Origin of the sequence: Clostridioides sp. ZZV15-6598 (assembly GCF_020657705.1) — a bacterium.
GTDB lineage: Bacteria > Bacillota > Clostridia > Peptostreptococcales > Peptostreptococcaceae > Clostridioides > Clostridioides difficile_F.
On record NZ_JAGWCS010000027.1, the window covers coordinates 1 to 42,755 of the forward strand.

At 28.3% G+C, this 42,755-nt stretch carries 37 protein-coding genes; 35 read left to right on the forward strand and 2 right to left on the reverse strand.

Going from position 1 to position 42,755, the window contains the following annotated elements; all coding sequences use genetic code 11:
• Positions 1-314: 314 nt before the first annotated feature.
• The 3 genes from KGF50_RS07475 (at position 315) to ptsG (ending at position 5,826) form a co-directional block, all read left to right on the forward strand.
• The gene (locus KGF50_RS07475) at positions 315-2,354 is read left to right on the forward strand and encodes a cation:proton antiporter (RefSeq protein WP_227847482.1); all 2,040 of its coding nucleotides are present in this window, start codon (positions 315-317) and stop codon (positions 2,352-2,354) included.
• Between the two features lie 219 nt (positions 2,355-2,573).
• Positions 2,574-3,458, forward strand: a complete 885-nt coding sequence (gene licT, locus KGF50_RS07480) for a BglG family transcription antiterminator LicT (protein ID WP_413926804.1) — start codon at positions 2,574-2,576, stop codon at positions 3,456-3,458.
• Between the two features lie 286 nt (positions 3,459-3,744).
• Positions 3,745-5,826, forward strand: a complete 2,082-nt coding sequence (gene ptsG / locus KGF50_RS07485; RefSeq protein ID WP_227847483.1) for a glucose-specific PTS transporter subunit IIBC — start codon at positions 3,745-3,747, stop codon at positions 5,824-5,826.
• Between the two features lie 184 nt (positions 5,827-6,010).
• Here ptsG and KGF50_RS07490 read toward each other — a convergent pair whose 3' ends face one another.
• On the reverse strand, positions 6,011-6,889 hold the full coding sequence (locus KGF50_RS07490) for an AraC family transcriptional regulator (RefSeq protein ID WP_227847484.1): 879 nt from the start codon (positions 6,887-6,889) through the stop codon (positions 6,011-6,013).
• A 154-nt stretch (positions 6,890-7,043) separates the two neighbouring features.
• Here KGF50_RS07490 and KGF50_RS07495 point away from each other — a divergent pair, with 154 nt between their 5' ends.
• From KGF50_RS07495 to KGF50_RS07505, 3 genes are all read left to right on the forward strand, one after another.
• The gene (locus KGF50_RS07495; protein ID WP_227847485.1) at positions 7,044-8,498 is read left to right on the forward strand and encodes a UDP-N-acetylmuramoyl-L-alanyl-D-glutamate--2,6-diaminopimelate ligase; all 1,455 of its coding nucleotides are present in this window, start codon (positions 7,044-7,046) and stop codon (positions 8,496-8,498) included.
• Positions 8,499-8,767: 269 nt separating this feature from the next.
• A complete protein-coding gene (locus KGF50_RS07500; RefSeq protein ID WP_227847486.1) occupies positions 8,768-11,062 on the forward strand; it encodes an EAL domain-containing protein in 2,295 nt (764 codons plus the stop codon).
• Positions 11,063-11,320: 258 nt separating this feature from the next.
• On the forward strand, positions 11,321-12,361 hold the full coding sequence (locus KGF50_RS07505; protein WP_227847487.1) for a GNAT family N-acetyltransferase: 1,041 nt from the start codon (positions 11,321-11,323) through the stop codon (positions 12,359-12,361).
• Positions 12,362-12,619: 258 nt separating this feature from the next.
• Here the strand turns inward: KGF50_RS07505 and ychF are convergent, their stop codons facing one another.
• Positions 12,620-13,717, reverse strand: a complete 1,098-nt coding sequence (ychF, locus tag KGF50_RS07510) for a redox-regulated ATPase YchF (protein WP_227847488.1) — start codon at positions 13,715-13,717, stop codon at positions 12,620-12,622.
• Positions 13,718-14,032: 315 nt separating this feature from the next.
• Between ychF and yfmF the strand changes: the two genes are divergently transcribed.
• From yfmF to KGF50_RS07655, 29 genes are all read left to right on the forward strand, one after another.
• Complete coding sequence (gene yfmF, locus KGF50_RS07515; protein ID WP_227847489.1) at positions 14,033-15,298, forward strand: EF-P 5-aminopentanol modification-associated protein YfmF; 1,266 nt, start codon at positions 14,033-14,035, stop codon at positions 15,296-15,298.
• A 14-nt stretch (positions 15,299-15,312) separates the two neighbouring features.
• The gene (yfmH, locus tag KGF50_RS07520; RefSeq protein ID WP_227847490.1) at positions 15,313-16,599 is read left to right on the forward strand and encodes an EF-P 5-aminopentanol modification-associated protein YfmH; all 1,287 of its coding nucleotides are present in this window, start codon (positions 15,313-15,315) and stop codon (positions 16,597-16,599) included.
• 369 nt (positions 16,600-16,968) lie between these two features.
• Positions 16,969-17,715 (forward strand): prolipoprotein diacylglyceryl transferase, encoded by a 747-nt coding sequence (gene lgt, locus KGF50_RS07525; protein ID WP_227847491.1) that lies wholly within the window; start codon positions 16,969-16,971, stop codon positions 17,713-17,715.
• A gap of 29 nt (positions 17,716-17,744) precedes the next feature.
• Complete coding sequence (gene rsmH, locus KGF50_RS07530) at positions 17,745-18,680, forward strand: 16S rRNA (cytosine(1402)-N(4))-methyltransferase RsmH (RefSeq protein WP_227847492.1); 936 nt, start codon at positions 17,745-17,747, stop codon at positions 18,678-18,680.
• Positions 18,681-18,944: 264 nt separating this feature from the next.
• Positions 18,945-19,538, forward strand: coding sequence for a TVP38/TMEM64 family protein (locus KGF50_RS07535; RefSeq protein ID WP_255654795.1), 594 nt, complete (start codon positions 18,945-18,947; stop codon positions 19,536-19,538).
• Positions 19,539-19,735: 197 nt separating this feature from the next.
• A complete protein-coding gene (locus KGF50_RS07540; RefSeq protein ID WP_227847493.1) occupies positions 19,736-20,083 on the forward strand; it encodes a hypothetical protein in 348 nt (115 codons plus the stop codon).
• Between the two features lie 11 nt (positions 20,084-20,094).
• Positions 20,095-22,074: a stage V sporulation protein D gene (locus KGF50_RS07545; protein WP_227847494.1), complete on the forward strand. Its 1,980-nt coding sequence runs from the start codon at positions 20,095-20,097 to the stop codon at positions 22,072-22,074.
• A 167-nt stretch (positions 22,075-22,241) separates the two neighbouring features.
• Positions 22,242-23,615, forward strand: a complete 1,374-nt coding sequence (locus KGF50_RS07550) for a UDP-N-acetylmuramoyl-tripeptide--D-alanyl-D-alanine ligase (RefSeq protein ID WP_227847495.1) — start codon at positions 22,242-22,244, stop codon at positions 23,613-23,615.
• A gap of 40 nt (positions 23,616-23,655) precedes the next feature.
• Positions 23,656-24,624, forward strand: coding sequence for a phospho-N-acetylmuramoyl-pentapeptide-transferase (gene mraY, locus KGF50_RS07555; RefSeq protein ID WP_227847496.1), 969 nt, complete (start codon positions 23,656-23,658; stop codon positions 24,622-24,624).
• Positions 24,625-24,642: 18 nt separating this feature from the next.
• A complete protein-coding gene (gene murD, locus KGF50_RS07560) occupies positions 24,643-25,998 on the forward strand; it encodes a UDP-N-acetylmuramoyl-L-alanine--D-glutamate ligase (protein ID WP_227847497.1) in 1,356 nt (451 codons plus the stop codon).
• Positions 25,999-26,049: 51 nt separating this feature from the next.
• Entirely contained in the window at positions 26,050-27,180 is a 1,131-nt protein-coding gene (gene spoVE / locus KGF50_RS07565; protein ID WP_227432412.1) for a stage V sporulation protein E, read from the forward strand.
• Between the two features lie 17 nt (positions 27,181-27,197).
• Positions 27,198-28,415 (forward strand): undecaprenyldiphospho-muramoylpentapeptide beta-N-acetylglucosaminyltransferase, encoded by a 1,218-nt coding sequence (gene murG / locus KGF50_RS07570; protein WP_227847498.1) that lies wholly within the window; start codon positions 27,198-27,200, stop codon positions 28,413-28,415.
• Positions 28,416-28,684: 269 nt separating this feature from the next.
• On the forward strand, positions 28,685-29,425 hold the full coding sequence (locus KGF50_RS07575; protein ID WP_227847499.1) for an FtsQ-type POTRA domain-containing protein: 741 nt from the start codon (positions 28,685-28,687) through the stop codon (positions 29,423-29,425).
• Positions 29,426-29,447: 22 nt separating this feature from the next.
• Complete coding sequence (locus tag KGF50_RS07580) at positions 29,448-30,146, forward strand: DUF881 domain-containing protein (protein WP_227847500.1); 699 nt, start codon at positions 29,448-29,450, stop codon at positions 30,144-30,146.
• 4 nt (positions 30,147-30,150) lie between these two features.
• Positions 30,151-30,825 carry a DUF881 domain-containing protein gene (locus KGF50_RS07585; protein ID WP_227847501.1) on the forward strand — a complete coding sequence of 225 codons (675 nt, stop codon included), beginning with the start codon at positions 30,151-30,153 and terminating at the stop codon, positions 30,823-30,825.
• A 98-nt stretch (positions 30,826-30,923) separates the two neighbouring features.
• Positions 30,924-31,277 carry a small basic family protein gene (locus KGF50_RS07590; RefSeq protein ID WP_227847502.1) on the forward strand — a complete coding sequence of 118 codons (354 nt, stop codon included), beginning with the start codon at positions 30,924-30,926 and terminating at the stop codon, positions 31,275-31,277.
• A gap of 189 nt (positions 31,278-31,466) precedes the next feature.
• Positions 31,467-32,627 carry a cell division protein FtsZ gene (ftsZ, locus tag KGF50_RS07595; RefSeq protein WP_227847503.1) on the forward strand — a complete coding sequence of 387 codons (1,161 nt, stop codon included), beginning with the start codon at positions 31,467-31,469 and terminating at the stop codon, positions 32,625-32,627.
• Positions 32,628-32,890: 263 nt separating this feature from the next.
• Complete coding sequence (locus KGF50_RS07600) at positions 32,891-34,165, forward strand: ABC transporter substrate-binding protein (protein WP_227847504.1); 1,275 nt, start codon at positions 32,891-32,893, stop codon at positions 34,163-34,165.
• A gap of 326 nt (positions 34,166-34,491) precedes the next feature.
• Positions 34,492-35,337, forward strand: a complete 846-nt coding sequence (locus tag KGF50_RS07605; protein ID WP_227847505.1) for a sigma-E processing peptidase SpoIIGA — start codon at positions 34,492-34,494, stop codon at positions 35,335-35,337.
• Between the two features lie 24 nt (positions 35,338-35,361).
• The gene (sigE, locus tag KGF50_RS07610; protein WP_227829169.1) at positions 35,362-36,084 is read left to right on the forward strand and encodes an RNA polymerase sporulation sigma factor SigE; all 723 of its coding nucleotides are present in this window, start codon (positions 35,362-35,364) and stop codon (positions 36,082-36,084) included.
• A 91-nt stretch (positions 36,085-36,175) separates the two neighbouring features.
• Positions 36,176-36,949, forward strand: a complete 774-nt coding sequence (gene sigG / locus KGF50_RS07615; protein WP_169468424.1) for an RNA polymerase sporulation sigma factor SigG — start codon at positions 36,176-36,178, stop codon at positions 36,947-36,949.
• 104 nt (positions 36,950-37,053) lie between these two features.
• On the forward strand, positions 37,054-37,317 hold the full coding sequence (locus KGF50_RS07620) for a YlmC/YmxH family sporulation protein (protein ID WP_227432422.1): 264 nt from the start codon (positions 37,054-37,056) through the stop codon (positions 37,315-37,317).
• Positions 37,318-37,338: 21 nt separating this feature from the next.
• Positions 37,339-37,800, forward strand: a complete 462-nt coding sequence (gene nrdR, locus KGF50_RS07625; protein WP_227847506.1) for a transcriptional regulator NrdR — start codon at positions 37,339-37,341, stop codon at positions 37,798-37,800.
• On the forward strand, positions 37,797-38,558 hold the full coding sequence (pgeF, locus tag KGF50_RS07630; RefSeq protein ID WP_413926805.1) for a peptidoglycan editing factor PgeF: 762 nt from the start codon (positions 37,797-37,799) through the stop codon (positions 38,556-38,558). The genes nrdR and pgeF overlap by 4 nt, the downstream gene beginning before the upstream one ends.
• 14 nt (positions 38,559-38,572) lie before the next feature.
• The gene (locus KGF50_RS07635; RefSeq protein ID WP_227432425.1) at positions 38,573-39,265 is read left to right on the forward strand and encodes a winged helix-turn-helix domain-containing protein; all 693 of its coding nucleotides are present in this window, start codon (positions 38,573-38,575) and stop codon (positions 39,263-39,265) included.
• A 29-nt stretch (positions 39,266-39,294) separates the two neighbouring features.
• Positions 39,295-40,584 carry a HAMP domain-containing sensor histidine kinase gene (locus KGF50_RS07640; RefSeq protein WP_227847508.1) on the forward strand — a complete coding sequence of 430 codons (1,290 nt, stop codon included), beginning with the start codon at positions 39,295-39,297 and terminating at the stop codon, positions 40,582-40,584.
• 54 nt (positions 40,585-40,638) lie between these two features.
• The gene (locus tag KGF50_RS07645) at positions 40,639-41,571 is read left to right on the forward strand and encodes a YIEGIA family protein (RefSeq protein ID WP_227847509.1); all 933 of its coding nucleotides are present in this window, start codon (positions 40,639-40,641) and stop codon (positions 41,569-41,571) included.
• Between the two features lie 45 nt (positions 41,572-41,616).
• A complete protein-coding gene (locus KGF50_RS07650; RefSeq protein ID WP_227847510.1) occupies positions 41,617-42,549 on the forward strand; it encodes a YIEGIA family protein in 933 nt (310 codons plus the stop codon).
• A 1-nt stretch (position 42,550) separates the two neighbouring features.
• On the forward strand, positions 42,551-42,751 hold the full coding sequence (locus KGF50_RS07655) for a capping complex subunit for YIEGIA (RefSeq protein WP_021385530.1): 201 nt from the start codon (positions 42,551-42,553) through the stop codon (positions 42,749-42,751).
• Positions 42,752-42,755: the final 4 nt, after the last annotated feature.

Consider the following 42,755-nt stretch of genomic DNA (forward strand, 5'->3'; position numbering starts at 1 on the left):
ATGTATAAGGTTATTAAACTATAGAATATATACAATTTTTATTTTTTTATATCTAAAGAAAGTATTTATAGTTTTAGAGCAAATGGTTTTAGTAAATAATGAGGATACGTTTTTCTTTAAGGAAATTTCAAAAAATTATCTTGTTGCATGTCACTTAGTATAGAGGTTTTCAAAATTAAATTTGACGTATATAATAAAAATAATAGATTAAAGTAAAAATTTTATACTTACAGGTAAAGTGTAATACTATCAATATCAAGATAGTTAATATATAAATCTAATCTATAAATTATATATTAAAAAGAGAGGTCGCTATGTCAATTTTAGTAACTTTATTAGGGTTGTTGGTCTGTACAATAATTTCAACTATACTTAGTAAAAAATGGAGCAATATTCCCCTTGCGATTTATCAAATTGTATTAGGTGTTTTATTGTCTATTTTACCATTTAAATTTTCATTTTCGTTTAGTCCAGATATATTTGTAATATGCGTCATAGCTCCACTGTTATTTAGTGAAGGTCAAAATGTATCAAGAAGAGAATTATTAGAACTTAGAAAGCCAATTTTACTTCTTGCATTTGGTTTGGTTTTAACAACAGTATTTGCAGGTGGGATTTTTATACATTTTCTTATTCCTGAAATGCCATTATCAGTTTCATTTGCTTTGGCGGCAGTAATATCTCCAACTGATTTAGTAGCAGTAAAATCAATTACACAAGGATTAGATTTTCCCAAAAATATGATGAATATACTTGAAGGAGAATCTCTATTAAATGATGCTGCGGGAGTAGTAGCATTTAAAGTTGCAGTACTTGCTACTGTTACAGGCTTTTTTTCAATAAAAGAAGCAGGTATTCAATTTTTGATTACCGCACTTGGAGGAATAATAATAGGAAGTATCTTAGGATATGTAATTATAAAAATAAGACTTAGTTTGCATAAGTGGAATTTAGAAGAAATCCCAATGGTAATAGTTATGCAGATAATGACTCCACTTTTTGTATATTTTGCGTCAGAAGAGTTAGGTGTATCTGGAATTTTAGCGGTTGTAATGGCAGGTATAGCCCATGGAATTGAAAAAGAACATTTACAAAATACAACCACTAAATTGAGAATAATCTCAGATAATACATGGTATGTTTTAGAGTATATATTAAATGGGTTTGTCTTTACATTACTTGGTTTTTTATTACCAGGTATATATCAAGGAATTGTTACTAAAAACGAAAAAATAGCATTAAATTTAACTTTTATTGCTATTTTAATTGTAGTTATTTTATTTATTATAAGATTTATATGGGTATATTTATGGCATAGTTCTTTTATAAAAACTAAGAAAAATCCTTTAAATAATTTCTTTATAGGTTTTTTAGGATTTAAGAATGAAGAAGATGAAAAAGATGATACTTCTAGATGGAAATATTCATTAATAGTTGCTACTTGTGGTGTTCATGGTACATTTACACTTGCAACTGCTCTGTCTATACCATTTTACCTAGACAATAAAGATATGTTTCCAATGAGAGATATTGTTTTGTTTATATCATCAGAAGTCATACTTATAAGTTTATTACTTGCAACAGTTTTATTACCAATACTATTAAAAAAGAATGTACAAAAGTTAGAAAACTTATTGTCTGATGAAGAGGCATATAAATTAATTTTAAAAGAAGCTATTTTAAAACTTAGCAATGAAAAAGCTCAAGAGGTACAGTCAGTAATACATGACTTAAATGAGCAGTTAGTAGATTTAGAAAAAGGGATATTAAATACTCCAGATAACAAAATTATAAATATGATGATTGCAGAGGCAGATAATCAAGGTTTAATAGCTGTTAATAAATTATTGAATGATGGAAAAATTTCTGGGAGAGCTTTTGAATTATATAGATTTTATATTACGAAGTCGAGAAAATCTGTCCAAAAATCAATATTTAAGATTGTAAAATTAAAAATAAGTATGTGGATTATAGATAGAAAAGTAAAAACAGAAGTAAAAGAAAAGATTACAAAAATAATATCTGAAAATAAGGAACTAATTAAAGAGTTTCACCATGCATATGCACTTTCTACAAAAACGGCTATATCATTTATAAATAAAAATATTAATGAAGATAATAGGCATGAATCATTAATAGTAATTAGATTTTACAATCGTTATTTAAATTGGCTAACTAGAAAAATTCATAATGATGACAAATTTGAAGCAAAAGTAGGATACTATAGATTAATGGCAATACAAAGTGAAAGAGATAGTATTCAACAACTAGTTGAAAGTAAACAAATATCAAGAGAAGTAGCTAAAGAATTATTGGAAAATATTCTTTATGATGAAATGATGATGATAGAATGAAAATTATAAACTGTATAATGCTTAAATTTTATTGGTACTAAAAAAATAGGAAATAGTTTTCAATAAATTGCTTGACATATATATCCATTTATAATAGAATAAAGCTATAAATTGAATACAATATTTATGAGCGTTAACAAACTGGATTGTTACTGGGAAGCAGGCAATACCTAAGTTAAGATATACAGGTGAATTGTATCTTAATTTAGGTGTTTTTTTATGAATAAGGGAAATTGTATTTTGGGAGAGATATTGGTTATGATTATTCAACAAATTTACAATAATAATGTTGTATTAGTTTTAGATGAAAACCAAAAAAAAGAATTAATACTAACAGGATGTGGAATAGGATTTCAAAAAAAGAAGGGTCAAGAAGTAGATAAAAGTAAAATTGAAAGAACCTTTGTAACACAAGATGAAAATTTTATAGATAAAATTGGAAAATTAGCAAGCCAGGTTGATGAGAAGTTTTTTGAGGTGAGTACAGAGGTAATTGCTTATGCAGAAGGCATTTTAAATACTGAGCTTTATGAGTACATATATGTAGCACTTACTGACCATATTGCATTTGCAATTAAAAGATATCATGAAAACATAACTATAAAAAATGATTTACTACATGAAATAAAAAGAATTCACAAAAAAGAATATGAAATTGGAAAATGGGCTGTAGATTATATAAATAAAGAATTTAATGTAGAGTTTCCTTTAGATGAGGCAGGCTTTATAGCTATGCACATAGTAAATTCAAACTATAAAGGCAGTTCAAAGGAATCCCTTTTAATTACTAAAATTGTAAAAGACATACTCAATATTATAAGATATTATTATAGAATTGAGTTTAAAGAAGATGATATAAATTATGATAGACTTCTTACACACTTAAAGTTTTTTGCAAATAGATTAGTAAAAAGAGAGGAATTCAATGATACTAATAATGATATTGTAGATATAATCAAGATAAAGTATGAAAAAGACTATAACTGTGCATATAAAATAAAGATACATGTAGAGAAAAATTATGATTACTATGTAAGTCAAGATGAACTATTATATTTAACACTACATATTAAAAGAGTCATATCCGTGTTGAATTCACAATAAATATACTAAATAAATATAAATTCGATATAGGTATTTAAGATATTATGTAAAATTTAATAGAAATATAATAATTTTAAAACATTAAGGTTGTTACTGATAATGCAGGCAAGACTTAGGTTTATAAAAAAATTATAACAGTTTATTTTTAATTCTAAAATTAGGTTGATATAAGTTTATTTATATTAACATGAGATTTATTTTTAGGATTAAAACTACTAGTGTAATTTTTTATAAACTTAGGTCTTTTTTATTTGAAAAATATAAAATAATAAGGAGAGAGAAGTAAATGAAAAAAATATTTGGTGTTTTACAAAAAGTAGGAAAATCTTTGATGCTACCAGTTGCATTACTTCCAGCAGCAGGTATATTGCTTGGTGTAAGTAATGCTTTAGCAGGAGATGCGTTACTTGCTCATTTTCCAGCACTAGCAAATCCTACATTCCAACTTATAATAAGTATAATGGAAAGTTCAGGGCAAATTATATTCAATAACTTGCCACTTATATTTGCAGTTGGTGTAGCTGTGGGTCTAACTGAAGGCGAAGGTGTAGCAGCATTGGCAGCTATAGTAGGTTTTTTAATACTTAATACGTCTATGGGTGTCATGGCAGGTGTCACAGAAGACATGATAGATAATTCTATGTATGCAAGTATTGTTGGAATACCAACAATTCAAACAGGGGTATTTGGTGGTATTATAATAGGGATAGTAGCTGCTTATCTTTATAAAAAGCTTTATAAAATTGAATTACCTAAATACTTAGGTTTTTTTGCAGGTAAAAGATTTGTGCCTATTGTTACATCGTTAGCAGCAATAGTAATAGGAATCATATTATCATTTATTTGGCCACCAATACAAGAAGGGCTACTTAGTTTTTCAAAAAATGTTATCGAAGCAAATCAAACATTGGCAGCATTTATGGAAGGGTCTTTAGAAAGATTATTAATACCCTTTGGTTTACATCATGTTTTCCATAATCCATTCTGGTATCAATTTGGAGAATATGTAAACAAAGCAGGTGAACTTGTAATGGGTGACCAAAAGATATTCTTTGCTCAACTTAAAGATGGAGTAAATTTTACATCAGGTACTTTTATGACAGGTGCGTTTCCATTTATGATGTTTGGTCTTCCAGCAGCTGCACTTGCTATGGTACATGAAGCAAAGCCAGAAAAGAGAAAATTTGTAGCAGGAATAATGGCATCAGCCGCACTTACATCTTTTTTAACAGGAATAACTGAACCAATAGAGTTCGCATTTTTATTTGTTGCACCAGCATTATTTGTAGTACATTGTTTATTTTCAGGTTTATCATATGCAGTAATGCAACTATTAGGAGTTAAAATTGGATTCACATTTTCAGGAGGATTAATAGACTTCTTACTATTTGGTGTACTTCCTAATAGAACTCCATGGTATCTAGCTATTTTAGTAGGTATTGGATTTGCAGTATTATATTATAGCGTATTTAGATTTATGATAAGAAAGTTTAACTTAAAGACACCAGGAAGAGAAGATGAATCAGAGTCTAATTTGGAGACTAGTGAAATGTCAAAAGATGAACTGGCATCAGAAATACTAATAGCTTTAGGAAATAAAGAAAATTTAAAAAGTTTAGATGCTTGTATAACAAGACTTAGACTAGTTGTAAATGATATAGATAAAGTGGATAAAGAAAAGTTGAAATCACTTGGAGCAGCAGGTGTAATGGTTATTGGAAACAATGTTCAAGCTATATTTGGTCCAAAATCAGATGCAATAAAATCTAATATAAAAGATATAATAGAAGGAAAAGTAAAGGTTGAAAATACTGATATTAAAAATATGGATAAAAAGAAAATGGAAAAAAATAATAACACAGAAAACACTAATATAGGTAATACTTTGGTGGAAGAAGAAGTTTATTCATTGACAAATGGAGAAATCTTAGATATAGAAGAAGTTCCAGACTCTGTATTTTCAAGTAAATTAATGGGAGATGGATTTGCAATTAAATCTAATGATGGATTAATTTATTCACCAGTAAATGGAACTATTGGAGTTGTATTTCCAACTAAACATGCAATAATAATCAAATCTAAAAAAACTGGAGTAGAAATACTTATACATTTAGGTATAGAGACTGTAAACTTAGAAGGAAATGGGTTTGATGTATTTGTAAATGTAGGAGATGAAGTTAAAGCAGGGGATAAACTGGTTAAGATGGATTTAGAATATATTGAAAAAAATGGTTTATCAACAATAAGTCCAGTAGTATTTACGAATCTAGAACAAAATCAAAAATTAAACATTAAAAAAGGAAAAGTCACAGCAAAAGAAAGTAATCGTGTAAGTATATTAAAAGGGAGTATTGAAAAAATAGGATAGACACATCAATATGTATACTTAAAACTTGTATGAATTTTAGTAATTATATAAGCATTATTTAAATTTATATATTTTAGTTTAATTAATAAAAACATATGATTTATATTTCAATAAATTAGAGGTACTAGTATATCTATTTTACTAATACCTCTAATTTTTTTGAAATAAAATCTATAATAATTATTTATTCATCTAACAAATTACTATCTAAAGGGCTTTTATTGTTTATATAGTTTTTAGGAGATACGCCATAATATTTTTTAAATGCCCTTACAAAACTAGAATAATCATTAAATCCACATTTACTACAAACTTCACTCATGAGATGGCCATTGCTTATTAGTGATTTAGCTAAAATTAATCTTTTTTGAATTATATAATTGTGTATGGATGTTCCTGTATGAGATTTAAACCTTCTCATGAGATAATATTTGCTTATAAAAAATTCAGATGCAATACTGTCTATAGAAAGTTTATTCTCTATATTTAAGTTTATATAGTTTAATATTTTTTTTATAGTTTCATCGTAAAATACATCTTCTACAGATTCTATATTCTCGTTTTTTAAGAAAATTCTATTTAAAAATATCATAAGCTGTATGAATAAGGTATTTCTTAGTATTTCATTTCCAAATTCATTACTAGATTCAGAAATATTTATTTGCTCAATAAAAAGTTTGAGTGATTCAATGTCATGCATCTTTAAACGCAGTAGATTACATTTATTTTCTGTGGCTATCTTAAAACATTTTTCTAAATCACTAGTATCATCACTGTTTTTTTTCATAAATTCTGGGCTAACCCATATTGCGATTCTTTCATAAAATACATTTGAATCTATAACTGGTTTGTGAATTTCATTATTACTAATAAAAAGTATATCCCAAGGTTTTAGTTTATATGGAATTCCTTCAACAAAATAAGTGACATTTCCATCTATAAATATAATTATCTTATTAAAATCATGATTATGGTATTCAAATTCTATGTCTTTTTTATCTCTAATACTAAATATTTTAAAATTATCATTTAAGTATCCAATTTTATTGTCTGTAGTTTTCATAAAAGACCTCTCTTAGATTATATTATAGAGAATTATAGAGCATTTTTTGCAATATTTCAAGCATTTTTAACCATTCACATAGTAAAAAATTCTTAATATAATATTACATGAAGTGTAATTTTAGCAAAAAGAGTTTAAAGGGAGGAAAGCATTTATGAAATTAAATGATATTATACAGGGGTTGGATATAATCAGTGTCAAAGGTGAATTAAATATAGATATTAATAATGTACAATATGATTCAAGAAAGGTTACAGAAGGTACATTATTTGTATGTATAAAAGGATTTGTGTCAGATGGTCATAGGTATATAAAAGATGCTATAAACAAAGGGGCAAAAGCTTTTATTGTTGAAGAAGATGTAGATATAAAAGGATATACATTTATAAAAGTAAAAAATACAAGAGAAGATATGGCAAAGATAGCTGACAATTTTTATAATCATCCATCACAAAAATTTAATGTTATAGGAGTTACAGGTACTAACGGAAAAACTAGTATAACTACTATACTAAACGAAATATTAACTTTGAATAAAAATAAAGTTGGTCTTATTGGTACTATAAAAATATTTGATGGCGAAAAAGACATTATTTCTAATTCAACAACTCCAGAAAGTATAGATTTACAATATCATTTCAATAACATGTTAGATAATGGATGTGATTACTGTGCTATGGAAGTTTCATCACACTCATTAGCATTAAATAGAGTTGATGAAACAGACTTTAAACTGGGAATATTCACAAATTTAACACCAGACCATTTAGATTTTCACAAAGATTTAGAAGACTATAGAAAAGCTAAAGAAAAACTATTTTTTAAGACTACTATGGCAAATATAATAAATATAGATGATGAGGGTGGTAAAAAGATATATGAAAATATAAAAGGTATAGATGTGCCTTGTTACACATATGGAGTTGAAACTAATGCTGATTTTATGGCTAGAGATATAAAATCAGATTCAGATGGTGTATCTTATAGATTAATAACTCCTTCTTATGAAGAAGTTATATTTATACCAGTTCCAGGAATGTTTACAGTATATAATACTTTGGCTGTTATAGCTGCTTGTTATATACTTGGCATCCCTAAACCAGTATATAAAGAAGGTCTTAGACTTTCTAATGGAGTATCAGGAAGGTTTGAAACAGTACCAAATGATAAAGGTATAAGTGTAATTGTTGATTATGCTCATACTCCTGATGCACTTGAAAATGTATTGAAAACAACTCAACAATTTGCAGAAGGAAAAATAATTTCTGTATTTGGATGTGGTGGAGATAGAGATACTGAAAAGAGACCTTTAATGGGTGCTATTGGACAAAAATATTCAGACTTATGTATTGTAACTTCTGATAATCCAAGAACTGAAGAACCAGAAGCAATAATAAATGATATACTTGAAGGAATAGATAAGAAAAAAGAAAATTATCATGTTGTTGCTGATAGAAAGCAAGCTATAGAAGAGGCTATAAGTATGGCAAAGAAAGATGATGTTGTAATTATAACAGGTAAAGGGCATGAAAATTACCAAATAATAGGTAAAGTTAAGCATCATTTTGATGATAAAGAGGTTGCCAATGAATGTTTAAGTAAAATGTAAAGTGAAAATTTAATAAAATATATATTTTAAGAATATAATATCAAAATTATTTTGATATTATATTCTTTTTATGTTGGTGGATATTAATACCAATTATGTCAGTAACCCTTAATATAGATAATATAATTTATTAAAATTGTATTATCTATATTAATTAATTTTTTATTGTAATAAAGTTGATAATTTTGTATAATTACAGTAAATATGGAAAAATAAGTATTATCGTAAAATTGTTAGATTAATTAATATAAAATAATAATTATATACATATGGATTCTGGAAAGGCAGGAAGTATGATGTTGGGTGATGCAAAAAATAATAGGCAGGGTTTGTCCATAATTGCTATCATAAGTATCTTAGTAGTTACAATTTCCTGTTTGATTTATGGTTCAAAGTTGAATAAGACACTGGGTGAGGAAACGAATCAATATCTTTCAGAAATAGCAAATCAAAGTGTCAATGTGTTAAAAAAACAAATTAATGGTGATATAAAATTGTTACAATCAATTTCAATATGTATTGAAGGAGAAGAATCTTTTGAGCTGGAGAATATTCTTTCAACACTTAAAAGAGAATCTGTCAATAGCTCCTTTAAAAGAATGGGCGTTATTCTACCAGATGGTATGGCATATACTACAGATGGTTATGTAGAAGATTTTTCTAAGAGAGATTATTTTGCCAAGTCAATGCAAGGAGAAGTAGTCATAACAGGTAAGTTAAAAGATGCAATAAAAGATTATAAAGATATTAATGTGTACTCTGTACCAATTTATAAGGGGAATAAGATTATTGGTGTTATATTTGCTACACATAGTACAAAGTTATATGAAAAGATACTCTCTGTACCAACGTTTAATGGAAAAGGATATTCTTATATAGCTAATAGTAATGGTGATATTGTTTTAAATCCAAGTAGCAAAAACGCAAATTCTAATATGGAAAATTTATTTTCATATATAAATAAAAGTAATGCCCTATCAAAATCTACTCTTAATGATATGAAATTAAATATAAAAAATTCTAAATCAGGTTCATTAAGTTATAATATGTCTGGAAAAGGATATTATTTAAGTTATGCTCCAATAGGAATTAATGATTGGTATCTTTTTTCTGAAGTTCCTAGAACTGCTGTATCTGAAAAATCATATGCCATTATAAAACTTACACTATCAGCATGTATAGTTTTAATTGTGATATTTACATCTTTAATAATTTATATCTTGATTATGCAAAAAAAGGGCAAGGAAAGATTAGAAGAATTTGCATTTAAAGATAGCATTACAGGAGTTGGAAATTCAAATAAATTTAATCTGGAAGGTGGTAAATTTTTATCCACTCATGAGAAAAAGAATCTAGTTTTAATTTATTTTGATATAGATAAATTTAAGTTAGTAAATGATAGATTTGGATATGAAGAGGGAGATAGAGTATTAAGAAAAATTGCAGAGATTATTGAAAATATGTTTAAAGAACAGTCTGTATTCTCAAGAATTTCAAATGATAATTTTGCTATAATATTTGAAAAAAAGAAGGATAAAGAATCAGTTATAGAGATATGTGAAATTATGCGTAAAAAATTATCTATGATAAAAACTAGCTTAGGGGTGGAACTTAATCTGATACCATCTATAGGAGTCTATTTTATTGAAGATGGAGAAACAAATATATCTACTTGTCTTGATAAAGCTATGATTGCAAAGACTACAGTAAAAAGAAAATACTTAAAAGTGTATGAAATTTATGCTGAGAATTTAAAGGAAACTCTTATAGAAGAACGTGATATTGAGCAAGAGATGCACGATGCTTTAAAAAATGAACAATTTAAGGTATACCTGCAACCTAAAATTGAATTATCAACAGGTAAAATAGTAGGCTCTGAAGCTCTTGTACGTTGGCAACATCCAAAAAAGGGATTAATAAGTCCAGGTGTGTTTATTCCTATTTTTGAAAAAAATGGTTTTATAACAGAATTAGATATGTTTGTATTTGTTCAAGTTTGTAAAAACTTTAAACGTTGGCAAAATGAAGGATTACCTAGATTTCCTATATCAGTAAATTTATCAAGAGTACATCTTGAAAATCCAGACTTTATAGAGAAGTTTGAAAACATTGCAAAAGAATATGATATTGAACCAAGTTTAATTGAAATTGAACTAACAGAGAGTGCAATATTTGATAATACAAAAATGCTGTTTAAAATAATGCAAAATCTAAAGTCTGTAGGATTTAAAATATCTATGGATGATTTTGGTTCAGGTTATTCTTCTTTAAATATGCTTAAAGATATGCCAATTGATGTCTTGAAATTAGACAGACAATTTTTTATAACAGTGGAAGATACAAAAAAGAGTCAAATTGTGGTTTCAAGTATTGTTCAGATGGCAAAGCAACTTGATATAAAAGTTGTTTCAGAGGGAGTTGAAACCTTAGAGCAAGCAGAGTTTTTAAGATTTATAGGATGTGATATGGCTCAAGGATTTTTATTTGCAAAACCAATGCCAATAGAAGAATACGAAAAGTTGATATTAAGTAGGACTGATATTGAAGGTATGAGTACAAATTAAAAAACTTAGTACAAAATAAAATAAAGATTTGTAAGGAGAGTGAACTTTGTATAGTCAAAGTTCACTTTATTTATGTAAAAATACCTTAGTGTAAAAATATGAATTAGGTTTAGAGTATTACTTTACATTATATGGAGCATATGATATTTTCTAAAAGAGATATAATTTTTCTATGGTTAAAAGTTTTTAATTTGAGTATAGTAGTTTGTGAATCTAAGAATATCGGTAATTATGCAAGTACTTAAGGGAGGAAAGTTTTTGAGTAAGATAACAATTAGGGAAATGGTAGATGATGAAAGAAAGCTTGTTTGGAAAATTGGTAAATCTAGTTTTGGATTGGTTGAAGGTATGGCATTTAAAAAGCCTCAAAATGCTTTTATTGCTATAATAGATGCTCATATTGTTGGTATGGCTTCCTATAAAATTTTTCCTGCAAAAAATGGCCAAAAAATTGGATATGTAGAAACAGCCTACGTAAAGAAGGGACATGAAGGTAAGGGAATAGGAAGTGAGCTTTACAAAAAAGTAACTATATTTTTAAAAGAACAAGGTTGTGAAACTATGACTGCTACTGTGAAGGACGATAATGTTGCATCATGGAAGTTGTTTGAAAATAATGGATATCATATTATAAGCTTTACACAAATGTTACAAAACTATGGGCTAATTAGTACAATACGATTGTGGTTTAATAGTACACTTGCAATTGCTTCTGGATTTCATTTATGGAGTACATTGCCACAAAAAAATAGCTCATCAATTCAACAATTAGGAATCTATACTGTCTTAAACTTACTAATATCACTTCCTATTTTATTTTTTAGCAATAATTTTAATGATTTTGCTGTCAGAGTAGGTGCGTTTTTTTCATTACTGATTGTTTCTTTACTTGGTGGATTAATTGCAACCTTGATTTCGTCTGAGAAATGGAAGTTTATTGCTACAAGAGGTGGCTTGTTGATATCATTATTAATTACAGTTTTGGGTGGTATATGGCCAGTGGTAGGTCGATTTTATCCAACAGAGTATAAGAGGACTACTACATTTAGACGAAGTATGGGGATTGAGGGATTGTTTGAGTGGTTAGGAATACTACTTTTTATTTTAGTAGTAGCAGTATTTGGGAAACAATCAGAATTTTATGAATACATTATTCCCTTTGGCATAAGTTTTTTACTTTTTCATAGTATACCTTTTTATCCATTTGGATGTTTTGGCGGAAAGCGTATTTGGGATTACAGTAAAGTGCTGTCATTGTTGACAATTATAATTTCTGTGGGAATACTATATAGTTTTTAAAAATCACAAGCCTTTGGTTAAAAAAGTTTAAAATAATAAAGAGAAGTTTTATTTTTTAATATTCTATATTTTTTTATTTAAAATATAGAATATTTTATTTTTATAAAAAAGAGAGTTTCTATTATGATTTTCAAAAAACATTTAGAAAAACTCTCTTTTTTATAGAATCTAAATAACTATTATAATATAATAGAAGTTTCTATTATTCTAATTTTTTTATTGGAATACAATTGTTAAGATTGTAGATAAATAAAGATTTTAAACATTAAATCTAAATAATATTACATCTCCATCTTTAACTATGTATTCTTTACCTTCTAATTTAACTAATCCTTTTTCTTTAGCAGCGGCCATAGTACCATGTTCAACCAAATCATTAAAAGCAATTGTTTCAGCTCGGATAAATCCTCTTTCTATGTCAGAATGTATTTTTCCTCCTGCTTGAGGTGCTTTACTTCCAACCTTTATAGTCCATGCTCTGACCTCTTTTGGCCCAGCTGTTAAGAATGAAATTAGACCAAGTAAGGCATAAGATGATTTTATAAGTTTATCAAGACCTGATTGTTCAAGTCCTAATGTTTCTAAAAATTCTTTCTTTTCTTCAGCAGAATCAAGTTCAGAAATTTCTGCTTCTATTTGTGCACATACAACAACAACTTCAGCATCTTCTGTTTCCGCAAATACCTTAACTTGTTGAACATACTTATTACTTTCTCCATCATCTGCTAAATCATCTTCTGATACATTTGCAGCATATATTACAGGTTTAGATGTAAGTAAATCTAATGAATTTACAAAGTTTTGCTCATCTTCTGTAAATTGCATAGTTCTTACACACTTACTATTTTCTAAAGTAGCCATGATTGAATTTAATAAATCAAGTTCAGAACCTAAAGTTTTATCAGCTTTAGCGGCTTTTTGAGTTTTATGAATTCTTCTTTCAAGAATCTCTATGTCAGAGAAAATTAATTCTAAATTTATAGTCTCTATATCGCGAAGTGGTTCAACAGAACCATCTACATGTATAACATTTTCATCTTCAAAACATCTTACAACATGTACAATTGCATCAACTTCTCTTATATGTGATAAAAATTTATTTCCTAAGCCTTCTCCTTTAGAAGCACCCCTAACTAAACCAGCTATGTCACAAAATTCTATAGCAGTAGGAACTATTTTTTCAGAGTTGTACAATTCTTGTAGTTTATCTAATCTTTCATCTGGAACAGATACAACTCCAACATTTGGGTCTATTGTACAAAAAGGGTAATTTGCAGATTCTGCACCTGCTTGAGTTATTGCGTTAAATAGTGTGCTTTTACCTACATTTGGTAAACCAACTATACCTAATTTCATATTAATCGTCCTCTCTCTTATTCTTTTTATATTCTTTATATAACTTTAAACAATCAATCTATAGGATTGTAAAATTGTTTTAATTATAGACATACATATTGATTATACATCATATATATGAAGCTTGTAAACTAGACTTTAAAGCAGACTGCTCTAAATAATTTTGTATTTAAGTTTAAATAAAAATATTACTTTTAGAAAATAATAAAAAGGATATAATTAAATAGAAGGTTTTTATATATAAGTATATACAATCAAAAAATAAATAAATTTCAATTTTAAAATTGATGTTTAAATAAAAAATAGGAGGTACATATGGTTAATACTAAGAAAATAATAAATTTGGGTAATAATATTAATCTGACTTTGATAAAAACAGAAAAGTTTAAATCAAATCTTATAAGTTTGTATGTTCAGAGATTGTTGGATAAAAAAGAAACTACAAAAAATGCTTTGCTACCATCAATAATAGCAAGCGGAAGTGAAAAATATCCTAGTGCTAGAGCAATATCCAATAAACTAGATGATTTATATGGTTCATCTATGGGAGCTGATGCTGTAAAGCGTGGAGAGCGTCAAGTACTAAGTTTTAAAATAATTAATATAAGTGAAAAGTATTTAGATGAAAATATATTTGAAGAAGTAGTAGAATTTTTTAATGAAGTAATAAATAATACACTTGTTATAGATGGTGGATTTAAAGAAGAATATTTAAATATTGAAAAAGAAAATTTAAGAGATAAGATACAATCAATAATAAATGATAAAAAAGAATATGCACAAGATAAATGTATAGAAGCTATGTGTGGAAATGAAAGATACAGTATAAGCGAGTTTGGTTACGAAGATGAAATAGATAATGTAACTTCAAAAGAACTATATGAGCATTATAGAAATATACTTAAGACATCTCCAATAGACATAGTTGTAGAAGGTGACTTTGATGAAGATAAGGTTGTAGATATAATAAGCAAGAATTTAAAATTTGAAAGAGAAGATATTATAGATATACCAAAAGAAGATTTTATAAAACATATAGATGAAGTAAAAGTAATAGACGAAAAAATGGAAATAACTCAAGGTAAATTAGTTATGGGGTATAGAGCAAATGTAGATTATGTGGATAATGATAAATACTATGCTCTTGTGGTCGGAAGTAATGTATTAGGTGGTGGGCCACACTCTAAACTATTTATGAATGTAAGAGAAAAAGAAAGCTTATGTTATTATATTTTCTCTTCAATAGAGAAGTATAAAAGTATTATGCTTATATCATCTGGAATAGAAACTAAAGATTACGATAAAGCTGTAAAATTAATAAAAGAACAATTAGAAAGTTTAAAAGCAGGAGATATATCTGATGAAGAGTTAGAAAATAGTAAGCTTGCTTTAGTTAACTCTATGAAATCTATAACAGATAATATAGGTGGAATGTCTGATTTTGCATTTTCTCAGTCTATGGCAAAGACAAATTCTGAAGTAGAAGACATAATATCTAGTATAGAAAAAGTTACTAAAAAAGATATAGTTGAAGCTGTAAAAGATATAGAACTTGATACTGTATACTTTTTAAGAAATTAATGGAGGAGATGTCTATGGAAAAAATAGTTAATGATATATTAAGAGAAGAAGTTTATTATGAAAAATTACAAAATGGCTTAGATGTATACTTTATGCCAAAGAGAGGCTTCACAAAAAAATATGCTATTTTAGCTACTAATTATGGCTCAAATGACTTAGAATTTATTCCAATAGGAGAAGATAAAAAGATTAGAGTAAATGAAGGAATTGCACATTTTTTAGAACATAAGATGTTTGAACAACCTGATGGAGGAGATGCTTTTGAAAAATTTTCTAAATTAGGTGTAAGTGCAAACGCATTTACTAACTTTACAATGACAGCATACTTATTTTCAGCTACTGAAAATTTTTATGAAAGTTTAGAGCACTTAATTGATTATGTTCAAACACCTTATTTTACAGATGAAAATGTTGAAAAGGAAAAAGGTATAATAGCACAAGAGATAAAAATGTATAATGATGACCCAGACTGGAATGTGTATTTTAATTGTCTAAAGGCTATGTATGTAAATTATCCTGCTAGAATTGATATAGCTGGTACAGTAGATAGTATATACAAGATAACTAAGGAAGAGCTATATAAGTGTTACAATACTTTCTATAATCCAGGAAATATGGCTTTGTTTGTTGTAGGTGATTTGGATGTAGAAAAGGTCATAGATGTAACTAAAAAAGCAAACAATTATGATGTGGATAAGCTTTCTAAGAATATAGAAAGATTTTATCCTGAAGAACCAGCAAATGTAAGGGAAAAGGAAGTTATAGAAAAATTTCCTATATCTATACCTATGTTTAACATAGGTTTTAAAGATAATAATGTAGGTGTAAAAGGGAAAGAACTTTTACGTAAAGAAATTGTAACTGATATACTTATAGGTATGTTATTTAAAAAGGGCAGTAAACTTTATGAAGATTTGTATATGCAAGGTCTGATAAATGAAAATTTTGGAGCTGGATTTTCATCTCAAGTAGACTATGCTTTTAGTGTAATTGCTGGAGATTCTAAGGAACCTAAAAAAGTAAAAGAGATAATTCTTGAATATATAGAAAGAGCTAAAAAAGAAGGATTATCTAAAGAGGAATTTGAAAGAACTAAAAAGAAAAAAATTGGTTCATTTATCAAGTGTTTTGATTCTATAAACTTTATAGGAAATAGTTTTATATCTTATATATTTAAAGATATAAATATATTGGATTATTTAGATATTATTAAAGATGTTACTTTTGAGGAAGTTGAAGAAAGATTAAAAGAACACTTTAAAGAAGAGTATTGTGTTATTTCTATTGTAGAACCTAAATAGAAAGTTTGAACATTATAATTGAGTAGCTAAATGCCAAATAGTTAATTTTGATACTTATTTTATTTAGATAACAAGCGAGCTTGTTGAACATACTTATATAAATTAAGTTAGTAAAAATTAAATATTATTAATAAAAACTTATAGAGAGATTGGTGTATATTATACACCAATTTCTTTGATTACAAATAATTTATGAATGATTTTGCTGTGATGATGTGTATAATATATTTTGAGTATTTGTAGAATCAACATCAATATGTTTTGTAGAATTAACATTAATATGTTATCATAATTTAGTATAATTACAATTAATTGTAAACATGGTGTATTGCTTTGGAAATATTTTAATTAAGATAAAGAGGTGGAGTTATGGATAGAGTTGCATTTACACTATTTGGGATAGACATAATGTGGTATGGAATACTTATGGCTAGTGGTATGATTTTGGGAACTTTAATAGCAATAAAAGAGTCAAAAAGAGTTGGACTTAAAGAAGATGATGTATTAAATATAGCTATCATAGCAATTCCTGTTGGATTAATATGTGCAAGAATATATTATGTTATATTTAATTGGAGTTATTATGCTCAAAATCTATCTCAGATTCTTAATTTTAGAGGTGGTGGACTTGCTATACATGGAGGATTAATAGGTGGAATCTTAGCTGGTTATATATACACTAAGGTTAAAAATATTAATTTCTTAAAAATGGCTGATACTGTCATACTTGGAATGCCTTTAGCACAAGCTATAGGAAGATGGGGAAACTTTATTAATGGAGAGGCTCATGGAGGTACAACTAATTTACCATGGGGAATAATGGTTGATGGAGTAAAAGTTCATCCAACTTTTCTATATGAGTCTATATGGGATTTTGGAATATTTATAGTTTTATTATTGTTTAGAAAAAATAAAAAATACGAAGGCCAGGTTATAGTAACTTATATAACCCTTTATTCAATAGGAAGATTTTTCATAGAAGGATTAAGAACAGATAGTTTAATGTTAGGGCCACTTAGAATGGCTCAAGTGATAAGTTTAGTTGGGGTTATTGGTGGTATAATAGCACATATTTATTTATCAAAGAGAAATAAAAACAACAGTATTAAAGATTAATTTAAATAGTAAGTTTAAAGGAGGTAGTTATGGAATTTCATCATGTATCAGTTCTTTTAAATGAATGTATAGAAAATTTAAAGATAAAACCAGATGGAGTATATGTTGACTGTACTATGGGTGGTGCAGGACATTCCAAAGAAATAGTAAAAAAATTATCAGATAAAGGATTGTTTATAGGGTTTGACCAAGATAAAAATGCTATAAATACAGCGAAAGAAAGATTAAGTGAATATGAAAGCAGAGTAAAATTTGTTCATAGCAATTTTGAAAATATAAAAGAAGAATTGGAAAAAATCGGAGTTTATAAGATAGATGGTGTATTAGCAGATTTAGGAGTTTCCTCTCATCAACTTGATGAAGCTGAGAGAGGATTTTCTTATATGCAAGATGCACCACTTGATATGAGGATGGATGTTAGGTGTGAATTTTCAGCATATGATGTTGTAAACACTTATACAGAAGATGAGCTAACTAAGATAATTAAAGATTATGGTGAAGATAACTGGGCTAAACGTATAGCTAAATTTATAGTTGAGGAAAGAGTGAATAAGCCAATAGAAACTACAGGTGAATTGGTTGATATAATTAAAAAAGCTATTCCTAAAAAAGCTAGAATAGATGGGCCTCATCCAGCTAAAAGGACTTTTCAGGCTATACGAATAGAAGTAAATAATGAACTTGGAGTAATTACAAAGATGATAAATGATGCTTCTTCTATAATGAATGAAGGGGGTAGAATTTGTATAATAACATTTCATTCGTTAGAGGATAGAATAGTAAAGAATGCATTTAAATATCTCGCATCAGATTGTATATGCCCACAACATTTACCAATATGTCAATGTGACAAAGAATCTGAAGTAAAAATAATAACTAGAAAACCCATACTTCCTAGTAATGAAGAAATAGAAGTAAATCCACGCTCAAGAAGTGCTAAATTGAGAGTAGCGGAAAAAATATAATTTATACAATTTGAGAGTACGGTCTAGCTATGTAATAAAATAATAAGCTTCTTAATATAGTTAAAACCTATTATAGTTTTTATTAGAATAGAAAACAACTATGGTATAATCGACAATATAGAAAAATATTTTCTGTTATAATATAACTAAAATAGATATTAGGAGTGAATAAAAATAGAAAATAAGCATAAAAAATTATTAATAAAGATTTGTATTATATTGGGGGTACTTGCTATTTACTTGTTTATACCTCCTGTTAAAAAAATGGTAAATCAGATGATATTTTATCTGAGTATGTTAAATTTAGATGCAATTAAGGAGTACATACTATCATTTGGAGTTTGGGCACCAATAATATCATTTGCATTTATGATATTACAATCAATAGCTGCACCTCTCCCTGCATTTTTAATTACTTTTGCAAATGCAGCCTTATTTGGATGGGTAAATGGTGCTATACTGTCATGGGTCAGTGCAATGGTAGGTGCTGCAATCTGTTTTGTAATTGGAAGGTTTTTAGGTAGAGATGTAGTTGTAAAACTTACAAGTAAATTTGCACTAGAAAGTATAGATGGTTTTTTTGATAAATATGGAAAACATACAATTTTAATTGCAAGATTGCTTCCTTTTATATCTTTTGACCTTGTGAGTTATGCAGCAGGTCTAACATCTATGAGTTTTATATCCTTCTTTATAGCTACTGGGGTAGGACAATTACCAGCAACAATTGTATATTCTTATGTTGGTGGTATGTTGACTGGTGGAGCTAAAGTCATGATGACAGGACTTTTAATATTATTTGCTTTAAGTGTATTGATTTATATGTTAAAGAAAATATATAGTGATAAAAATAAATAAAAATTAGTGTATAATCTATAGGTTCAATATTCAAGTATTAGTGAATCTATAGATTTTTTGTTGTGTATAGAAAAAATTACAAATAGATTGTGTAATAGTGTATTAATTTAGCGATGAAATTTTAAAGGAAGAGATATGATTAATAACAAATATAGTATAGAGGAAAATCTAAAAATCTATATTATCGGGGTGATAATTTGAAAAAAAATTATAAAATACATAATCTAAATGAATATAAAAACAAAAAAAAGAATAATTATAAAAAGAGAATTAATAAAAAAATAGGGGCTAAATGTATTTTATTGATTACAACTTTCGCAGTAATAATATTGAATCTATGTGGTTATTCAAAAATTTCAGAAATGAAATATGATATTTATTACTTACAAAAAGATTTAAGAAAAAAAGAGATAGTACTAGAGGAACTAAAGGCAAAAGAAACTGAAAAAACATCAATAAAAGAAATTGAGTTAAAAGCAAAGGAATTGCTCAATATGGACTATCCAAAAGATGGACAAATAAAGTATATAAATGTGGATAACTAGGGGGAATAGGTTTGAGAAAAGTAAAAAGGATAAGCAAAAAAAGACTGGTACTTGTTCTTGTTTTAGCATGTGCACTGTTTTTTTGCCTTGTTATTAGGACTGGATACCTACAACTTATGAAAGGTAATTGGTTGAGTACAAAAGCATTAGAACAACAAACAAGAGATATACCTATAGAGCCTAAAAGAGGAACTATATATGATAGAAATATGAAAGAATTGGCAGTAAGTGTAACTAAATATACAGTTTGGTGTAAACCTGTAGAAGTAGAAGATAAAAAAGAAGCAGCTGAAAAAGTTGCTGAAATTTTGGACGAAGATTATAAAGATATTTATGCTCTAATAAGTAAAAAAAATATGGCTCTTGTAAAGGTCAAAAGATGGATAGATGATGATAAGGCAAGTCAAATAAGAGATGCTAAATTAGGTGGAATATGGGTAGCAGAAGACAACCAAAGATATTATCCTTATGGAAATTTTGCACCATATGTAATAGGTCATACCTCTTCAGATGCAACAGGGATATCTGGCATAGAGATGCAATATGATAAAAAATTAAAAGGGAAAGCTGGAAAACTAATAGTAAGTACTGATGCTTCAGGTAGAGAAATTCCACAAGGTATGGAAAAATATTATGAACCTGTTCAAGGTAATGGTCTTGTATTGTCTATAGATGAAGTAATCCAACATTATACTGAAAAAGCAGTACAAAAAGCTTATGAAATAAACAATGCAAAGAAAGTCACTGCAATAGCAATGAATCCTAAAACTGGTGATATACTTGCTCTAGCATCAAAACCAGATTATGACCCTAACGACTCAAGAACACCAATATATCCATATTATCAAGAAGAACTTGAAAAATATAGCGATAAAGACAAAATAAAGGGTTATTATCAAATGTGGAGAAATCCAGCAGTAAGTGATACATATGAACCAGGTTCTACATTTAAACTTATTACATCTTCTAGTGCTCTTGAAGAAGGAGTAATAAAAGATGGTGAGAAATTCACATGTACAGGTAGTGTAACTGTAGGAGGAAGAAAGATTAAATGTTGGAGACACTATAGACCTCATGGAACACAAGAGTTTAAACAAGCAGTACAAAATTCTTGTAACCCTGTGTTTGTTGAATTAGGAAGTAGATTAGGTGTTGGTAAAATGTATGATTATATAGAATCTTTTGGTCTTATGAATAAGACAGGTATAGATTTACCAGGAGAAGCTAAAGGAATATTGTATAATGAAAAAAATGTAGGACCAGTCGAATTAGCTACAATATCATTTGGTCAATCAATATCAGTAACTCCAATACAACTTATAACAGCTATATCATCAATAGCAAATGGTGGAGATTTAATGCAACCAAGAGTAGTAAAATCTTATACTGACAATAAAGGTAATATAACTGAAACAGTAAAACCAAAAAAAGTAAGAAATGTTATATCTAAAGAAACATCCAAAAAAATGTTAGAAATTGCAGAGTCAGTTGTAACTGACGGTGGAGGAAAAATCGCATATATACCAGGATATAGACTAGGTGGGAAAACAGGTACAGCTCAAAAGGTTATAGATGGTAAATATGCTCAAGGAAAATATATATGTTCGTTCGTGGGAATAGCACCTTGTGATGACCCACAAATTGTAGTTCTTGCTATTGTTGATGAGCCAACAGGAGTAAGTGCATTTGGTAGTACTACAGCAGGACCTATAGTAAAAGAAATAATGAATGATTCTCTAAAATATTTAGGAGTTAAACCAGTATACAAAGAAGAAGAAAAAGCTGAATATGAAAAGAAACAAGTCAAAGTACCAGATGTAAGAAATTTAAAAATTGGAGATGCAGTGAAAGCACTAGAAGATGCGAAGTTAAAACCAAATTTAGATACAGATATAGAAATTCCAAAGGATACAAAGGTAAAGGATGTTTTTCCAAAACCTGGAATAAAAGTTAATGAAGATTCAAGTATAACACTATATTTTGAAAACTAAAAAGTAACAGATAATTAACATATATCCATAAACATCTTCAAAAAAACAGAAATATAGTATATAATTATAAAGTTAAGAGTTATCGTAGGCAATGTATATGTAACGGTATACATTGCCTTTTGTTGCTAAGATAATATAGCTAATGTTTTATAAGGAGGAGTTTGAGAATGGAGTGCTTAACAATAAAGGAGTTAGTACTTGCAACTAATGGAAAGTTAATATATGGAGATTATAATGACTGTGTAAGTGATATAGTTATAGATAGCAGGGAAGCAAATGCACAAAATGCATTTGTAGCCATAGTTGGAGAAAATTTAGATGGGCATACATTTATAAAGTCTGCATATGATAGTGGATGCAAAACTTTTATAAAAAATGAAAGTAATGGAATAAAATTAGAAAGTTCGGATATAAATTTAATAGAGGTAAAAGATACAACTTTGGCTCTAGGAAATATTTCCAGATATTATAAAGAAAAATTTGATATTCCATTTATAGGTGTTACAGGTAGTGTAGGGAAAACAACTACTAGAGATATGATATATGCAGCTATTTCTGCAAAATTAAACATCTTGAAAAATGAAAAGAACCTAAATAATCATTTTGGGGTTCCTTTGACTTTGTTTAATTTAAATAAAAAACATGAGTGTGCTGTAATAGAAATGGGAATGTCTGGATTTAATGAAATAAAGTATTTGGTGGACATAGTAAATCCTAAAATTGCAGTCATATCAAATATAGGATTATCACACATAGAAAACCTAGGTTCACAAGAAGGAATTTTAAAGGCAAAGCTGGAGATTGCTTCAAATTTTGATGATACAAATACTTTGATTGTAAATGGCGATGATAAATTTTTATCTACATTAAAAGAAAAAGAGCACATATATAAGTTAAAAACATTTGGATTTAATAAAAATAATGACATTTATTGTGAAGATTATACTATGGAAGAAGATAGTTTGACATTTACATGTGTCATAAATGGAAAAAAAGAGGAAATATTTATACCAACAATAGGAGAACATAATATATATAATGCTATGTCGGCTATATTAGTTGGCATGAGTTTAAATATTTCTTTGGATTATATAAAAACAGGTTTAAAAAACTTCAAAGGGACAAAAATGAGATTAGACATAATAAAAAATGAAAGATTAACAATAATTAATGACTCCTATAATGCCAGTCCAGATTCTATGGAAGCAGCATTAAAAATACTTGGAAGATATAAAAGTAGAAAAGTAGCAATACTTGGAGATATGCTTGAGATGGGTGAAATTTCAGAGTATGGTCATAGATTAGTTGGAAAATCATCTATGAATAATACTGATATTATAATAACTATAGGTGAAAATTCAGTGTTTATTGGAGACGAAGCAAAACGATTAGGATTCGATTCATCCAATATATATCACTTTAAAAATAAAGACGATGTATTTAATCAATTAGATGAATTAATAAAAACAGGAGACACTATTTTAGTGAAAGGCTCAAGAGGCATGAAATTAGAAAAAATAGTTGAATATCTAAATAAATAAGCTTAAACTAATGAGTTAATTGACAAGGGAGAGGAGTTTTATGATGTTAGGAATAACAGAGCTTACGTACACCGCATTGATTGCGTTTTTGATAGTAATTATAATAGGACCAATATTTATACCAATGCTTAGGAAATTTAAATTTGGTCAGACAGTTAGAGATGATGGACCTCAAACACATCTAGCTAAGAATGGAACACCTACTATGGGTGGAATTATAATGATTGTTGCAATTCTAATAACTGGACTTACAAGAGTAAAAGTTAGTCATGACATGGCAGTAGGTCTTATATGTATTGCTGGTTTTGGTTTTATTGGTTTTTTAGATGACTTTATAAAAATAAAGCTAAAAAGGTCACTTGGACTAAAAGCATATCAAAAAATAATCCTTCAAGTTGCATTATCTTTTTATGTTGCTTTTTATCAGTATACGTCGTCATCAAGTGCTTCGCAACTTATGATACCATTTACAGATTTTGTAATAAATGTTGGAATACTATATATACCAATAATGATGTTTATAATAGTAGCGATAGTAAATGCTGTAAATTTAACTGATGGTCTAGATGGTCTAGCATCGGGAGTGACTTTAGTTGTCTCTGTATTTTTTATGTTGTTTGCAAGTTCAGTTGCAGGAAATACAGAAGTTGCAGTTTTAGCAGCAGCAACTGTTGGAGCTTGTCTAGGCTTTTTAGGATTTAATTCATATCCAGCTAGAGTGTTTATGGGCGATACAGGTTCAATGGCATTAGGTGGTGCGGTTGTAGCATTTTCAGTTTTAACTAATTCAGTGCTTATAATACCTATAATTGGAGGAATTTATTTTGCAGAAGCTCTATCAGTTTTAATCCAAATTGGATATTTTAAAGCAACTAGAAAGAGATTCTTTAAGATGGCTCCAATACACCATCATTTTGAACAATGTGGTTGGCCAGAAACAAGAGTTGTATTTGTTTTTTGGATTATTACAGTTGTTTTAGCTTGGATAAGTATAATAGCAGTATTTTAGGCCTAGGGGGAATGAAAAATGGACTTAAGTGGAAAAAAGGTTTTATTAATAGGGCTTGCGAAAACTGGTATATCTACAATTAAACATTTAGATAAATTAGGAGCAAGTATAATTGTAAATGATATTAAAGATAAGAATAAATTAAAAAATATACTTGATGAATTAAAATCTATAAATGACATAGAATACATATTAGGATGCCATCCAGAGGATGTAGACGATGTAGATATGGTTGTAGTATCTCCAGGGGTACCATTAGACCTGCCATTTATTTTGAAGCTAAAAAATTCAGGCAAGTATATAATTGGTGAGGTAGAATTAGCTTTTAAATTGTCAAATAATCCAACTTTTATAGGGATTACAGGTACAAATGGTAAAACAACTACAACTAGCTTAGTAGGAGAAATTTTTTCAAGTGCCAAAAAAGATACATATGTAGTTGGTAATATAGGAAATCCTGTAATAGATACTATAGAAACTTCAAATGAAGAATCTATACTTGTAACTGAACTGAGTAGTTTCCAACTTGAAAGCGTGGATGAATTTAGACCTAAAGTAAGTGCAATATTAAACATTACAGAAGATCATTTAAATAGACATCATACTATGGAAAAGTACATAGAAGCTAAATCAAAAATATTTATGAATCAAAATTCCGAAGATTTTTGTGTATTAAATTATGATGATGAAATAGTGAGAGGCCTAGCTGATGAATGTAATGCCAAAGTAATTTACTTTTCAAGAACTCATAGAGTAAATGGAGGAGTATATTTAGAAAATAATGACATAATAATAGATATAGAGGATAAGATTAAGTTTCTAAATAAAGATGATGTAAGTTTGCCTGGAGGCCACAACCTAGAAAATTGTATGGCAGCAATAGCAATCGCATATGTTTGTAAAGTAGATTTAGAAGTAATAAAAGATGTATTGATGACATTTAAAGGTGTTGAACACAGACAAGAGTTTGTAAGAAACCTAGATAATGTAATATATGTAAATGATTCAAAGGGAACTAATCCAGATTCTACTATAAAAGCTGTACAGTCTTATAATAGACCGATAGTGCTTATAGCAGGAGGAATGGATAAGGGAAGTAACTTTGATGAACTTCTTGAAATTGCAAAGTCATATGTTAAATCATTAATCTTATTAGGAGAAACTGCACCAAAGATAGAAAGTTGTGCTAAAAATAAAGGATTTAATGACATACATATAGTAAAAGATATGGAGGAAGCAGTTAGGACTTCTCATGAGATTTCAAAAAATGGAGATATAGTGCTTCTTTCACCAGCTTGTGCAAGTTGGGATATGTATGAAAGTTTTGAAGTAAGAGGAAAAGACTTCAAAGATAATGTAAACAATTTAAAATAATCTCTTACCTCTAAACTTACTTAGATGGAAGAATGGAGGTAGATTAGTTGGATGCCTAAAGAAAATTTGAAAAAACAAATTGACATAAGGATGAAGACTGAATTTGATGGAGTAGTATTTTATACTACTATGCTTTTAGTATTTGTAGGAATAGTTATGGTGTTTAGTGCAAGTTTTATACAATCTTCATTTAAACACAATGATGCATACTATTTTCTAAAGAAAAATGTAATATATGCTATACTGGGATTTATAGTTATGATTATTACATCTAGAATAGACTATAATTTTTGGAAGAAAAATGCTACAGCAATTGGAGCTATAGCAGTAGTATTATTATTATTGGTCTTAACTCCTTTGGGAATAGAAGCAAACGGAGCAAAAAGATGGTTAGGGATAGGTGCTTTAACATTTCAGCCTGCAGAAATTGCAAAGTTTGCTACAATAATATTAACTGCAAAATTGATTGAGAAAAATTATGATAAAATAAAATCTTTGACAAAAGGTGTTGTACCACTTCTCGTAGTTCCAGGAATATTTTTTGCGTTGATAATACTTCAACCAAATTTGTCAACAGCAGGTACTGTAATTCTAGTTACATTTGTAATGATATTTGTTGCTGGGATGGATATGAAAATTGTATTTGCTATGATAGGAAGTGGGGCTGCTTTATTTGCTGCATTAGTAATTGCTGAACCGTATAGACTTAGTCGTGTTACATCTTTTTTAGACCCATTTCAAGACCCACTTGGTAAGGGGTATCAGGTAATACAAGGTTTATATGCACTAGGTTCAGGAGGACTGTTTGGTTTAGGCTTAGGAAAGAGTAAGCAAAAGTATTTTTATATACCAGAGCCACAAAATGACTTTATATTTGCTATAATAGGAGAAGAGTTAGGATTAATTGGTTGTATAATAGTTATAATGCTATTTGTAGCCTTAGTCTACAGATGTGTAAGAATAGCATTGAAGACTTCTAATGTATTTGCTTGTATGGTTGTCATAGGTATAGGGGCACAAATTGGAATACAAGCAGCTTTAAATATAGCAGTTGCAACATCATCAATGCCAGCTACAGGTGTAGCACTACCATTTATAAGTTATGGAGGTACCTCACTCACCATCTTTATGGGGGCTGTAGGTATAGTGTTGAACATCTCAAAGCATGTCAAAATTAATTAACAGGAGATGATGATTTGATGAAAGTTTTATTATCGGGCGGTGGAACTGGAGGACACGTATATCCAGCTATAGCTATTGCTAACAAAATAAGAGATGAACATCCAGACGCCGAGATAATGTTTGTTGGGACGGAAAAAGGGATAGAATCAGAAATAGTTCCTAAGTATGGATTTGAATTAAAAACTGTAACAGTACAAGGATTTAAGAGAAAAATAGACTTTGATAATGTAAAAAGAGTTTTTAAGCTTTTTAAAGGTTTGGAGCAATCAAGAAAAATTGTTAAAAAATTCAAACCAGATGTAGTCATAGGAACTGGTGGATATGTTAGTGGACCTGTTTTATTTAATGCGTCTATGGGAAAAATACCAGCTATAATACATGAGCAAAATTCTTTTCCTGGAGTAACTAATAAGATTTTATCTAAAACAGTTACAAAGGTACTTACAAGTTTTGAAGATTCACATAAAAGATTTCCTGATGCAGCTGAAGAAAAATTAGTTTTTACAGGAAATCCAGTTAGAAAAGAAATTTTGTTATCAAGAAAAAATATTGCAAGAAAAAATTTAGGAGTAAGTGAAGAGAAAAAAATGGTGCTTTGCTATGGTGGTAGTGGAGGTTCAAGAAAAATAAATGATGCAATGAGACTTGTCATAAAGAATATGGTAAATGAAGATATAGCTTTTATATTTGCAACAGGAAAAAGCTATTATGAAGAATTTATGGAAAGTATCAGCAATATAAATCTTAAACCATACCAAAAAGTAGTACCTTATTTAGAAGATATGGCAAATGCACTTGCAGCAAGTGACTTAGTTATAGGTAGTGCAGGAGCAATTTCATTGGCTGAAATAACAGCTCTTGGCAAACCTTCCATAATAATACCTAAGGCATATACTGCTGAAAATCATCAAGAGTACAATGCTAAGAGTATAGAGAAGCAAGGTGCAGGGATTGCAATTTTAGAAAAAAACTTAACTCCAGAAAGCCTAAATACAGCCGTATTTAAACTTTTAGGAGATAGAGAGCTTCTAGTTGACATGGCAAATGCAAGTAAAAATATAGGTAGACCTGAGGCGATAGACCTTATATATGATGAGATAATAAAGGTATACAACTCAACACAAAAATCAACAGCTAAAAAACCAAAAAAAGAAAAAGTTGTTGAGGAAGTAAAGAAAGAAGCAGCTCCAAGTATAGAAGGTCAGGCTAAAGTAATAGGAATAAAGAAAAGATAAATAAATATTTACCCCTAATTTATAATATATTAGATTTTCTAAATTATTCTAAATTAGGGGTTTATTTGTGTGTATAAGTTTTAAGTTATAAAAAATACATATAGTATTTTATATTTATTTTGATGAAATATCAATTTAATTCCCTTTTTTAATGTTTTATTAGGTTGTTTTGAAAGAAAATGAGAAAATTTGACTTTAAATATTATTTTTTTTTTGTAGGGAATATAAACTCGAAAGGTGTATTTATTAACCAAAGGGGTTGATTGTATTTGAAGAGGAGAAAGAAGCTAAATACGAATAATGTTATGATAGTTTTAGTTTTTATACTTATGCTATCTTTTGGGATATGTATTATTGTAGGGAGTGATTTATTTGATGTAAAGAGGATCGATGTTATTGGAAATAAAAGAGTCACCAAGTCAAATATAATGAAAGAGTTAAATGTAAGTTTACATGAAAATATATTTGCATACAATTTTAAAGAAATGAAAAGTAAGCTTATAGACAATCCATATATAGAAAGTGTAGAAATAAAAAGGAAACTTCCAAATAAGATAACTATAGGCTTGAAAGAAAAAGAAATCTTTGCAGCATTAAAGGACGAAGATAACTATTGTTATATAGATAAAAAAGGGAACTTACTAGAGGAACTAAAAGGTACTAATGAAAGTAAAAATGATTTGATAGTGGAAGTAGATTATAGTATTGATGATACAAAATCAATAAAATTTAAAAATTATAAAACTAAAGAGAATGTATTTAAGACTTTAAATCATTTAAAAGAAGAAGGTATTTATAGAAAAATAAATTATGTAAACTTTAAAAAAGAAGGGAATATAGATATGCTTACGAGAAGCAATATAAAAATCTTACTTTCTAATGATGATAACTTAGATTATAATATATCTAGGGTAAATAAAATTTTGATTGACCTGCAAAATAAAAATACCAATGGTGGGACTATAAATCTAAATTATGGAAAGCTAGCTGTATATAGTCCAGAAGGATAGACAATTGTAAGGAAGTGATATTTTGAAAAAAAGGTTTATAAATAAGAGTATAATCATAGGAAGTATTGTATTGGGAGTTCTCATTAGTTTACAACTAAAAATTATTAATATAGAAAATAGAGGAATGACGACTTTTAAGAGAGGAGAGCAACTTACAGAAGAGCTTAAATCTCTAAAAAAAGAAAAAGAAAACCTGCAATCAGAAATTAATAGTGTAAAAAAAGATATAGAGACTTATAGAGGTAAAAGTGAAAAAGGAGAGAAAGATTTACTTAAATCAGAAATAGAAAAATATGAAACCTTAGCTGGGTATACAGATGTAGAAGGAAAAGGTATTGAAGTTGAAATAAATTCTACAAAAACTGTAGGAAGCTTTGATAAAAATGACAGTATACTATATAATTATGATTTATTACTGTCAATGATAAATAAATTAAATTCAGCACAAGCAAGCGCCGTATCTATAAATAATCAAAGAGTAGTTTCAAATACATATATGTATTTGAAAGAAGATAAACTTTATATGAATGACACTGTTATAAAGGAGCCAATTACAATAAAGGCAATTGGTGATTCTGATACATTAGCTTCTGCACTCAATATAAAGTACGGTATTGTCTGGGAAATAGAAACGTATTATAATGCAAAGGTAAAAGTGACTAAAGAAGATAATGTAAAAATAAATGGACATGGTGATACAGATAAAGTAGAGAGGAAATAATAGTATGAAAAAGAAAATGATTATATTAGGAGCATTCATATTAGGCATTTTCATATCAACTTATATAAAATCACTGAACCCCAATAAAGTGTACATAACATTGAGCCAGACTAAAAATATTGAAAGTGAGATAGAAAATACAAATAAGGAAATAAAAAATCTAAAAGAAGCTCTTAAAAGTAACAAAAAGACATTAGATGAATATAAGCAAGCAAAAAATAATGGAAATGAATCGATTCAAACATTAATGGAAAAAGAACTTGAAGAAGTTAAAGAGTTAAGTGGCTATTCAACTGTCACAGGTCCAGGAATAACTATTACTATGAAGGATAGTGAAAGAGAATTAGAAGATGGACAAAATCCAAACGACCTGATTATACATGATATTGACATTCTAAGAGTTTTAAATGACTTGAAAAAAGCAGGAGCAAAAGCAATATCTATAAATGGAGAAAGAGTATTGTCAACAAGTAAGATAAAATGTTCAGGAGCAACTATTACAGTAAACGATACTACATATGGACAACCATTTATAATAAAAGCTATAGGAGATATAGATTTATTGAGTGCAGCTATAAATTCTCCAGAATCATATGCTAAATCTCTAAAGGATATATATGGAATTAATATAAAAGTAGAGGAAAATAATGGAAATAAAGTGAATTTATTTGCAAAATAAAACGAAAAATACAAAAAAATAAAGAAAAAATAAAAAAAATTAATAAAAAGGATTGTAATATAGTTGTGTTTCAAAGTAAAATAAAGAGGTGAGGATTTATGATATGGGTGTTAGGAGGATTGGCATTTGGTGTAGTAGTGGGTTACTATATTCCATTTACATATTCTATGGATTATTCGATATATATGTCAGTAGCTATTCTTGCAATAATGGATTCTATATTTGGAGCAATAAAATCCAATTTTGAAGATAATTATGATAATGTAATTTTTGTTACTGGTTTTATAGGGAATGCTATCTTGGCTATATTATTGACTTATATAGGAGAAAAGTTAGGAGTTTCACTTTACTATGTGGCGGTATTAGTTTTTGGTATGAGACTATTTAATAATTTATCTATAATTAGACGTTATATCATTGCCAATATAATGAATAAAAAACATAAAAATTAAAGAGCTTTTGATATATACATAAAATATTTTATACTTAAAGAGTAATATTTGACAATATAAGTAAGAAAATTAAAAAGGAAAATTTACGTTTTTGTGGAATATGTTACTTAAAGGTTAACAAAATAAAAGAAGAAAATGATATAATTAATACATACGATAACTTTGAATCATGAGATAAGGGGGTTTATGATGCTAAACTTTGACGTAGAATTAGAAGAATGTGCACAAATTAAAGTAATAGGTGTAGGTGGCGGTGGAAACAATGCTGTCAATAGAATGGTAGAAGCTCAACTTAAAGGCGTTGAATTTATATCAGTAAATACAGATAAACAAGCTTTATATACATCAAAGGCTGAATATAAAGTTCAAATAGGAGAGAAATTAACTAGAGGACTTGGTGCAGGAGCTAATCCAGAAGTAGGAAAAAGAGCTGCAGAAGAAAGTAAAGATGAAATAGTAAAACTACTTCAAGGAGCTGATATGGTATTTGTTACAGCTGGAATGGGTGGTGGTACTGGTACAGGAGCTGCCCCAGTAGTTGCAGGCTTAGCGAAGGAAATGGGTATACTTACAGTTGGCGTAGTTACAAAACCTTTTGCATTTGAAGGTAAAATAAGAATGAAAAATGCTGAAGGTGGAATAGCTGAGCTTAAGTCAAAGGTAGATACTCTTATAACAATACCAAATGATAGACTTTTACAAATAGTACAAAAGAATACTTCGATGTTGGATGCTTTTGCAGTTGCAGATGATGTGTTAAAACAAGGTATACAATCAATTTCTGACCTTATAGCAGTTGAAGGATTAATAAACTTAGACTTTGCAGACGTTACTACTATAATGAAGGATAAAGGTCTTGCTCATATGGGTATAGGTAGTGCTAGTGGAGAAACTAGAGCTATAGATGCTGCTAGACAAGCTATCCAATCTCCACTTTTAGAAACATCAATACAAGGAGCAAAAGGAGTACTTCTTAATGTTACAGGTGGTCCTAACTTAGGATTATTTGAAGTTAATGAAGCATCTACTTTAGTTATGGAATCCTGCGACCCAGAAGCAAATGTTATATTTGGTGCTTCTATAAAAGAAGATTTAGGCGATGAAATAATGATCACAGTAATCGCAACAGGATTTGAAGGTTTACAAAGTGGGATTTTAGATTTGGATACTAAGCCTAAATCAAGTATAAGGTCTTCTCTGAATACAACCGTAAAACAAGTTGTAAAAGAAATAGAAGAAGAAGAAATTGTCGTTGAAGAAAAGATAGAAGCTCCTAAAAAGGCGAGTATAATAGAAGAAGACGATGATGAGAGCATGGAAATACCTACATTCCTAAGAAGAAGAAGATAATATGTAAATTTATAAAGAAGTCAATAGACTTCTTTTTATTTTTTTGTACTTTAATCTACTATTTCTTAAAATATATTCTAATATCAAAAAATTATAAAAAAGTAAAGTTTTTTTTATTAAGTATAGAAAAAAATGATAATAATATAAATGATTATAGTTTTTTATAATTAGACAATGACATTTTTATTTGATAATATTAAATCTGAATTGAATTGTAAAAATTTGAGGAAAAAGAGAAATTAAAGTCTGAAAGGGGATTAAGTATGATTAAGCTAAAAAAAATTCTTTCTTTAGCCATGGTTGCTGTTTTGTCAACATCACTTCTTGCTGGATGTACAAAAAAAGGAGAATCTAAAGGAAAAGATGGCAAAGAAAAATTAGTTGTATGGTCTGCACCATTAACAGATCATGATGCAGATGCATGGAAACCAATACTTGAGAAATTTGAAAAGGAAAATAACTGTGAAATTGAATTCCAAATAGTACCATGGGATAATTATGCAGAAAAATATGCTACTGCAATCAGTGCAGGTGAGGGGCCAGATATAGGATATATGTATGCAGAAATGTTTCCTCAATTTATAGAAATGGGAGCAGTTGAAGATTTAACTCCTTATTTAGAAAAATCAGGAACTTCAGATAATTATTTATACTTAGATAATGCAAAAATGATGGGTGGAATTTACGGTTTACCTATAGAAGCTGCTAATCCAGGTGTATTATACTATAATAAAGATATATTAGAAAAATTGGGAGAAAAACCTCCTAAAACATGGGAAGATTTTAAAAGAATATGTGAAAAAGCAACAAAAGATACTGATGGAGATGGAAAAATCGACCAATGGGGTCTTGCACAAGGATGGGGTTCTAAAGTGTTTGGTAGTTTAAACTGGAACTGGTATCCATATCTATGGCAAGCTGGTGGAGATATATATAATGATGATTTAAAATCAGTTAAATTTAATAATGAAGAAGGATTGAAAGCTGCAAACTTTATAAATGATATGAAAAAATATATACCAGATAACGCTTTATCAAAAGACAGTAATGAAATGGTTGAAAGTGTATTTGGACCAGGAAAAGCTGCATTTACTATAATGCTGTCTTCTGCTGCTACAAGTACTTTTGATAAATCATTCCCAGACTTAAACTGGGGATATGTAACTTCATTAGAGGATAAAACAGTTGGTAGTTTTGCTTCAGTAGATGATTTAACTTTAATGTCAGCATGTAAAAACAAAGAACTTGGTTTTAAACTTCTTGAATATATGTTAAGTAAAGATTCAATGGAAGCTTTCCATAAAGAGATACCAAGAGCACCAGTTGCTAAAGGTGAAAAATATCAAGGAGACCCAAGATTTGAAGAAATGGTAACAAAAGATAAAAATATGTACAGACCATTAACAGTTGGGCCTCATGGAGTAGAAATATATGAACACTTATGGAAGCAACTTCAAATGATGATAGCTGGAGACAAAACTCCAGAACAAGCGCTAAATGAATCTGCAAAATATGCAAACGAATTATTAGCACAATAGTTTAAGTTTATATTTGAATTTACAGACTATGCAACTTAATTTTATACAAGTAAAAGATTTACTTGATATATTATTAAGTCGCATAGTCTTTTTTTATGGAAATATTCCAAATGTAGAATTGAATAACTTCTACCTAGATATATTGAATTCTACAAAAAAAGTCTATTTGTTTGATACTAAAAAAATATCTTTTGACGACATAAAGTATAAGACATATATCATTGTTATTTTTAAATAGAATTTGTTTTGGATTCGACTGTCAAAAGTGACATAAAATTTTGTACATACTATCTTATAATATGTTTAAAGGTTTTAAGGGGGGATACATGGTGTATATTGAGTACTATGTTATAGAAAACCTAGTAATAAATTATATTATTATAAGTTGTACTTCTATTCTTACTAAAAAATATAATCCTAGAAAAAATAAGTTGCTGGGGGCTAGTTTAGGAGGAGCCTACTCTGTTGCTTATTTATACCCGTCAATGAATATACTATTTACAGTGCCATTTAAAATAATAATCATGAGTATTATAACTTTAATTTCATTTAGGACTAAAAGCAAGAAAGATTATGCTCATGTAGCATTAGTTTTTTATTTAGTAAATATTTTTATTTCTGGAAGTACTTATTTTGTAATTTATTTTACAGGAATAAGCCATTTAAAAATATCTTTTTTAATTGCATGTACTTATGTGAGTTGTGAACTATTAAAGTACATTTACAAAGACTTGAAGATGCTTAAATACATCAAGGAGCTTACGAAGACTATAAATATAAATTTATTAGAAAAAAGCTTTTGCTGTAAGGCCTTAGTGGATAGTGGAAATTTATTAAAAGACCCAATAAGCCAAAGCGATGTAATAATAGTTAAATCAAGTGTATTAGAAGGATTGATTCCAGAAAATCTATTAAATATTAACTATGAAGATATAGATATGAAAAAAGCTCAGGAAATTATATGTAGTTTAGATGACAAAACTTCAGGGAGAGTTAGAATAATACCTTATAAGCATGCTGGAAGTAATAAGACAAGCATAATAATTGGTCTAAAAGCTGATTATGTAGAGGTAGATGAGCAAAAGATAGGAAATATAATACTTGGTATTTCAAATTTCAATGATAGAGAATATGGGGCAATAATGAATCCAAATATATTGCCTGGATTCTAGCTAAAAATTTAAGGGGGACAAAGGATGTTACGATTAAAGGAAAGAATCATAAGCTTTATTACGATGTTAGGTATTAAATTAAAAATAATAAAGCCAAAAGGAATATACTATATGGGAGGAGCCAATATTCTTCCTCCTCCACTAAAACCAGAAGAAGAAATGGAACTTTTGCAAAAACTAGAAACTGATGAAACTGTAAAATCAATTTTAATAGAAAGAAATTTGAGATTAGTAGTCTACATATCAAGAAAATTTGAAAATACAGGTATAGATGTAGAGGATTTAATTTCTATAGGAACTATAGGTTTGATAAAGGCAGTCAATACTTTTAAATTAAATAAAAACATAAAATTAGCAACTTATGCTTCAAGATGTATAGAAAATGAAATACTAATGTATCTAAGAAAAAATAATAAAAAGAAAACAGAGGTATCTTTTGATGAACCTTTAAATATAGACTTAGATGGAAACGAACTTTTATTATCAGATGTTTTAGGTACAGAAAATGATGAAATATATAAAATAATCGAAGAAGAAATAGATAGAGATTTATTAGTTATGGCACTTGACAGATTAAGTGACAGAGAAAAGCAAATTATGGAATTAAGGTTTGGACTTATAGATAAAGGTATTGAAAAAACACAAAAAGAAGTTGCTGGAATGCTTGGAATATCTCAATCCTACATATCTAGACTTGAAAAGAAAATAATTTCAAGGTTACAAAAAGAAATGAAAAAATTTGTATAATGCTAAATTAATTCTTCTTAAAAAGTATAAAAAAATTGGAAATGTAAATAATTTCAATAGATGAATACTTTTTGAGAGAGGACTGAAATGTATGCAAGTTAATAAGGTTGAAATATGTGGTGTTAATACATCTGAACTTCCAGTTCTTAAAAATAAGCAAATGAAGGAACTTTTATTACAAATAAAAAGTGGTGATGAAGAAGCCAGACAACAATTTGTAAGAGGAAATTTAAGGTTAGTCTTGAGTGTAATAAAAAAATTTAACAACAGAGGAGAAAATATAGACGATTTATTTCAAATAGGTTGTATTGGTCTTATAAAAGCTATAGATAACTTTGATTTAAGTCAAAATGTCAGATTTTCAACTTATGCTGTTCCTATGATTATAGGAGAAATTAGAAGATACTTAAGAGACAATAATCCAATCAGAGTAAGTAGATCATTAAAAGATATAGCATATAAGGCACTACAAGTCAGAGAAAGACTAATTAGAACAAATTCAAAAGAACCAACAGTATCAGAAATAGCAAAAGAATTAGAATTAGAAGTAGAATCAGTTGTAATGGCACTTGATGCTATACAAGACCCGATATCTTTATTTGACCCAGTATATCAAGATAATGGAGATGCGATATTTGTAATGGATCAAGTTCAAGACAAAAAAGATACTGATGAAAACTGGTTGCAAGAAATATCACTTAAGGAAGCTATTAAAAAATTAAATAGTAGAGAAAAGTTGGTATTAGATTTAAGATTTTACAAAGGAAGAACTCAGATAGAAGTTGCTGATGAAATCGGTATATCTCAAGCACAAGTATCAAGAATTGAAAAAAATGCTTTAAAAAATATGAGAAAGTATGTATAAGTAATCCATGGAATGTAAACATAATTTTAAATTTAAATGACCTATATAGGTCATTTTTTTTTATCCAATTACATATTTATTTTTAAAGAAAGGGTGAGTATAATATGATTAGAGTTTCTGATATAATGGAAAAAGAAATTATAAATGTAAAAAATGGAAAAAGGATGGGTTTCATAATCGACATAGATATGGATATCCACGAGGGAAAAGTAGTCTCATTTACCATTTTTGGAGATGGAAGTAGAAGTTTTTTTTCAAGAGGAGGGGATGAAGAAGTTATATTTTGGAATGATATACTTAAAATAGGTTGTGATACAATAATAGTAAATATAGGTTCAGAATTAAGCTTAGATGAATTTGATATATAGCTAAACAAAGGAGGAATACAGATGCAATGTCCTTATTGCAATTATAAAGAGTCAAAGGTAATAGATTCTAGACATACAGATTTAAAATCTATTAGAAGAAGACGTGAATGTGAATTATGTAAAAAGAGATTTACTACTTATGAAAAAATAGAAACTACTCCTTTAATGGTTATTAAAAAAGATAATAGTAGAGAGTATTTTGATAGAGAAAAAATAAAATACGGATTATTAAAGGCATGTGAAAAAAGACCTGTATCTGTTGAGGATATTGAAAGTATAGTTGTACATATTGAAAATGAAATAAATAAATGTTTTATAGAAGAAATTGAAACTAAAAAAATTGGTGAAATGGTAATGGATAAATTGAAAGATTTAGATGAAGTCGCCTATGTAAGATTTGCTTCTGTGTATAGACAATTTAAAGATATAAATACTTTTGTAAATGAACTTAAAAGTATACTAATAGAAAAAGGAGACAAATGATGAAAGATTATATAAATCTAAAAAGTGTAGAAGATATTAAAGAGTATGTTAACTTAAGTGGCAATTGTAAAGAAATTGATGAAAAATTAAATTCTATAAATCTAGTTATAACTTGCAAAAATATAGATGCAAAAAGTAAAGAAGACATGTTAAAAGTTTGTAAGGAATGCGATTTAATGTTTGAAAATTTAACTAGTAATTCTCAAACACATTCAGACATAGTTAACATAGTTAAGAGAGAGAATATAGGACAAAGAATAGAAGGAGATGCACTTATAACAAACTTAGAGAAAGTACCACTTTTATTGTTTACAGCAGACTGCGTACCTATATCAATTATAGATGCCAAAAATAAAGCCATAGGACTAGCACATGCGGGCTGGAAAGGTACTTTTAGTAATATAGGTCACAAAACAATAAAATTGATGTCTGAGACTTATAAAACAGTTCCTGAAGATTTGATATGTATAATTGGACCATCAATTGGACCTTGTTGTTATGAAGTTTCTGAGGATTTGGTAGAAAAATTTAACACAATTCTTACAAATAATGATGAAAAGTTCTATATAATAAAAGAGGGAAGTTACTATTTAGATTTATGGAAAATTAATGAGTATATGCTGAGATGTAGTGGAGTCAAAAAAGAAAATATAATAAACTTAAATCTATGCACTAGTTGTAGAGCAGATGAATTCCACTCTTATAGAAAACATAATAAGGCATCAGAACGAATAGGAACGGTACTACAGATAAAATAGAGAGGAGCTTTTTAATGAATACTAAAGTGCTTGTTATAGACGATGAAATGCATATAGTTGAGCTATTAAAATTCAATTTGGAGGTGTCAAACTACGAAGTTAGTTATTCATATGACGGATTTGATGGATTTATAAAAGCTAAGGAAGTTAAACCAGATTTAATACTTTTAGATTGGATGCTACCGAATATAAGTGGAATAGAAGTATTGAGAAAAATAAGAAGTGACAAAGACTTGAAAAATATTCCTGTTATAATGCTTACTGCTAAAAATATGGAAAATGACAAGGTTGAAGGGCTTGAAGTAGGTGCTGATGATTATATAACCAAGCCATTTAGTATAAAAGAATTGTTAGCTAGAGTTAGCTCTGTTTTAAGAAGATATAACTTAACTAGTACAGGCGAAGAAAATAATATACTTACCACAGGTAATTTAAAACTAGATTTATCAAAACATGAAGTTACTAAAGGTTCTGAAAAGATAGAGTTAACACTTAAAGAGTTTGAACTGTTAAAATTATTAATTCAGAATAAAGGTAAAGTACTTTCAAGAAACTATCTTTTAGATAAAATATGGGGCTATGAATACTATGGAGAGACTAGAACAGTAGATGTCCATATAAGGTATTTAAGAAAAAAAATAGAAGATGAAGATAAGTCAGAAAAATATATAGAAACTATAAGAGGTGTAGGATACAAAATAGATTAGAAAAAGTTATATTTTAGGAGTGTTATCTTGTGGAAGAATTAAATAACATATATTTTTTTATTGTTATGTTGTCTATAGCCATTGTAATATTGTCTGTAAGATATACAATAACACTAAGAAAATATTTAAAAGAGTTTATATACGTTTCAAAAAAAGTAAGTAACAAGGAATTTCATGCTAGGCTGAATATATCAGCTAAAGGAGAACTAGGAGAATTAGCCAGAAATTTTAATCATATGATAAAAAATATGGATGATACATTAGAAGAAGTACAATATAAACATTTACAATTAAGGTCTATATTAAAGAGTATATCTCATGGAATTTTAGCTATAGATGTAAATGGAAACATATTATTGATAAATGATGAAGCTAAAGAAATGATAAAGAGCGAACCAAACAAACTAGTTGAAGGTCATAATATCAATGCTGTAATAAAAGAAGAAGAAATATTAAAGCAGATACTTCAATTCATAGGTTCTAAAGAAAATGAAACTGCAAAGATTACTACTAAAGATGATATAGTATACAAAATAAAAGTGGACCCAGTTTATCTTCAAAATACCAATAATGTAATAATTGGCTCAATAGTAAACATAGAAGATATTACTAAAAAGGTGAAGCTTGAAAATATGAGAAGTGATTTTGTTGCTAATGTAAGTCATGAACTTAAAACACCACTTACATCTATAAGTGGCTTTGTTGAAACGTTAAAATCCAATGAGAATATAGATGTAAATACTAGAAATAGGTTTTTGGAAATAATAGAAAGTGAATCAGACAGATTAAAAAGATTGATTGATGATATATTATTATTATCATTTGTAGAAAATAAAGACACTCTTCTAATGGAAGATGTTGTAATATATGATGTATTTAGAGAGGTATATGAAATAACTCAACGTTCAGCTAGTGAAAAAAATATAGAAGTTTTATATAAATGTGATGATAAATCAATAAACATACTATCTAATAGAGATTATATAAAACAAGTATTTTTAAATTTAGTTGATAATGCTATAAAATACACTCAAGATAATGGTATTGTACAAGTTGTAGTTTTAAAAGATGAAGAAAAAATAATAATCAAGGTTATAGATAATGGCGTTGGAATACCAAAAGAAGATGTAGAACGTATCTTTGAACGCTTCTATAGAGTAGATAAAGCAAGAAGTAGAGATGTAGGCGGAACGGGTTTAGGATTGGCTATAACGAAGCATATAGTCAAATCATTAAATGGATGTATAAAAGTAAAAAGTGAACTTGGTATTGGTAGTGAATTTATTGTTACAATACTACAAAAAAATTTCCTTAAATAGAAGGAAATTTTTTTTGTTTTTTGCACAAACTATATAAGAGAAGGAGCTGAGAAAATGGAAGAAAGCTTATTAGGTGCAAATTTATTTAGACACTCTTTTATAGTTGCAGTAATTATAGGGATATTGTGTAGAGGATTAGTTTTAAGAGTTACAGACAAACAATACCCATCGAGACCACAAGATTATTTAGAACAGATAATAATATCAGGACTTTCAGCTTCATTGGGTGCTATAGCATTACCTGCACTTATAGATAAGGAGTTTGCAGCATTAACATTTTTTGCAGTAGCAATACAACAATTTCAAGGTCTTGCAGAGCAAGAAAGAATAACATTAAAAAATATCGACAATGAAGAATTAGTACCAAAAGGAGATGCTTATGTTGAAGAAATAGCATCTACGTATGAATCTAGAAGTTATATAAGTCTTTTTTCTGCACTAGTATCTTCTATAGTTTATATTACTGTCTCAAAACGATATGACCCTGGTTTTATTTATTGTACAATACTAGCTGTTATAGCAGGAGCTTTAGTTGGTTTGATTTTTAGAAGATTTCTAAGACGAAATAGTATAGCAGACATAGCAGATATAGTTCCTGCTGAAGTGAGTTTTGAAGGGCCTATTTTAAAAGTAAATGGTGTAATAATAACTAATATAGGTTTAGAGAATACAAGAGAAAAATATAAAAATGAATGTCTAGCTATAGAGATTATACCAAGAGATTTGGGTGCATTTGGAATAGTAAATGATATAGGGCAAAGGCAAGCTATAATACATAATCTATTTATTCATATGGGTATAGATAAGGATGTAGATGAGGTTGATATTGTAGCGATATCTAAAACTAACTTAGCAAAAAGCACTGTGGTTGTACCATATATACCAATAATCAAGGATATAGATGTAATGATAGATGTAGTAAAGAGCACTCCTATCATAGAGACATCAAAAGGAAAACAGAGTGATTTTTCTAGAAAGACTTTATAGATTTATATGTGAGCATTTTATATTAGATATTTTAGGAGTGATTTAATGGATAGAGTATTTTTTGTTGCAGTTATTATTGGCATAACATCAAGAGTTATAATGTTAAACTTAGACCAAAAACAGTACCCTACACAACCAAATGTTTTACTATCTCAGCTTATATTAGCTTTTGTTGCTTCAGCATTAGGAGCATTACTAGTTCCAGCTCTTATAAATCGTTCTTATACATCGATAACATTTTTATCTTTGGCAGCAGAACAGTTTAGACAAGTAAGAGCAAATAGAAGGAATACATTACAAAACTTAGAAGAAGTTCAGCTTGTAAAAAGAGGAGCTGCATTTATAGAAGAGATAGCTAGAACTTATGAAGTAAGAAATTATATGTGCATAGTCACATCTTTTTTAACAATAGGATTATATTATGTAATTATTGAAGAAACTAAAATAAGTGAAGGCATGAGTTTGATAATAAGTTCAATTTGTGGATTATTATTAGCTTTTATACTTAAGAAACTTCTTACTAGAAAAAGTATTGGAGATATAGCTGATGTAATGCCTGCTGATATTAGTTTCGTAAATGAATCTATACTAAAGGTAGGAGATTTAAAAGGAATAACAAATATAGGTCTAAAAAGTGATAGAGAAGTATATATTAATAGAGGTGTAGGAATACAAATAATTCCTAAAGATAGAGATTATGCTAATGCAGGAATATTATTTGATTCGGGTCAAAGACAAGCGATAGTATACAATATATATTCGAGATTAGGTTTATATGGAGATTATGGAGAACCTGCATTTGTACCATTACCTAGACGAAATAAAGATGATGAAAGTATAATGATTGCTTATTTACCAGTAGATAGAAATGTTGAAAAAGTAATGGAAGCTGTAAAATCATGTCCAATACTTTCAAGTTCTAAAGGTAAAAACTTATCACTGAAAAACTATAAAATAGGAAAGAAAGGAAGTGCATAAAATGGGGATGGATATAGGTCTAAATGAATATACCCTAGCAATAGTTACGCTAGATAAAAATATGAAAAATGGTGGAGGTTGTCCAATATTTTATGCAAATGATGAAAAAGACTTGCAAAATAAGGCGATGCTCATGTCAAAGTGTGTAGGTGGAATGGTTCACGATATGACTAATGGAACATTAATAATAGTAAAGCATTAAAACC

Bases quoted from the DNA above. Each gene is read 5' to 3' on its own strand.
- KGF50_RS07655 (WP_021385530.1), top strand. From the start codon at position 42,551: ATGGGGATGGATATAGGTCTAAATGAATATACCCTAGCAATAGTTACG.
- KGF50_RS07650 (WP_227847510.1), top strand. From the start codon at position 41,617: ATGGATAGAGTATTTTTTGTTGCAGTTATTATTGGCATAACATCAAGA.
- KGF50_RS07535 (WP_255654795.1), top strand. From the start codon at position 18,945: ATGGTAAATCAGATGATATTTTATCTGAGTATGTTAAATTTAGATGCA.
- KGF50_RS07495 (WP_227847485.1), top strand. From the start codon at position 7,044: ATGAAATTAAATGATATTATACAGGGGTTGGATATAATCAGTGTCAAA.
- licT (WP_413926804.1), top strand. From the start codon at position 2,574: ATGAATAAGGGAAATTGTATTTTGGGAGAGATATTGGTTATGATTATT.
- spoVE (WP_227432412.1), top strand. From the start codon at position 26,050: ATGCCTAAAGAAAATTTGAAAAAACAAATTGACATAAGGATGAAGACT.
- KGF50_RS07585 (WP_227847501.1), top strand. From the start codon at position 30,151: ATGAAAAAGAAAATGATTATATTAGGAGCATTCATATTAGGCATTTTC.
- KGF50_RS07620 (WP_227432422.1), top strand. From the start codon at position 37,054: ATGATTAGAGTTTCTGATATAATGGAAAAAGAAATTATAAATGTAAAA.
- mraY (WP_227847496.1), top strand. From the start codon at position 23,656: ATGATGTTAGGAATAACAGAGCTTACGTACACCGCATTGATTGCGTTT.
- KGF50_RS07550 (WP_227847495.1), top strand. From the start codon at position 22,242: ATGGAGTGCTTAACAATAAAGGAGTTAGTACTTGCAACTAATGGAAAG.
- pgeF (WP_413926805.1), top strand. From the start codon at position 37,797: ATGATGAAAGATTATATAAATCTAAAAAGTGTAGAAGATATTAAAGAG.
- murD (WP_227847497.1), top strand. From the start codon at position 24,643: ATGGACTTAAGTGGAAAAAAGGTTTTATTAATAGGGCTTGCGAAAACT.
- sigG (WP_169468424.1), top strand. From the start codon at position 36,176: ATGCAAGTTAATAAGGTTGAAATATGTGGTGTTAATACATCTGAACTT.
- KGF50_RS07500 (WP_227847486.1), top strand. From the start codon at position 8,768: ATGGATTCTGGAAAGGCAGGAAGTATGATGTTGGGTGATGCAAAAAAT.
- KGF50_RS07475 (WP_227847482.1), top strand. From the start codon at position 315: ATGTCAATTTTAGTAACTTTATTAGGGTTGTTGGTCTGTACAATAATT.
- ychF (WP_227847488.1), bottom strand. From the start codon at position 13,717: ATGAAATTAGGTATAGTTGGTTTACCAAATGTAGGTAAAAGCACACTA.
- sigE (WP_227829169.1), top strand. From the start codon at position 35,362: ATGTTACGATTAAAGGAAAGAATCATAAGCTTTATTACGATGTTAGGT.
- ftsZ (WP_227847503.1), top strand. From the start codon at position 31,467: ATGCTAAACTTTGACGTAGAATTAGAAGAATGTGCACAAATTAAAGTA.
- KGF50_RS07490 (WP_227847484.1), bottom strand. From the start codon at position 6,889: ATGAAAACTACAGACAATAAAATTGGATACTTAAATGATAATTTTAAA.
- KGF50_RS07605 (WP_227847505.1), top strand. From the start codon at position 34,492: ATGGTGTATATTGAGTACTATGTTATAGAAAACCTAGTAATAAATTAT.
- nrdR (WP_227847506.1), top strand. From the start codon at position 37,339: ATGCAATGTCCTTATTGCAATTATAAAGAGTCAAAGGTAATAGATTCT.
- KGF50_RS07645 (WP_227847509.1), top strand. From the start codon at position 40,639: ATGGAAGAAAGCTTATTAGGTGCAAATTTATTTAGACACTCTTTTATA.
- yfmH (WP_227847490.1), top strand. From the start codon at position 15,313: ATGGAAAAAATAGTTAATGATATATTAAGAGAAGAAGTTTATTATGAA.
- murG (WP_227847498.1), top strand. From the start codon at position 27,198: ATGAAAGTTTTATTATCGGGCGGTGGAACTGGAGGACACGTATATCCA.
- KGF50_RS07590 (WP_227847502.1), top strand. From the start codon at position 30,924: ATGATATGGGTGTTAGGAGGATTGGCATTTGGTGTAGTAGTGGGTTAC.
- lgt (WP_227847491.1), top strand. From the start codon at position 16,969: ATGGATAGAGTTGCATTTACACTATTTGGGATAGACATAATGTGGTAT.
- KGF50_RS07600 (WP_227847504.1), top strand. From the start codon at position 32,891: ATGATTAAGCTAAAAAAAATTCTTTCTTTAGCCATGGTTGCTGTTTTG.
- KGF50_RS07635 (WP_227432425.1), top strand. From the start codon at position 38,573: ATGAATACTAAAGTGCTTGTTATAGACGATGAAATGCATATAGTTGAG.
- ptsG (WP_227847483.1), top strand. From the start codon at position 3,745: ATGAAAAAAATATTTGGTGTTTTACAAAAAGTAGGAAAATCTTTGATG.
- rsmH (WP_227847492.1), top strand. From the start codon at position 17,745: ATGGAATTTCATCATGTATCAGTTCTTTTAAATGAATGTATAGAAAAT.
- yfmF (WP_227847489.1), top strand. From the start codon at position 14,033: ATGGTTAATACTAAGAAAATAATAAATTTGGGTAATAATATTAATCTG.